We start from the raw sequence: 57,671 nt of genomic DNA, 5'->3' as shown, positions 1-57,671 counted from the left end.
CCTTAAACCACTGCTTTGATCAACTCTCATCGTCTTACCTCTATTATAGCGTTTATCGCAGTTATGAGGTACGGTTTTAAACCTCAAAGTCCCCCTTATTAAGGGGGATTTAGGGGGATCACTTTGTACCTTATGGGATATATAATTGCTATATCTTACCTGCTCCGAAGCTCCCTATTGAGATACTCCCCTGATTAATTGCCATCCAGCAGTTACCTGAGGGGAAGCCCACTTGATATATTTCACAACCAACCAGGGTAGTGAAAGCATGACAGTCCCTGCCAACAGGATGATCATAATGAATAGATTACGGCAAATTTTTTGAATGATTACTAGTAAGCCCTGCTCCCCAACAATTAGTCTTTGGTAATGGTCTCTAATCACCTCAAGATTGGGAAGAATGCCAATAACTTTATTTAAAGTGCCAATAATTTCAACATTCTTAGTTAAAAGGGCTTTCGTTTCTTTTAGTCCTGATACACTAACCTTCACTCCAGGAATATCAGGTAAAGCAACAGGTACCTTTTCAATCTCAACTCGCACCTTAGGAATCTTAAGAATAGGTTCTTTAGGAATCTTGGGAATATCAAATACGAACACAACTGGCTTGTTTAACTCCCTGCTGCTCAATTTAACTTTTGGTTTAATCGGCAGTTCAGCATCAGGAATCGGAATAGTCGGAAGCTCTATTTCTTCAGGAATACTATCAATTGTTTCGACCGTTTTAGCCAGTTTTTTATCTAGATCACCAATCGGTGCTATGGCACTACCAATAACATTTCCCGTTTGCTCGAATTTGCCACTGATAGTCACCAGAGCGCTATCGATTTCTTGTACTGGTCCACCCACAAGACTGTTGATATCCAGCACAATCGTGGCTAAGGTTAGAATAACTACTAATAGGTAAATAACTGGTATCAGGGCTTGGATAATCAACCCTATACCTCGAATTCTAGCCATGGTGAAAGTTAGCAGTGATTACACTAACTTTCACTTTAGTACAGCTAGCTCAATAGTTGCCGAACCACAAGCTTAGCTAAGCATTCAGCGGTGAGCCGTCAGCCGTCAGCCGTCAGCCATTCGCGTAGCCTGGCCAAAGGCTGACGGCCTGTTGCTGTACAAAATCGTGGGTTTTAGGGAGCAGGGAGCAGGTAAGAGGAACCCACCCCTAGGGCGTGTCTTCAAACTCGGAGATCCCCCTAAATCCCCCTTAAAAAAGCAGGGCTAATTCATTGTGATCACAGAAAATTAGAGTAGCCAGAAACTAGTGTAAACTATCAAAGTGAACTCAATATGGAACTCTCGTTCCTCTCCCTGATGAAAACTAATCTGATCGAAGCGTTAGCCCAGCTCCCAGATTTTCGTGCTCCCAGAGGAAAACGCGGTTAATTTGGCTGTTGGTGATTATGGCAACGATGAGCGATTGCTATGGTTATCGAGCCTTGGAAGATTTTGCTCGTCGTCATCACCAAGCCTTGCTCGAAAACTTAGATTTACCACCAATGGGTTTTCCTATTACTCGACTTTTCGGAGAGTAATGATGAGTATTGATTTTACTCAATTAGCCCAAGTTTTGACCAACTGGATTAGGGATGGTGTGCCTACCCAAGAGGGTGATTGGTGCTTGAGTTGATGGCAAAAGTATCAAAGGGACAGTGAATAATTATGCTCAAGCTTATCAAGACTTCGTTTCGGTAGTTTCTGTTTTCAGTAGTCGCTGTGGAGTAGCCCTAGCCCTAGAACAATTTCGTAATAAAAAAAGTAGTGAAATTGACGTTGTGCCGTTGCTTTTAGCCAATTTAGGGATAGAAGGAGTAATATTGAGCTTTGAGGCTTTACACTGTCAAAAAAAACTGTCAAACTAATTGTCGAAAGTGGAAACGACTATGTAATGGCTGTGAAAGGTAATCCCAAAAATCTCTACAAACAAATCAAACTCAACACTCAAAAAACTCAACCCATAAGTGTTGACATAAGCCGGGAAAAAAGAAGTGACCGTCTCACCACATTAACTGTATCTGTTTTTGATGACATCATATGCATAAGTGACGAGTGGCAAGGTCTAGCTAGTCTTGTCAAACTAGAACGCATCGGTACAAGAGCAGGTAAGCCCTACCAACAACTCGCTTATTATATTAGTAGTAAATGTCTCGATGCCGCACAATTTGCCCAAGGCATTCGTGGTGATTGGGGAATTGAAAATCGTTTACATTGGGTTAAGGACGTGGTACTTGATCAGGATAGTTCCAGGATACAATTTGGTAATGCTCCTGGCAATCTCTCAATGTACCGTAGTTTAGTCATCGCTATCTTACGCTACCACGGTTATTCTTCTATCACCACGGCACTCCGGTCGATTGCTGATGATATAGAGAAGATTTTGCGGTTGATTGGAACCCAAAAGGTCGTGTCGTAGCCATTTGACGGTGTGCCAAAGCAATCGCTGTCTCACTCATAAGCTATGACTTATAGGTTCGCTCCCTAGAACCGGTGCAGGTTTTTAGCGATTGAGTGCTCACCAACCATTGACTGACAACGACATTTCCCAAATCCTGTTACCTAACCCCCCTGATCCGCATAACCATAGATTCCTGGCATACAAAGATTTGGTCGATTTTTATAAAGGGGTTGTGACAAACGGATTTGGTATGACAGCATGATTGAAAGATCTTGATCGGAAAAGTAGGACAGTTCCATATTGAGCTCACTTTGATAGTTTACGCGAGTTTCTGGCTGCCCTAATTTTCTCTGATCACAATGAATTAGCCCTGCCCCTAGGGCGTGTCTTCAAACTCCGAGTACCCCCGTTTCCCTTAAAAAAGGGGGACTTTGAGTATGGCTCCCCCCTTAATAAGGGGGGCTGGGGGGGATCTAATATCTTGCGGAAAACTTTGAAAACACGCCCTAGCCCCCCAATTCTGGGCGAGCAATCCCTCGCTCGGGGGACCCACGGGGGCTTTAACAAAACCAGATGATCGCGCATTCATTCCTTAATTCAGCAACGCCGCTTATTTTATTCAAAAGCACCGATTGCGCTACTTGAGGTGCTGCGCAAACAGTAGCGTGTGCTTGGGCATAAACTGTTCGGTGTAGCGTGGCCACAGACCCAAAGCACCTCAAGTAGCACCATCTGTAGCGCATAAGCACCTCAAGTAGCACCATCTGTAGCGCTTAAGCTGAATGCTTACTTCTGTGAAGAATTAAAAAACGCCCGATCGCTTTCTTGCCCCAGTATTTCCTGACCAATGGAGGCCAAAACGCGATCGCAATTATCATGGAGAGTATAGAAGGATAAATCGCGATAAATCCGTTCCAAAGGACTGGGTTGAATCATAGCACGAGCGCCACACATGCGAGTACAGTGTTCCAAAGTCTCCAGTGCCAATTTTTCTGACAAATAACGAAAGCGGTTACCAGCTTCTTTGGCCTGCTGGTGTTGACCTGTTTCCCACAACAAAGCCACTTTTCGTAGCCACAAGTCCATGGTTTCAATGTTCATGGTTGATTTAGCAATCCGATGCTGCACATAAGCATCCTGTTCTCTGCCTTGCTTTTTGATATGAGCGTGGGCATAACCATAAGCCCCTTCTGCCGCCCCCAAAAATGCCGCTCCATACTGAGGAGTAAAGCGAGTTTGCCACTCTTCAAGCAAGTATTGCCCTGGATAGCCAATCAGATTTTCTTTAGGAATAAAGGTGTGATCGAATTGTACGCGATAACTTACACTTCCCCGCATTCCAATCGGTTTCCACCAGGTTGAATCAAAGCTTACACTTGGGTCTGATAAATCACAGGCTAACATCAACACGGAATTCGCTGGTCCATCGTGATGACGAACAGCTCCTGTTCCGGCAGTACTCACAAACAATATCGCCCATTGTAGCCCATCCGCTCCTGTGGCAAAGACCTTGCAACCATCAACAATATAGCCCCCCTCTACAACCTTAACTGTTGTCCCAATACCACTGGTTTGCCCAGGGACTTTAGAAAGAGGTTCGCCACTCCAACCCGCCCATTTTTCCCCTCGTTGCACAATCCCTTCAAACCAACGTTGCTTTTGAGCTTCATTAGCGTTGGCAGTCAATAATACTTGTATATTAGTATGGCCTTCCCAGCAACGGGTGAAAGCTAAATCTACCTTTGCTAATTCTCGTGTCATCATCCAGAGGGTGAGGATATCACTGCTGTGACCTAAGCCTAAACCACCATACTTAATCGGTACAGCTGGGGCATGAAGACCTGCATCAAACAGAGTCTCAAAGTTTTCTGCTGGGAAGCTTGCTGTCTGGTCGTATTGAGCCGCCCTAGGGGCAAACTCTTCCTGAGTGAGCTGGCTTAAATGATCCAGGAGGGCTTGTGGATCATAGACTTGCCGATCTAAGAGAACAGGAGTTTGCACAGTTTATTGAGTAGATGTTTTTGTTCCTCGTTAATTGTAGCGGCTGGCAAACAGTAAAGGATCAACTACCAAATAACTTTATTTTTGCGGGGTAATTCTAGCTATTTTGTATAAAGTTTACTTGACAAAACAGACGTTCAATGTATCAGGAATTTAACTACAGCAATTTTCAATGGGGTGAGGTTTTTAGGGAGCAGGGAACAGGGAACAGGTAAGAAGTAAGAAGTAAGAAGGAAAAAATACTGTGTATCTGATAGTTATGAAGAACGCTGTATCAGCTAAATGATGCTAATTGTTAGATCATGTCCGGATAATTAGTTATCAAAAACCATTACCGATAAAACCTTACTTCTGCCTTCTGCCTTCTGCCAGCCCCCCTTATTAAGGGCTGATAAGGGTAGGTTTTTTACATTAGGGTAAAACATGGGGCGACCCAGAGGGAGAGGAAAAGGAAAACAACGAATAAATGATGATTTTTAACGACAAATTAAGTACATTGTCTTGATGCAATAGCGAGTGGTTTGAATTTACCGTAAGATCGGGTCGCCTTATTAAAAAATATTTAACCCTTTTCTGCATAACCTGCTAACTATAAAGGCGACCCTATCTAAGGTTTTGTCTCCGGGGGAAACCACGGCAATAGCGAGTGGGGAGGGGCTGTGTGCGGAACCTGCGTCCGCACCGCTGTTTGCCCCGTGGAGACCCCCAAGACCGTAATGGTGCGTTTGACCCGTAATTAAATTCGCCACGGGTCGCACCTCTGCCTCCCCAAGACCGCGCTGGATCGCTTTCTTATCCCCCACACCCGGTCACCCCACGCCCGCTCACCCCACACCTGAGGTCTTTGTAAAAAACCTACCCTTATGAGGGGGGGATTCCCAGCTGTTTGACCCACTCGGTGGAATTGGGGTCTTGGTAGAACAGGCATCTTGCCTGTGTACTATTTTGGTAGAACAGGCATCTTGCCTGTGTACTATTTTGGTAGAACAGGCATCTTGCCTGTGGACAAGATTTTGGTAGAACAGGCATCTTGCCTGTGATCAATATTTTCCTCACAGCATCGAAGCCTATTCTACACAACTACTCCCGATTCCCGATTCCCGATTCCCGATTCCCTATGTCACAGGCAAGATGCCTGTGCTACACCACTACTCCGTGATCCAAAAAAAGTAGAAACTTGGCATCAGGCATCAGCAGTTTCAGGACCTGCACATAGCCCTTGGCATCAGCAGGGTTGTCGAACCGAGCAAAAACGACTGGTGGCATTGGTGGCAATAGGCGCACCACTACCCATGGGTATAGGTGTTGAGTATGGGACATATTATTAAGTTATCTCCTGTAAGGGGAACCCAGAGCCAGCCTGCAGCCTGCGAAAACTCTAAGGCTGGCTCTTCCCGTGGATTTTTTTGTCCACACTTTTAGTTTAACACAAAAAATAGCAAATTATAGCATATTTTAAAAAGTTTTGTAACAAATTCTTTTTGAGGGAGCAGGGAGCAGGGAGCAGGGAGTGTGGTAAGTGTGGTAAGTGTGGTGAGTGTCCCCCCCTTGTTAAGGGGGTTAGGGGGGATCTCCAGTTGGGGTTTAGCTGGGAAATTAGCGATCGCATAATCAATACAGTGGTGCGTTACGGGCAGCAACCTAACCGCGAACAGGCAGAAAATCAGGGCTAGCCCGTCCCTAACCCACCCTACGCAACTGCATCGCTGAAAGCCCCGTGGAAAGTGGGGATCCCCCCTAACCCCCCTTAATAAGGGGGGGACAAACCCTTAATAAGGGGGGGACAAACCGTTGCTGATCTGACTCCCCATCTCCCCACACTTCCCACACTTCACTCCCGACTCCATCGGTGCGCTTGACCCGTAATTAAATTCGCCACGGGTCGCACCGCTCCCGACTCCCGATTCCCGATTCCCTCGGTGCGCTTTCCGTAGGCGAATTTAATTCGCCACGGGTCGCACCGCTCCCGATTCCCGATTCCCTTATTTAGCAGAAATAGAAAATTACTACTATAAAGACTTGATGAATTTATCCGAATACTAGTGACATAAAAAAAAACTCATGGCATCAATGAATAAGGTGATTTTTTGACGGCAAGGAAAGAGCATGAATGGCAAGGCTCTTTCCTTTTTATAGGGGATATTACGTGAGAAATTGTAATGAAGCGATCGCTTCATTACAATTAATATTATCCTTCCCAAATATAAATAATGCTAAACCGATAATTTATTCATGTTTATGAAGCAAAAATATATTTATATATTATATTATAGCATCGGTTAATCTTTACTAGTTTATCTTACATTTGGCCATGAATCTGGAAAATAAATCCGGATATCTGGAGGTAAGTAGGTATTTATTTATTGGTAGATCATTAGATAAGCATTCAGCGTCGTGCTATCCAATATATGCTATCAGCTATTAATGATAAGTTCAACAGCAATCTTGCTATGACCTGCTAAGCTATCAGCTATCAGCTAATGCGCTACAGATGGTGCTACTTGAGGTGCTATCAGCCAATAGCGTCAGCCATTCGCGTAGCGTGGCCTTTTGGCCAAGGCTGACGGCTGAGGACTGACGGCTGAATGCTTAATGGACTTACTCTCTTGATTTAAAACGCTATCAGCTATCAGCTGACCGCTGAGCACTGATGGCTGATAGCTAATAGCTGTTGGCGTAGCCTGCGCGTAGCGCATATGCTTAGGATTATTGTCAATGTTAAGTGCCCACAGCCTTAGCAACTGAGGAGTTTTGTAAGACAAAATATTATGCCGAGATTTGAATTTGATGACCCCCGCTTTACTCTAAATACTTTTCAAGTTAGTGATAATAACGCTGCTTCAAATAATAAACTGATCGATTTACCTGACGGTAATAGCACTGGCACTGCTACTACAACCTTTGATTTGCCCAGTGGCACTTACCAGGTCATCCTGAAAGTTGCTGATGAGACAGACGGGAATAGCACAGTCGGTGTCACCATTGGTAATCAGACATTTTCATTCACTCTCGATGATCCCAATCCTAATGCTGGTATTTTTCCTGATGCTGATGCGTTCAAGGATCTGACCGTTAGCAATAGCATATTTATTCCCGAGGGGACTCAAATCACCATTAGTGGGGAAAGTGACGATGATGAACGTATTCGACTTGATTATATTGACTTCAACCTACTTAATGAAGCTCCTGTTCCAGTAGATGACACTGCTACTACTGATCAAAGTACCGAAGTTATCATTGATGTCCTAGGTAATGACTCTGATCCTGAAGGGGATCCCCTGACTGTAAACATTGAAGCGCAGCAATTTAATGGTACAGCAGTAGTCAATCAAGATAACACCATTACCTACACTCCTAATGATGGTTTCACTGGGACTGATACCTTCACCTACCAGGTCAGTGATGGCATCAATCCTGGGGTCACAGCTACGGTTACCGTTGATGTCCCTAATAAACCTCCAGTAGCGGAAGACGATACTGCAAGCACTGATTTAAACACTGCAGTTACTATCGATGTCCTAGCTAATGACGTTGATCCTGAGGGAGATCCCCTGACTGTAACCCTTGACCAGCAGGGCGGTAATGGCACAGCAGTAGTCAATGACGTTGATGGCACCATTACCTATACTCCTGTTGATGGTTTCACTGGCACTGATACCTTCACTTATCAGCTTAGTGATGGCATCAATCCTCCGGTCAAAGCTACGGTTAGTGTTAATGTTAATCAACCTCCAGTAGCAGACAACGATACTGCTACCACTACTTCAAACACTGCAGTTAATATCAATGTCCTAGGTAATGACACTGATGCTGATGGGGATGGGCTGACTGTAACCATTGAACCGCAGGAATTTAATGGCACAGCAGTAGTCAATGACGTTGATGGCACCATTACCTATACGCCAAATGCGGACTTCACTGGGGCTGATAGCTTCACCTACCAGGTCAGTGATGGCACTAATCCTCCAGTCACAGCTACGGTTAACGTTGAGGTAACTAATCCTAATCAACCTCCAGTACCGGTAGACGATACTGCTACCACTACTTCAAACACCGCAGTTACCATTGATGTCCTAGGTAATGACACTGATGCTGATGGGGATGGGCTGACTGTAACCATTGAACCGCAGGAATTTAATGGCACAGCAGTAGTCAATGACGTTGATGGCACCATTACCTATACGCCAAATGCGGACTTCACTGGGGCTGATAGCTTCACCTACCAGGTCAGTGATGGCACTAATGCTACGGTCACAGCTACCGTTAACGTTAATGTCACTAATAATCAATCTCCAGTAGCGACAAACAATAACAATACTGCTACCACTGAGCCAAACACTCAAGTTACCATTGATGTTCTAGCTAACTACTCTGATCCTGATGGCGATCCGCTAAGTTTTGCAATTGTCACGGAGCCAACCAACGGTACGGCAGCAGTCAATGATAATGGCACTCCGGATAATCCGACAGATGACTTTATTATCTATACGCCAAATGCGGACTTCACTGGCACTGATAGCTTGACTTTTGAGGTAAGCGATGGCAGTGGCGGTACTAGCACAGGCACTGTTAACATCACCATTGAAGAGAGTGGTCCGGTATCCTCGACTCTGACTCAGAATGCCAATAATACCTTCACCATTACCGGCGACACTGCTGGACAATCCCAACTCCAATTCACTCTTACAGGTCGCGAGGCTGGTGAGGTCAGTGAAATTGGAGTATTTGCTGTTGATAGTGCCGAAGGTACAATCAATGGCATTGCCCCTGGTCAGAGTGGTTATGTACAAGCTGCTCTATCTCAGGCTAAGACAATTTTCTCTGTTCTCCCTGACGGTTTAGGTACTGCTCAAGCCACCCGCACCATCGACAGTTTTGACGTCAACGATAACCTGGTATTCTACGTAATCCAAGGTGGCTCTAAAGATGGGGTGCTAGGGGGACAGGATCCTACCTCCAACGTATTCTTCAGTGGTGCTTCATTTAATAGCGATGGTCAGAACCATGTACAGGTAACTGACAATGGCAATGGTCAGTTAACCTTGGGCTTTGAAGATGGCAATGACGGAGACTTCAATGATGCAACTGTGATTGTCTCAGACGGTTCAGGTTCGACTCCGCCAGTGGGAACAGGCACTACCCAGATTCAAGGGCAACGGGAACTGCTGGATTTGACCGATGTGACTGGTACAGTTACTGGTAGTCTTGTGGTCAACAGTGAAGCTTCTTTCAATAATACCATTGGCTGGTATCGGATTGATGATGAAAGTGGCACAGTTAACGGTATCAATGTTGGTAATGCTGGTTATGCACAAGCTGCACTATCCAATCAGGTAGACTTAAGTGCTGGAGTATCCGGTGGGGTACTACTGGCTCCATTCCTGATTTCGGATGGTACAGTAGCGGAGTTCCTAGCTGATAATCCTTCTAATGCAGATCAAGAGGATTCCGACCTGAATGCCTTCTTTGCTTTCGTGGGGGCTAACCCAGATGGAGTTGACCACGTTCGCCTGCTAGGGGATAACACCTTTGGTTTCGAGGATCTGTTTGGTGGTGGTGACCAAGACTACAACGATGTGGTAGTACAGGTTAACTTAAGTGTTGCCTAAGCACACTGCGGACGCTTTTTCCTAGTAGTAGGGTGCGTTAATAACGCACCTTACAATTACTCTAGATTTTGGACTAAAGCTATCAGCGTGTCGCGTATCAGCTAATGCGCTACAGGCACGCTACTGTTCGCGCAGCGTGCCTGTAGCGCAATCGGTGCTTTTGAATAAAAGAGGTAAGCAAAAGTTTAATCTGAGTTATAGCACTACGCATTCAGATGTTTGACATTGTCTTGATGCAATAGCGAGTGGGGGAAACCACGGCAGTCGCTCATGGGGGGAACCCCCAAGACCGCGCTGCCTCCCCAAGACCGTAATGGTGCGTTTGACCTTGGCGAATTAAATTCGCCACGGGTCGCACCTCTGCATCGCTCCTAAACTCCGAAACGTAAGTAATCGCTTACTTCTGACTTGCGGACTTGCGGACTTGCGGACTTGCGCGTAGCGCTATAAGTCTGCTCACCGCTGACCCCTGACCGCTGACCGCTGACCGCTGAATGCTTACCTCAAGCAAATATACCCTACAAGCCTCAGTATCAGCTGAGGTTTTTTTTTGTTTCATCGAATATTTTCACTGGTAAAATTAAAAATCGAATAGCACTATAGCAATCCCATCCCATCTACCATCCTATATATATGAACTCCTATCGTCGATTTAACCTAACCTTGGCAGCAGTTACCTTTCCCAGTTTATTTGGGTTTGGCTTATTGAACGCTGCTGTTGACCCTTACGGAGTCATAAATAGCCCAGAGTTACCCGGTCTAAATCAGTTAAAACCTGAACAATTTAACCATGTCAGACTATTCAAGGCTATAGATGTTATTCGTAATGAACCCAAAATCGTTTTGTTAGGTTCATCACGAACTGACCTGGGACTTAACCCAAACCACCCAGGACTGAAACCAGGAAACTCCGGATACAATTTGGCACTAGTTGGTCCAAATATGTATGAAGTTAAACGTTATTTTGACCATGCTATAACTAATCAACCGGATTTAAAAACCGTTGTGATTGGTATTGATTTTTTCATGTTCAATGACTTGAAAACTAATGCTCCAGATTTTAAGGAAAGTCTTCTTAATCAAGAAACTATTCCCCTGCAAGAGTTGATTAATTCGACCCTATCCCTAAACGCGCTGAATGCTACCAAATCAACCGTAAGTTCTAGTATCAAGTCAAAGGCTTACTATCTTTATGATGCCCATGGTATGCGTTTTGTTTATAACAATAAGCCCGATCAACCTTCACTAGGAAGGTTTAAGGACACGCTCAAGGGCTTAATGACAAGTGATGGATATTATAAAGAGTATCGACTTTCCGATAGTTTTTTGGATGATCTTCAAGACATTGTTGATACCTGTAAGGAAAAAGGGATAGAGCTAAAAGTATTTATATCACCATCCCATGCTACTCAATGGGAAAGTCTTAGGGTTACTGGACTTTGGCCAGTGTTTGAAGAATGGAAACGTCGGTTAGTGGAGATTACACCATTGTGGGATTTTTCTGGTTATAACAGCATTACCACAGAATCGATTAGGGAAGGGATGAAAAACTATTGGGATAGCTCTCATTATCGCGAGGAAGTAGGTGATCTAATCCTGAATCGCCTGTTCAGTTATCAAGTTCAGACTGTTCCAGAGGATTTTGGTGTTCTAATTACACCAGCAAATATTGAATCCCACCTCGGTAAAGTTAGGAATGAGCGGGAGTCATGGGCAGAGACTAATGGTGATCTAGTCAAGTTAGTGGAAGATTTAAACCAAAAATCTGAGATAGCGAGTAAGTAATTTTCCTATACTTAGTGTGGTTTGGTAAGAAGTAGGGTGGGCAAAAACCTTTTGGTTAAAATCATTCTTCTAGATCAGATAACTTTGCCCACCCTACTATCAGGCAAAAACCTTTTGGTTAAAATCATTCTTCTAGATCAGATAACTTTGCCCACCCTACTATCAGGCAAAAACCTTTTGGTTAAAATCATTCTTCTAGATCAGATAACTTTGCCCACCCTACTATCAGGCAAAAACCTTTTGGTTAAAATCAGTCTTCTCGATCAGATAACTTTGCCCAGCCTACTATCAGGCAAAAACCTTTTGGTTAAAATCATTCTTCTAGATCAGATAACTTTGCCCACCCTACTATCAGGCAAAAACCTTTTGGTTAAAATCAGTCTTCTCGATCAGATAACTTTGCCCACCCTACTTTAATTGGTATTTTTTTTACACCCAAGTCCCTAAGCTGAATGCTTACCCGAAAGATTCAAGAGCTTCCCCTGGGCTGATTCTACAATGGCGTCTCGGATGAAGGCACTTGCTTGGATAATCTCTATTCCAATTAAGTCTCCTGCTTCATTGAGTTCGGCCGTAATGTTAGGACTAATCTCGACACTACCTGCTTCTGGTTCATCAGACAGGGTAAGGTGAAGGATATCCTCTTGTTCAAAGTATGTCATCTTGGCATTATTCATTAATTGTAAATCTCCCAGTTCTTAAGCGGAATCGTATAGTTATTTTAAATAAGGAGGAGACACTAAGAAGCACAATATTCACGAATTACTTCATCCAGAGAAGTGTCTATAGAAGTATACATTCTGGCTCTCTTTAAAGCACTAAAATCATGCTCTATATCATTGAAATCTGGAGAGTATTTCGGCAAAAATAATACTTGATGACCGGCTGACTCTACTAATTCTCTAATTGCATTTTTTCTATGAATTGGTGCATTATCCATAATTAATACTGAAGGAATTGTTAATGAGGCTAATAAATATTGGCTTAACCATCCTTCAAATACTTCTGCATTAAGACTACCACTAAACAAGGGGCTATTAAATCTTTTGATTTCTTCCTTCTTCCTGCTACTAAATTTTCTCTTTTTATTCGTTTTCCTGTTTGTTCACCATACAGTTTTTTCCCTTTTTTTGACCATCCATAAAGGCATGACTGTATTTTGTCAAACCCCGACTCATCAATGAATACAAGGCTTTTAATTCCAGATATTTTTATTAATTCTCTTAATGCTCTTAAATACTTTATTCTTTCTTTCCTATCTCTTTCCCGATAACGAAGTTCTTTTTTTTTACGAGTTATTTTCATTTTTTTGAGTGCGTATAATATTGCACTTGGGCGCACTCCAAATTTTTTGGCTCTCTCTATTAATTTAGCATCTGGATTTTCTTTGACATCTTGTTCTAAGGCTTTCCAATCTAGCTTTCTTTGACGACGTTCTACTTTATTAGCCTTTAGTTCGGAACGATTCAACCACTTGTATATTGTCGCTCTTCCTATCCCAAATACTTTCGCTGCCTCTGTAATTTTTCCACCTTTTTCTATATAGTTTATTACTTTTTTTCTGAAATCTAGACTGTATGGCATTGCTGTCAGTTATTGAAAATATACCCTTTTCATTTTACCTCATCACCGTCTTATCCTTAATTGAAACAACTATAGTTGTTGACGGGTGGTGCTATGGATGGTTACTGGAGTTATCAAATCACCACTGCGTTCATAAGGAATTATGACTAACTGATTGTCGTGCTTGCCAACTGCGATCTGTCTGCCTGTGACGGTATCATAATATCTCTATCCAGAAAATCTCAGGATTTCCTCGATCTTAGCTAGGTCAAATCCCCTGAGTTCGGCTCGATACTGTAGATAATTTGACCAGACAATTTGTGGCATTTGTTAAACGTTGCTGAAGTTTGAGTTGCGAGCACAACTTCTATAATACACGCAAGCAATCCCACTCCTTCTTACAATATCTTCCAATTCTAACCAAAACGCGATCGCCTACGGTGGATACTTCGTACCATCCTAAAAATACCTCATCCTTAATATTTAATCCTTAAAACTTAATACTTCTAATACCTAGTTTCCAGTCAATTGAGCAATTTGCTTCAAATCCACATTGCCACCGCTGATAATGACACCAATCCGAGCATTGGGCATGTTAATGATACCTTCAAGTAGGGCAGCAGCAGCTAAGGCACCAGTGGGTTCAACTACAATTTTGAGCCGTTCCCAGAGGAAAAACATGGTACGGATAATCGCAGCTTCCGATACAGTTACCATGTCATCGACGTAATTAAGGACTAGGGGAAAGGTAAGTTTACCCAGGCTGGGAGTTCTGGCTCCGTCAGCAATGGTATTGGGATTGTCAACAGTTTGGAGGATTTTGCTATGGAAGGAACGGGTGGCATCATCGGCCTGTGCTGGTTCTACACCAATCACACGGCAATTAGGATATAGGGTTTTGGTTGCGATCGCACATCCGGAGAGTAAGCCACCACCACCACAACACACCAGTAACAGATCCAGTGAACCAACTTGTTCTAGGAGTTCTTTGGCCGTAGTACCCTGTCCAGCAATAATGTGGGGGTGATCGTAGGGAGGAATGATAGTGAGTTTGCGATCGCGTGATAACTCTTCCGCTAATGCTTCTCGTCTCAATTCAGCCCGATCATATAAAATTACTTCAGCACCATAGCCACGGGTAGCGGCTTGCTTGACAGCTGGGGCATCTTTGGGCATGACTACAGTGGTGGGAATACCGAGGAGAGTGCCAGATAATGCGATCGCTTGGCCATGATTACCAGAAGAAAAGGTGAGAACCCCTCGCTGTTTTTGTTCTTCAGATAGTTGTGACAGAGCGTTATAAGCCCCTCGAAACTTAAAGGCACCAATACGTTGGAAGTTTTCGCATTTGAAGAAGACTTGAGCCTTGGTGAGCTGGTTGACAGTCCTGGAGGTATGGACTGGAGTTTGATGGGCATTGCCCAATAGGCGTTTAGCGGCGGCTTCTATGTCAGTGTAGGTTACGGGTAATGCTTGCAGTTCCATAGCAGTAGGGAGTCGGGAGCGGTGCGACCCGTGGCGAATTTAATTCGCCTACGGAAAGCGCACCGAGGGAGTCGGGAGCGGTGCGACCCGTGGCGAATTTAATTCGCCTACGGAAAGCGCACCGAGGGAGTAGGAAGTCGGGAATCGGGAATCGGGAATCGGGAGTCGGGGTAAGAAACTTGAATGTACCTGATCAATATAAGAAACAGGCTTACTAAATTCTCAATTCTCAATTCTCAATTCTCAATTCTCAATTCTCAATTCTCAATTCTCAATTCTCAATTCTCAATTCTCAATTCTCAATTCTCAATTCTTAATTCTCAATTCTCAATTCTGAGATTACTTGATCAATTTTAGAGGATATGGTGAAGGTTGATCATAGAGAACAATAAAACTACCAATAACCACCACAGCCAATGCTGAGGGGACTAATGGTACCCAATACCCTTGTTTCAAAAGACCTAAGCAGGACCCGTAGAGAATCGATAGAGCCAACAGCAACACACCCAAACGTAGGGAGGATTTACAGCGCCAACAAACCAGACCAACCGTTAGGCCCCAACCCCAAATCCACACTACTTCACGCCATGCAGGCCAATGCCGTATCAGGGGTCGCTCATCTAAAACAGCACTGAGAATCTGACTTACCATGTGGGCATGAATAATTACCCCTGGTGTTTGATCCTCTATGTCATTACCTTTACTATAGGGTGTAAACAAATAATCCTTACGGCTGGGAGCAGTAACCCCAATCAGAACAATTTTTCCCTTGAAAGCATCAGGATTGATCTTACCCTTTAGAACTTGAGAGAGAGTGACTTGGGGCACAAAATCCTCTGGAGATTGGTGAAAACGGTAATTCAGCATGATTTGGTGTCCCCAGGCATGAAGCTTATGATAACTGCCAGTATGATGGGTTAAGGGTTTAAAGACTACATCACCTAGCTGTAAGTATTGTTTATCTTGTTTTTGAGCTTCTGTGTATTTGGGAAAGATTCCCTCTGCCACTAGATACCGCATGGCCAACTGGGTACTCAGAGCATAAGAAGCACTACACACTGATTTTGGATCAGGGTTAAACGCCAACAGATGGCGACGGATCACCCCGTCTGGGTCAACTACAACATCACTAAAGCCCAAGTTTTGTTTCGGAACTTCTGGGGGCGGTGAAATTCCTTTATCCTCTTCGTTACTGGCTTTGCAGACCGTAACCAAATTCTCGCTTTGCTCTAGGAGCCTTCCCAAATCCTGATAATCTGGGGCTACAGGAAAATCACGATGAATATCTAGGCCAATGACTTTGGCTTGAGAGGAATTAAGTATTTCTAACAGTTGTTGGAGTGATCGGTCTGATAAGGAGGTAGCTGGTCTTAAATCCGACTGCTGAGCTTCAATATCTTCTTCAGTCACCTCTACCACTATCAGACGGGAATCGGGAAACTCCGCTGGTCTTCTATTGATCAGGTGGTCGAAGGCTTTCAACTCCAAACCTTGCAGTAAACCGAGCTGCTGTATAACTATCAAGAAGCATGTAATTACTAAACTGCTCACTAATACCTTGACGAAGCTTAGAGGCTCAGGGCGTGGAGGTGGAGGTGGAGGTGGAGGTGGAGGTGGAAGTGGATATTTTCCATCAAAACTGTCCCTCAACCCTGGCCAAGTCGGTGGCTTTGCGGCAGGATTCTGACAAATTATCGGTAACCAAGTTGCACAAGGAAACTCGTCTTCTATCCCTTGTAATCGTTCCCTAGCTTCCCGCACTGCTAAATAGAAGGACTGCCCCCCAGCAAAAGCGGTTAAAAAATATTTCAAAAATTCCTGTGAAACCCGGTCGGGTACCGGTTCTCGCATCACAATAATTTGGGGAATCTGTAAATTAGCCAGATTCGAGGCTAAACCCAATCCATCACAAGAATTAAAAATAGCGATTTTTAAGCCTTTTCCAATTGCTCTTTTTAAGCCAAACTTTAACTGATTAATGGTTAAACTATCGGTTTTATTAATATAAATGTGACCCGTTTTACCATCGTTTTTACTGGAACTATGACCAGCAAAAAAGAGGATATCCCAGGATTGCTCCCAAAGGGCTTCATGGACTTGCTGGCGCTTGGGTTCTATAAGGAACGTGAGCTGAGCATCAGGTAATTTCTCTAGCAACTTCTGATCCGCTTCGGTATCAATACCAATACTATTGCCAATAATTGCTAAAATTTTCACCTTCTGGTGGGGCTTGGGATTTAGAGTGACTGGTTCAAACTTTAAGGCACTTAAAGCAATTTCTGCCTTGGAATAGCGTTCCCAAAAATCCCACAGATGCCAGGGCAGTCGCCGTAAACAACTGTTCTCGGTTTGAATAATGAGACGAATTTCATCGGAGGGTAATAGTTGTTCGAGTAATTTCTCCTTAATCGGTCGAAATGGCTCTGAGGATAGCCAAGCATTTAAGCGATCGCCTAAGACTTGGGCTGCATTGTAGCACCGTTCCAGTTTAGATACATTGGTCACTTGTACCACAGATGCTTCTAGACGGGAACGTAACCCCAAACTGTGATAACTCGTTGTCCAACTTTGGCACGATTGCATAATTTCCGGAGCAGGAGGTAACCTGCCAGTGATTTCCAACAAAGGGCTTTTGCCCTCTTCCAAAATCTGTAAAGTGACTGGAAACCCTTGGTCAAAGCAACCATCTCCTATCTTTAAGACAACTAATTTACCAATGCTGCGCGTGTTATTTGTCATTGGTCATGGATCACTGGTGTTGCAGATGTGATTTCTACCCTCATTTTACTTATTTATAGAGGTTTATAGAGGTTTATAGAAGGTGTATCGGTGCCTTAGGATTGACCACTGACTGATATCAAAACTGATATCAAACAAGACACCAGATAACCGATCTATCCCCGAAGGACTTTGAATTATAACGCTTTCGGTGGTGTGTCGATGGCTAAATTCAGGAATTCCTAGATTGGCCGTAGGCCACGCTACGGGATCAGATTGCAAAATCCTCAATAATCCTGGCATCGCCAAGGGCAACTTCGACACTAAATTGCTCTCCTGGTAAACCACTGAACTGCAATTGAATGTAATTATCGATTTGTCTGGCTTGGGCTTCAAGAAACACTGTTCCCGATCCATCCAGCACAGTGAGTGTGAGGTTGGGAGGCAAATAGGTTTTACTACCGGTGGGATATACCTTGAGGCAAATATTTTGCTTGAGTTCAGATTCTGGTAAAAGTTCCACCACCAAAGCCACGGGGGAACCCGCTAGCAATAGGCCTAAGTCGATTAACTTAGCCCGCCTAATCCCCACATCAAGATTTTCCTCTAGGGGTAACGCCTCAGTTGACTCTAGACCAGAAGAGCGGAAAGCGAAAATTGGTTCGGGTGGGTTTAACAAGTTTTCCAAGCTTTCGAGAGTTTGCCAACCGGTTTCAACCACATTGTCTAACCACTGACTCAAGTTTACCCTAGTTCTCTGGGCTAGCTCTGAGATGGGTTGATGGAACTGATCGATTAAATCGTCAACGGGTCGTAGTTGGCTAATGGGTAATTCTTCGGTATCAGCAGTTGGAGTAAATCCCAACACTGTTCCCTGGGACGATTGTTCATCAATCTGAACAACTACATAGCCAATCCGATCACACCAAACTTCGGGGGGAATATGGCAAAGGGAATCTTGGGCTTTGATCGGTCGGCATTCGATACGACCGATATCGGATATTTCCAAGTCGGCCACATTAGCTAACAGGCGTATAATAGGATTCCAGCTGTCTGAGGCTTTTAAATCTGTAGGCATCCCCAGCATTTGCATGTAATCATTGACAACCAACACAGCCAAGGTGTTGAGTCGAACTTGCTCAGCTTTTTCAGAGGTAGGCTGCTGCCTAGCAAATTGCTCAGCACTCCTGCGTGCATTGTCAGTAATGGGCAGAGGAAGGGCAAATTGTTCTAGGTTATGGGTGTTGTAGGTCATAGGAATTGTGTTTCTGTACTGATGTGAACACCTTGACTGAACCAGGTTAAGGTTAAGGTAAGTCTTTTTAAGGAACCTCCTATTATAGATATCCTTCCGATTCTCCAAATTTACGCAAACGGGGCAAACATTGTCGCTGATAAAAGCTACTTAATGTAGAAATTGATACATTAAACTCTTCTGAGAGAGTTTTCCAGCTAGTTTCTGGAGGCAAGCGTCGTAAAATTAAGACTTGGCAGGTGACCTCTGGATGACCTTTAACATGGGTAGTGCGTAGATCACTATCAACACCCGCCGTTTCCACCCATTCCCTAACATCTTCGAGTAACCTAGGCACCTCAGGTGGAGCTGCCACACTATTGATCGGGTCAAGGTTTTCACCATTTTGAGCCTTGATAGGAGAGACTGTCTGACGTTGTCCGTCTATGTTCTTGATGCGAAAGTCTTGGAGTCGTTTCTTCAAGTAGAAATTGAGCCAAGTGACCACACTGCCACGGCTAGAGTCGTAGGGATTACCGGTTTTGCCTTCGCAAATATTCTGGCAAAAGTAAATCCAGGTTTGTTGGAGTGCGTCTTGATAGTAGGGAGTATGTTCTTGCCAAAGTTTCTTAGTGACTAAACGAATAATTTTTGTTAAGTTTTTTTGACGGTGAGCGCTTCCAGGTGGATGACTACATGCTTCCGTCACTAGCTGGTTGAGCTGCTCATATAGTTGAGTCATAATGCGATCGCTCCGCCTTTGCTGATATTGCCTTTCTCCGAAAATACTATGTTCACACAGGTATGTATATGTTATGCAGGGTCAGCCTCAGGTCTGTAATGTGACGCTCCTACACCAACCTTAAAGGTATGGTGTAGGCTTCTCAGGCACCCCGAAGAGTGCGTAGAACTTCCTTGGAGGTATCATCAGTAATAGAATCAACTATTTTGATGCTACCTTTAAGGCGTTTTATAGTGGGGAACACGTCCAGCCCCACTCTCTTGATGTTGATAGCAGCATTAATATCTCTATCAACCCAGAGGTTTTCTATTTCATCCCAATATTTCCGGATACCGCAATCAGTAAAAATCACTTGATCTCGATAGGATAACAATTGAGAGGTATAAGCAGGATTCTTGGCAACCACAACGGCTCCAGCTTTCGCAGCTATGTGACCAAGGATTACAAAGAATTCTCCAAAAGCGGCATCCGCCCAACTTAGGTTGAGCCCGGACTTGGCCGATTGACCATTTGGTAGGTATTTCCCTTCTTTGTCTTGTAATGGTGCATTACGCTTACTTAAACCTTTAAGGTTGAGGTTTTCATGAAAGAATACTTTCTTGCCTGTACTTACTAAGCTGTGGGCAGTCTTGTATTGGAAATCTTTTCTGGCGCGAGCAATTTTTTGGTGTTGCAACCCCTCTTTTTTCGCTAGTTTTCGGCGTGCTTTACTGCCTTGAGGTGCGAGCATTTTTCTTTTTGGAAATTTTGGCTAATTTAGATTGATTTCGCCTCAAAAACTTGGCGGATGGTAGCTTTCCCCCTAAAGATGTCGCCAGATAGTACTCCTGGTGAAGTACTGCATCCATTCCTAGGGAGTTCTCCCAATTCGGCACGATTACATCAGGTGTAATACCAGGAACAGTAGGATCATCAAGTTTAAGGTTTACAAACCATCCATCACTTTTTTTGATGAATTGCACTTGTTTGAGGATTGCACCATCCGGTAGATGGCGGTGAGAGCGAATTTTTAGCAAGCCGATCTTGGGTATTTTCAGGTAAAGGAACTTTCCCCCAGTCGAACATGAATGCAGGGTTAAACCTGCTCCTTCAACAATAAATGAGCGATAACGAGGTTGAGATTTGAAGCGAGGCTTACCACTCCTATTGCCGTTATTGTCCCCATAAATAAACCGATCAAACGCCTTATCTACACGTTTACAGACCTGCTGCAGAGTATTAGCTGGAACCCGTGAAAAATCTAAATCATATCCTGACCATTCCACTGTTACCTTACCCTTTTTGAGTCCTGGTAAAAGTTTCTTTTGGCTGTAGTAGTTGGGGCGATCGCGCAGTTCAGGAAGATGACAGACCAAGGGGCAAGAGTTAACCGAAGTTCTGTTACGTTCCCACCAATCAAACCTTTCACCAAGCTGACGATTATACCAGTACTGGCAAATCCTTAGCCAAAGATTTATCTCTAGCTTTTGGTCGGTGCTTGGAAGTGCTTTATACTGGTAAGTGTATTTCATCCCCTGGTGTTGGTCACTATAGTTAATAATACACTAATTAGTGTATAGATTTTGGAAAGGTTGCCATGAAAGATGATTAAATTATTACGAAGATATATTAAATCTCAGGATTCTTTGAAAGTGTAATTTGCTGTTAAAGGGGTATTGAACCCCTTTAACAGCCGCGCATTCCTCTCACACCAAATCAAAGATTATGGTGTGAGGCTCCTGCTAAGCTAGCTCAACTACTCCAGGATACTCGGAGTTTTGGTTAAGACTAACCCAGTATTCAGCTGTTGACAGTCTAGGTATTATGTGTTAATTACTAGGGACTAGAAACTTTGATTAACTATCTAACAGTTAATATCTAACAGTTAATATCTAACAGTTAATATAAAATATCACTAAATAATTACTTGGCGGTTAAAATACAAGATTTTAAGTTAAGTTGTAAGACCTAACACCTAATACCTGATACCTAATACCTAACACCTAACACCTAACACCTAACACCTAACACCTAACTCCTAACACCTAAGGCAAGCAGTGATGTTTCCCAATTGCCAGAAATTTCTGATCAAATTTTCGGGAATCTGTGGAAGACACCTTGTATTAAGTAAGTAACGTAGCTTTACTAGAGCTTGTCAAACATCTTGGACAGTTTTTGACATATGCCTCTAGGATTTCCTCCCAGTTGATGTACAGTGGCGGTTGTAGCAATGGTTGCAGCCGCTTTTTTTTTTGGAGAGTAATGGGTAATGGGTAATGGGTAATGGGTAATGGGTAATGGGTAATGGGTAATAGCCACTGCTGTATTGAGGATTTGCCGAATGCGTTCGCGTAGCGGCTCCAAAGGAGCATCGCATCACCGATTACGCAGTGACCTTAACATAACTTCATAGTTATGTCATCCTGAGAAAAGAGTTGTAAATAGACTCAAGAAAAGGCCAATGTCAGAACTCTCAGAAAGAAAACGAGTAGTTGTAGTCGGTGCTGGATGGGCAGGCTTAGGCGCAACTCACCACTTAGCCAAACAAGGTTACGATGTCACTCTCCTAGAAGCAAGTTCCTCTCCCGGTGGTTTAGTGGCAGGATGGAAAACGACCGGTGGACGTTCTGTAGAAGGGGGAATTCATGGTTTCTGGTATCCCTATCACAACATTTTCAACCTCGTAAAGGAACTCCGACTCAATCCTTTCACTCCTTTCACCCGTTCTTCCCAGTATTCTCCTGCTGGATTAGAAGTCGAATCCCCTATATTTCAAAATGAACCACGACTTCCCACCCCTCTAGGAACCTTCCTCTACACTGATTTCAAACGCTTACCCCTGATTGATCGACTCTCTGCCTTACCCCTGCTCTATGCCGTTATTGACTTCGATAATTCCCACCAGGCGTGGGCTAGGTACGACTCGGTAACCGCCCGTGAATTATTTAAACAGTTTGGGGTTTCGGCTCGACTCTACAAGGATTCCTTTGAGCCCATGCTGTTAGTGGGTTTATTTGCTCCAGGAGAGCAATGTTCAGCCGCAGCCGCCCTAGGAATGCTGTATTACTTCATTTTGGCTCACCAACCGGACTTTGATGTGGTCTGGTGCCGAGGAACGGTAGCACAAATGATATTTAAACCCTGGGTGGAACAGATTGAAAAAGCCGGGGGAAAGGTACTTACCAATAAACGGGTTAATGACATTATTTTAGACCACACAGGCAAGGCCAAAGGGGTGATGTGTGGTGATGAATGCTTTGAGGCTGACGCGGTGATTTTTGCTGTCAGTATCAATGGTATGAAGAAAATCCTTCAGAGTAGCACCATGCTCCAAAGCCGCAAGGAATTCCGCAACCTGATGAATTTAGGGGCAATTGATGTGCTATCAACCAGGCTATGGTTTGACCGCAAAGTTGAGATTCGTCATCCCTCTAATGCTTGTTTTGGCTTTGATGCAACCACGGGTTGGACATTTTTTGACCTTAATGCCTTGCACGATGAGTACCGGGATGAACCTGGTAGCGTGATTGAAGCAGACTTTTACCATGCTAACCAGTTGCTACCCCTGAGTGATGAGCAAATTATCCAGAAAGTTCAGCGTGACTTAGGCACCTGTGTTTCTGGTTTTAGAGAGGCAAATCTGATTGACAGTACTGTGATTCGAGTACCCCAAGGGGTGACTCACTTTGCTCCCGGTAGCTATCAGTATATGATGCAGCGAACCACTAGTATTCAAAATGTATTTATGAGCGGGGATTGGATTGTCACTCGCCACGGTTCTTGGTCTCAGGAAAAAGCGTATGTTACCGGTTTAGAGGCAGCAAATTTGGTAATTAGGCGCTTTAGACAAGGGAATCTAGCTAAGATTATTCCTGTTGATGCAGATGAATTCCATATTCAGATAACACGGAATATTAACAAAACTGTACGGGAGTTTGGTCAGACGTTATTCACTAATTTTTGGTTACCTTGATTTTAAGCATATGCGCTACGCGCACGCTACGCGAACAGCGGTCAGCGGTCAGCCTTCAGCCTTCAGCCTTCAGCCTTCAGCCGTCAGCCGTCAGCCGTCAGCCTTTGGCTGTTCGCTTAGGGTGCGCGTAGCGCATAAGCACCTCAAGTAGCGTGCGCGTAGCGCATAAGCTGAAAGCTGATAACTGATAGCTGATAACTGATAGCTGATAGCTGATAGCTGAAAGCTGATAGCTGATAGCTGATAGCTGATAGCTGATAGCTGAAAGCTGATAGCTGATAGCTTACAGTTTGACTTGGTAGTTGCTGAATAAACTAATACAGTAATAATAAAGTAATGGAAAGGGTTCAGAACTCAGACAAGCTTGTTATTAGCTTCTACAAATGGGTAGGTATTCTGGTTTTGGTTTACCTACTAATTTTGGCAGTAGGGATAATTGGTACAGGCTTTAGGTCAGCTACTGGGGAGCAAGCTAAGGAATTGTTCGAGTTTGCTACTAATCCCTTTGCTGCTTTAATTGTCGGTACCCTAGCAACTGCTTTAATCCAATCTTCAAGTACAGTAACCTCGATTATTGTAGGTCTAGTAGCTGGTGGTTTGCCAGTGGCAACGGCTGTTCCTATGGTTATGGGCGCTAACATTGGCACCACCATCACTAATACACTGGTTAGTTTAGGACATATTCAAAATAAGGACGAATTTAAACAGGCTTTTGCTGCTGCAACCATCCACGACTTATTCAATCTGATTAGTGTCGTTATCTTCCTACCTTTGGAAATTACCACTCACTTCCTGGAAAAGATTAGTCTGTTTTTAACAAGCCTGGTTGTGGGGGAAAACTCGCTCAGCTTAAACAACGTTAATCTGATTAAATTTGCCACTGCTCCAGTCACTGATAGGATTAAAACTATCAGTAACATTTTCCCAGAACCATTTAATGGTATTGCCCTGATTGTCCTAGGTATCAGTGTTATTTTCCTATCCATCTTTTTCATTGGCAAACTGCTCAAAACCCTAATGGTAGGACGAGCGAATCAGATGTTGCACACTGCTATCGGTAACGGTCCCATTGCTGGGATTGCTTCTGGGACACTAGTCACTGTAATCGTGCAATCTTCCTCAACTACCACCAGCCTGATCGTTCCCCTAGCTGGTACAGGTTTATTGAGCTTACAAGAAATTTATCCCTTCACCCTAGGGGCAAATATCGGAACCTGTATCACTGCTTTACTTGCGGCGACCGGAATAACGGAAAACCCAATCCCTGCTCTAGAAATAGCTACAGTGCATCTACTTTACAACAGCCTCGCAGTTGTGATCATCTACAGCATTCCTGTGTTGAGACAAATGCCAATCCTGGGTGCAGAAACCTTAGCCGCTGTTGCCACTGAGCGGAAGTATTTAGCCTTTGTCTATATTGCAAGCGTTTTCTTCTTGATTCCTGTACTACTTCTGAGTCTATCCACCTTGCTGTGACAGCTTAGCACTTCCTTAAGAGCAGAGTGCTGGTAAGCTATCAGCGTGTCGCGTATCAGCTCTCAGCTATCAGCTATCAGCTCTCAGCTATCAGCTATCAGCGATTAGCGCTATCCGCACGCTACTTGAGGTGCTAGCTTATGGGCACGCTTGGCCAAAGGCCAATGGTTTACTGCTGAATGCTTAGATGGGCTTTTACCCAGACTTTCAATTTGATAAAATCTCCAACTCTTAAATTTTTTGGTTCCAGGTTTATGTAAAGCATTAGGCTGTTCCCATAGCGTGAGCCTAATGCTCACGGCTGACAGCTGACGGCTGACAGCTGACGACTGCTGATTCTCTATAGTCCACTTAACTCTAGAGAGTTCATTAATAATAATTATTGCTAAGCAAACCATAGCAAGCCTTACTATACAAGCTTGATCTTCTCTAAGGCTAACTCTTAGCTTATAGGCTTAGGATAGCTTTAGTAAAATTTATCAAAATAATTTCTCAACTATTGACTGCCGCGTTGCCTTTGAGTTACAGTGTAAGCTGTTGCGCATTTAAACTGTGATAACAGCATTGCCTTTGTTTTTTATTTTTCGTACCCATTTTATAATTAACCCTCCTTCATTTAAAAGATGATTTAACAAACATTCTAATTCTTCAATTGATTTGAAAACTCGATTGGCAATATATTCTTTTGCTGAATGCCAAACCAATTCAATTAAGTTATAATCAGGACTATACTCGGGAAGATATTCTAAATAAATATTCGGCATATCTTCTTCTATTTTATGAATATATTCGGCTTTTTTGTGAAAACTAGCATTGTCTAAAATAATGACGATTTTCGGTCCTTTCTTAGCAAAGTCTTCTAGTTGATTACCCGCTTCCATCCATTCATTTTCTAGCTCTTTATAAAAGGTTTTTAAAACTTCATAAAAAGTTTGACTATTGCTTTTTTTGAGGAAATCTACAAATCTTTTTTTATCTGAATATCGCAAAGCTCCCATCACATTAACTCTCCCTTGCCTTTCGGGCAAAGCCCGACGCTGCGCGAACGGTCTCCTCTAACTTTTTTTCGCTTTCCTCTTTTACACCAGTTTTTTCTTCTGATGACTCTCAAACTAAATCCGCTTTCATCCCAAAACCATACCTGAAGACGCTCTGGGCTTTCTTTTTCTATTTTTAAATACTCATCTAGTTTCTTTTTAAATGCTTCCCTTTTTTTAGGGTCTTTTTTAGAATCTAAGCTATACTTTGACCAAAGGTAAACATATTTTTTCTTGACTAGTATCCTACGAACTTGAGACCCACTTAACTTGATGCCTGTTGTATCTTCTAAATTAACGGCTAATTTTTGAGCTGTCCATCGACCAAATTCATATCCTAATTCTTCGGGTTCTTTTTCGACTAATTCTAATAATACTTCTATATATTGTTTTGTTGCTTTTTGGTGATTGCCTTTCATTCTTTTATCTTTAAGACTCTCTAAGTCATCTGGATCTCCGTGGACACACCAATAACAGACTGTGTTCTTTGAACAACCCAAAACTTCAGCAATTTCTAACTGTGTTTTTCCACTATTCAACAACAGCAAAATTAAAATACGTTCTCTAATATTTCCATTTTCTTCTATTTTTAAGGCTTTTTGAAGTATTGTTTTTTGCTCTTGTGTCAGATAATTTTTTGCTGGCATATTTCCTATTATTGGGTTATTTATTAATTTTTATTATACCAATTTAAATGCCGAACAGCTTATAAAATAGACCCGATCACTGAGCCTTTCCAGCAATAGCCGAAAGGTTAAGCAGCAAAAGGGTGAATCTACACTAGATGGAGACACAGTATGTTAGAGCAAATCAAAGGATTTACTGCTGAAAAGCGCCCTGCTAGCAAAATTACACTCGAAATCAAGGAAATCGTTCCTAATAATTCCCATAAGACTACTGAATCTTGCCTAAATACTGACGCTGACGGTGGTGATCTTAGAAGCGAGGAATCCTGAAACTATCTGGCCTGATCAGGTAGCTATTGCTTATGAGCCCAGAATTGTTAGCAATAATTAGTTGCTAATAGTGTTGGCTTAATCCGAGCTTGTATCAGAAATTAGAGAAATTTTCTCAATTATATTTCTGGTGCAAGCTATTTGCTTAGTATAAATTATTTGTTGCTAATTTTTATCAAATAGTTATGTCAGTGCTCGCAAAAATCCTCAAGCCATACAGTGAGCATAAATTCCTAGAATACCATTGGACGAGTAAAGCACTATTTATTCCAAGTGAGGACGAAAGGAAGTTTGCTGATCTATTTTCTTGGCAAAAACTCACCGATCTGCTGAATTTCCATCAATTCAAGTATCCGGAGCTGCGCTTAGCCTTAGATGGCAAAGTTTTGGAGGAAAAGGAAAACGCGAATCTGATCAAGTGGTGCCAGTCAGGGGCAACTCTAATCATCGACAAGGTACATAAACTAGTACCAGAAATTACTAACTTCACCTCAGAAGTTAGACAAGATTTAGGCTATAGTGCTCAAGTCAATTCCTATTGTTCATGGCCCAGTAAACAGGGATTTTCCTGTCACTACGATACTCACGAAGTCTTTATCTTGCAAATAGAGGGAAACAAGGAATGGTATGTATTTAGCGATACTCTAAAATACCCCTTGACTGAGCAAAAATCAGCCTCTGAAACACCTCCGGAAGGAGACCCTTACTTGAAGTGTACCCTTACCCCTGGTGATGTGTTGTATATACCCCGTGGACATTGGCACTATGCTGTTGCTCTAGATCAACCTTCACTACATTTAACCCTAGGGATTCATTGCCAGACTGGTGTAGATTTTTTAGACTGGTTAGTAGGTGAGTTACGGCAGAATGAAGCCTGGCGTAAAAGTTTACCACTGCGGTTCGATGCTGAGCCATTAGATCAGTCGATTGATAACTTAATCCAAAATTTCAAAGAATACCTTACTAACAGTGATATCCAGGAACGATATAACCGTTATCTTGATGGCTTAGTCAAGCCACTAGCTAGATACTCTCTACCTGCGCAAGCAGGATTTAATATATTTCCCAATGGTGTAAAGACTAGGTTTAGTAATCCCAAATTTAAGCGCCTCAAAATTTCACAGCTGCCAGATAACAATGGCTACCAAGTTATCGTTTCAGGTAAAGAAATCATTTTAGGAGGAGTAACTGAATCCTTGGTGGAAAATTTATTCACCAGAGAGAGGTTTACCGGTAGTAATGTCATGACATGGTTACCAGGTTTCGATTGGGAGGTTGATGTTGTTCCTCTTTTAACCCATTTAGTTACTGAAGGAATAATTTTTGTTGATACCAGAGTATAAGTAATAGGGAATCGGGAATCGGAACCCACCCCTAACCCCTCCCAGGAGGGGAACGGGAATCGGGAATCGGAACCCACCCCTAACCCCTCCCAGGAGGGGAACGGGAATCGGGAATCGGGAATCAAGAAACCAATTATCTGTATATCATAGCTATTAAAAATGCTAGAAAAAATATTTATATTTTTTTATAAAATGACAATTAAGGAGATAAAACGATGAACACTTTTTTTTGTTCTGACCATTCACAGCAGTTAGCCGAAGACATTATCGGTAGTGGTACTAATTACCAAGTGTATGTTTTAGTATAATGCCGCCAACCGTGGCTGTCTAATGCCATGGATTCTAAGTATATTCCAGACAATCTTAGGAAATTGGTGGATGAGGTAAAGCAGCGTAAGCTGCCAGTAAGATTCCTACTGATTGCTAATAATAAAACTCTAAAAGCAGATCAGACTAAGCTTTTGATTTATAGTCACAACGGTGAAGCCAGGTTAAAAGGGTACAGCAAGCTAGAGTTTGATGTGACTAATCTTGGTGAGGTAGCTGGGATTGTCAGACAATTCTTAGCTGGAGAAACGCCAAACTGTGTCACACAAGACAGTGATACTAGAGACATTTTAGTTTGTACCCATGGTAGCCATGATGTGTGTTGCGCCAGGTATGGTAATCCTTTTTACTGCAAAGCCTTAGCTACTGTTGCTGAGTTATCTTTAAGCAATGTCAGACTCTGGAAAGCCAGCCACTTTGGTGGTCATCGGTTTGCTCCCACTGCCATTGACTTGCCAGATGGAAGATACTATGGTGTCTTAGATCAAGATTCATTTAAATCAATTTTAATCCGTAGTGGTGATATTGAATGCTTCAATCGGGTTTATCGAGGTTGGGGAATTCTACCGACTAAAATTCAGGTATTGGAAAGGGAACTTATCCTCCGCTACGGATGGGATTGGTTTAAGCACAAAGTTGGTGGTTCAATTATTAAGGAAGATGTGAATCAGGATTCTATTCAAGCTGAGATCAGCTTTGAAAAACCTAATGGCTTGATTTACCATTGTCGTGCTGAATTAGTTAAAGATGAAAGTAAGACATTGCAGCTGAAAGGATCTTGTGGTGCTCAGAAAGAGTCACTATTTGTTAAATATACTATTAAGAATCTCTGCCTTTACTCGGAATTGCTGGAAATTCTTCCAGTTTATCAACCGCAGATGGCAAGCTAAGAGGTAAGCATTTAGCAGTCAGCCGTCAGCAGTCAGCAGTCAGCCGTCAGCGGTCAGCCGTCAGCTCAACTAGTAGGGTGCGTTATCAACGCACCTTAAATATAGAGTTACTGGTGTTAGTAATTTACTTAGTCATTGGTATAGAGTCCGTGTAGGAATTGTGATAATTTTTGATGGCATATTCCCTACGGTGCGCGTTCACGCTTAGCTTTGAAAAAGCGCGGGGTCGCACCGCTCCCTACTCCCTACTCCCTACTCCCTACTCCCTACTCCCTGTTCCCTATTCCCTTGACTAGATATATTAAGATACATGAATTGGTGGCTGATGCCAACATAATCAAATTGGTCACCGTCGGCTATAAAACCAAGGCGACTATAGAAACCTAGGGCATTAATTCTACTCAGTAGTCTTAAAGCATTGAAATTGTTTGCTTTGGCTTTTTCAATTAATGTTTCCATCAGTTTGGTGCCGATTCCTTGGTGACGAAATTCAGGTAATAGTGCAACGTAGGCAATACTGCCCAATCCGGGAGACAATTCTCTTAATCTTGCTGAACCAATTACCTGATTATTACAGACAGCAACGAGATGAAAAGCACTACTATCGTACTTGTCTTGTTCTGTTCCTTTTTCCATGCCCATAGGCTCTCTGAGCACAAGCCACCGCTGGTGGTACATATCCTCTAACTCTTGTTTAGTTTTAACAGGACGTACTTCAATTGTCGTCATCATGCTTAACCATATTTAGAATGTAGAATGTAGAATGTAGAATGTAGAATGTAGAATTGAGAATGTAGAATTGAGAATGTAGAATTGAGAATTGAGAATTGAGAATTGAGAATTGAGACTTGAGACTTGAGACTTGAGAATTGAGAATTGAGACTTGAGACTTGAGAATTGAGACTTGAGACTTGAGACTTGAGACTTGAGAATTGAGACTTGAGAATTGAGAATTGAGAATTGAGACTTGAGACTTGAGAATTGAGACTTGAGACTTGAGAATTGAGACTTGTAAGCTATCAGCTATCAGCTATCAGCTTTCAGCTTTCAATTAAGAATTAAGAATTGTCATAATATGCGCTACGGGCAGGCTACGCCAACAGCTATCAGCTTTGAATTAATTCAAAATTCTACATTTTAAATTATAAATTATTAATTCTACATTTTAAATTATACATTCTAAATTCTGCATTCTAAATTCTAAATTATACATTCTGATCACCTCACAACTTGGGGATTATTGCTAATCCAGCTGTCGATATCTTTTAAAACCTGATCGGGAATTTCCCAAGGAAACAAGTGAGCAGTATTGTCATAGCATTGCCATTGGCTATCCTTGAGATGTTTAGCGGTTTCTCGACTGGATGCTGCGGTAATATGGCGATCAGCAGCTCCTGCTAAGACCAGGGAGGGACATTGAATCTGGTTTAAGTCTGGCAAACGGTTATACCCAGCCCTAATGGCAGTGTTGAGTGCTTGTGTAGCGGCTTGGGAGGTCTGTAAGTAGGCTGATATGGCGTGCTTGGCAATATACTGGTAGGTGCTGGTTGTGTGTTGTTGGATCAGGTACCGAAAAAGCGATCGCTTACCAAATGTGTCAATATTCCATTGCCATCCTGGTTGTAACCAATTTAAGACACCAGCGATGCCGGTATAGAGATTATCCTGCCAACTAATGGGGGGATGATTACCCCAAGGTCGAGCGGCTGTGGCGATTAAAATTAAACCCGTGACTCTCTGAGGTAGCGTCAGGGCAAGCTCCATTGCCAAAATTCCCCCTAAAGACCAACCTAGTATCAAACAGCGGTCAATTTTGTAATAGTCGAGCAGGGATTCCAAGTCAGTCAAGTGGTCGGTCATCTGAAAATCCCGATCAGCTGGACTTTTACCATATCCTCGCAAATCAGGGCTGATAGTCCAGAACCTCTGGGATAGATGTTGGGTAAAAACTGAAAGGCACTGACTTGAGGCTGGATGACCGTGAAGGCAGAGAATTGGGAATCCTGACCCCTGGAGGTCAGTGTTGAGATATACTGCTGCTTGAGAGGTTTTTTTGATCCCATTCATGTTAATTGTTAATTGTTAGTTGTGTAAGCATTCAGCCGTGAGCTAAAAGCTCACGCTACGCGAACAGCCATCAGCCGTTGGCCTTAGGCCACGCTACGCGAACAGCCGTCAGCTTATTTTATTCAATAGCACCTCAAGGAGGTTACGCTATGGGCAGAAACTTTGTAAGCATTCAGCTGATAGCTGTTCGCGTAGCGTGCGCGTAGCGAATTAGCTGATAGCTGATAGCTGATAGCTGATAACTGAAATGGTATGATCTCTTTTACTTATAATCGCACTGTTCGGTTTTCAGATACCGATGCGGCTGGTGTGGTCTATTTTGCTAATGTTTTATCTATCTGCCATGAAGCCTATGAAGCCTCTCTAGATGCATCGGGCATTAATCTCAAGTCCTTTTTCACTAAGCCCGCTGTGGCAATTCCGATTGTTCATGCCAGTGTGGATTTCTTGCGTCCTATGTTTTGTGGGGATCCACTGCTGATTCATGTGATGCCTGAGCAGTTGAGTGAAAGTAAGTTTGAAATTGCTTATCAAGTTGTTAAAGCTTCGTCATCGCAACAGTTACTGGCAAAGGCAATTACCAAGCACGTTTGTATTAATGCAATGACTAGAACCAAAATTCCCTTACCTGAAGAAATCGTGCAATGGCTAGGTAATAGGTAATAGGTAATAGGTAATAGGTAATAGGTAATAGGTAATAGGCAATAGGCAATAGGCAATAGGGAAAAAATCCTGTTTACCTGATAGCTCTGAAAAACTCTTTACTAATTTTATCATCTCTTATGATATAGCTGACAGCTGACCGCTGACAGCTGACCGCTTAAACAAAAAATAGCCGTAGAAATACTATCTACGGCTAGCGAGTTCAACTTTTGATTTATGTCACAAAAATACCCGAAACTTTCGGATGTGATCCTATACTATCAGACCAAATCCAAAGCCACCGGGGGGGAAACCCCCCCAGAAAGTTAGCGATGCAGCGCGGTCTTGGGGGTTTCCACGGGGCTTACAAGGTGCGGACGCAGGTTCCGCACACAGCCCCTCCCCATGAGCGACTGCATCAAGACAAGGTGTTATGGCAACAACCAATACTTGGTCATGGTAGTTATCACTTCACCGGGCACTTCAGTAGGCTCCAGAGGAGTCCATTCAGCAATCTCGGCATAGCCCAGGGAATAAAACATTTGCATACTATAAATGACTGATTGGCGAGGACCTTTGAGAGTGTGCTGAGTTGGTTGTTTTTTGAAGTTCCGAGTAAATTCTTTTGACATAGTGCAAAAATTCAACTTTAGTTTATAATGATTATTGTAATGATTATAATTTAATTTGTCAAGGGGTTTTAAAAGTTTTTTTTGAGAGTTTTAGAGTTGATAAAAAAAGCAATTACCTAAATTTACATTTCAGAAAAGTGCTATTAAATAGCATCAATTCTTGAGATAGTTTTTCAAAAAAATATCATTTATATCTATAGCGTTTATTGCCTGTTCTCTGTTCCCTGTTCCCTGCTCCCTACTCCCGGTTCCCTTTAAATTAAAGTAGTATAATAGTTAAAAAACTATTGTAGAGCAGTTGATGGCAATGGCTGACAATACATCTGATGGCCAACTAGACTTTCTCTTAGAGGTGCTACAAGCAATTGCAGACAGTAATGGTGATCAGCAGGTAGTTGAGAAATTACTCGAAGCAAATATCGACAAATTTAATCAGACCTTAGCAGATAAATTGCGGGATTGGGCAACAAGTAAGCTGGCGGAAGCGGAAGCAGGTGAAGCCAAATCCCTAAGCGCAGATATTGTTGAATTTAGCAAAATAGTAGCAAAATTACCTTTGGGTGACAAAGCCAGCACTATAGAAATTGCCATCACTGGCTATGAAGTCGCCCTAAGTGTTTACACCCGTGAAGCTTTTCCGTTTGATTGGGCAAAGACTCAATACAATCTCGGTAATGCTTACCGTAACCGAATCACAGGGGAAAAAGCAGAAAACCTAGAAGAAGCGATTGGTTGCTACAAATTGGCTTTAGAAGTACACACCCGTGAAAGGTTTCCGATTGATTGGGCACAGACTCAACACAATCTCGGTACTGCTTACTATTACAGAGTCATAGGTCAGAAGGCACAGAATATAGAACAAGCGATCGCTTGTCACCAAGAAGCTCTAAGAGTAAGAACCTTTGAGGCATTTCCGATTGAGTGGGCATGGACACAAACTAGTCTCGGTGCTGCTTACTGTAACCGAATAAAAGGGGAGAAAGCACAGAATATAGAACAAGCGATTGCTTGTTTCCAACAAGCTCTAAGAGTAAGAACCTTTGAGGCATTTCCGATTGAGTGGGCATGGACACAAACTAATCTCGGTGCTGCTTACAATAACCGAATAAAAGGGGAGAAATCACAGAATATAGAAGAAGCGATAACTTGTTTAGAACAGGCTCTAAGAGTCAGAACCTTTGAGGCATTTCCTTATGATTGGGCATCGACAAAAACTAATCTCGGTGCTGCTTACAATAACCGAATAAAAGGGGAGAAATCACAGAATATAGAACAAGGCATCACTTGTTTCCAACAGGCTCTTAGAGTTTTTACCTTTGAGGCATTTCCGATTGAGTGGGCATTGACAAAAACTAATCTCGGTGCTGCTTACAATAACCGAATAAAAGGGGAGAAATCACAGAATATAGAAGAAGCCATCCCTTGTTTCCAAAAGGCTCTTAGAGTTTTTACCTTTGAGGCATTTCTGATTGAGTGGGCAACTACACAAAATAATCTCGGCAATGCTTACAATAACCGAATAAAAGGGGAGAAATTACAGAATATAGAACAAGCCATCACTTGTTTCCAAGAAGCTCTTAGAGTTAGAACCTTTGAGGCATTTCCGATTGAGTGGGCATTGACAAAAACTAATCTCGGTGCTGCTTACGGTAACCGAATAAAAGGGGAGAAAGCACAGAATATTGAAAAAGCCATCCTTTGTTTCCAACAGGCTCTTAGAGTTTTGACCTTTGAAGTATTTCCTTATGATTGGGCAAATACACAATACAATCTCGGTGCTGCTTACGGTGACCGAATAAAAGGGGAGAAAACACAGAATAGTGAAGAGGCCATCGCTTGTTACCAAGAAGCTCTTAGAGTTAGAACCTTTGAGGCATTTCCTATTGAGTGGGCACAAACACAAAATAATCTCGGTATTGCTTACGGTGACCGAATAAAAGGTGAAAAAGCACAGAATATTGAAAAAGCCATCGCTTGTTACCAAGAAGCTCTAAGAGTATTAACCTTTGAGGCATTGCCCCAAAACTATCTAGATACTAACAATAACCTTGGTTTGGTTTGCCGAGATGCTCAAAATTTCCCGGAAGCTTACCAGGCTTTTGATGCTGCCATTAAAACAGTGGAATTCCTGCGAGATGAAATTATTTCTGGTTCTGGAGTAGAAGAATACAAGACTAAACTAGCTGAAAGGTACAACAGAAGCTATCGAGCTATGGTGGAAGTCTGCCTAGACTTAACTAATATCACCGCAGCCATTGAATATGTTGAACGGAGCAAAACCCGCAATTTAGTTGAAGAGATTCTCAGCCGTGACCTGAAAACGATCTTTCCTGTAGATGTTGTTACTCAACTAGAACAATACAGGGATGAAATAGCCATAGGTCAATATCAAATCCAGAATGGCAAAGCTGACAATCCCACCGCCCTGGCACAACATCTCCAAAAGTGGCGACAGCAGCGCAATAATTTACAAGACCACTATTTACCGATCGGTTCTAGCTTTAACTTTAAACAATTTCAGCAGAAACTGGATGACCACACTGCTATTGTAGAGTTTTACATTACATGGGATAAGCTGCTCACTTTTATCTTTACCAGTGAAACTCAACAGCCCATAGTTTGGCAATCTCAGCCCCAAGACTTAGACAAATTGGGAAATTGGGTAGATGAATATCTCGAAAGCTACGACACCGAAAAATCTGATTGGCAAAACGACCTGAGTAACCGCCTAGATGAGCTAGCTGATATTCTATCCATTAATGACATCATTAAGCAGATTCCAGAAAAGTGCGATCGCTTAATTTTAATCCCCCATCGGTATTTACATTTGTTGCCCATTCATGCTTTACCAATTACCAGTAAGCACAGAGAAGGTAAATCTGAAATTCTGATGGATCGGTTTCCAGCAGGGGTAAGTTACGCCCCTAGCTGTCAACTACTGCAACTTGCCAAAACCAGAAAACGCCCAAAAGATTTTACCCACCTGTTTGCGGTTCAAAATCCCAGTGCTGATTTAGTTTACACTACTATCGAAGTAGACGTAATCAAAAGCTACTTCAATCCACCACCAGATACAGAGGTTCTTGTGGAAAAGGCTGCTACCAAAGCCGCTCTCGATAGCAAAGCTCTCAACACATTCCACTGTGCCCATTTTAGCTGTCACGGTTACTTTAATTACCAAGAACCCCGTAAGTCGGCTCTAATCCTGGCCAATGCCCACAAACCGGCATCTGCTGAACCAAATTCGGAGCGCTATTTACGGATAAGTGAAGAGGAAGTATTTGACCTAGATAAGTGTCTGACCATAGAAGAAGTTTTTGGCCTACAATTAGAACAATGTCGTTTGGTCACTCTTTCCGCTTGTGAAACGGGATTGATTGATTACACTAACACCAGCGATGAATACATTGGGTTACCCAGTGGTTTCCTAGTTGCCGGAAGTCCAGCAGTGGTTAGTAGCTTGTGGAAGGTAAACGATTTATCGACAGCGTTGTTGATGATTAAATTTTATCAGAATCTACGACAGCAAATGGCTTTAGCAGTTGCCCTGAATAAATCGCAATTCTGGCTGCGGGATAGCACCCAGTCTCAGTTGCTAGCCTGGAGTAGGCAGTTACCCCTAGACAACTCTTTGATGAAAAAGATTGAACAAGCACTGGATTGGTTTAACCCCGATGAACAACCGTTCCAAAACCCCTACTATTGGGCAGCATTCTGTGTAATTGGAGAGTAACATTATGATTTCTGACCCTCAAATTCTAGTATTTCCTTACTTCCTGGACACCAAACCGGAAGTGTTTTCTATGGAAGACTTACAGGACTTAGATCAGACCTTAGCAGATTTGCAGAGTAACCCACCAAAAAATGTTGATAAAATTATCAGAAATTGGTTCAAGGCACGGCTTACAATTAGGGATGAATTCAGAAAATTTGAGAAACAAAGAAAGGAGCTTGGCAAAGTTCCGCCCACTCCACCTATCCAGCCCGATCGCCTTAATAATTGGTTTCAGGAACTGCGTGAGCAGGTGAAGGATCAACTCAATAGTAAAGGGAACGGGGAACAGGGAAAAGGGAACAGGAAGTAGGGAAAAGGGAATAGGGAATAGGGATTAGGGAGTAGGGAGTAGCGATGCAGCGCTGTTTCAAGCCCCGAATTAATTCGTGGGATATTTTTTAATTTTGAATTGATAATTTTGAATTGGAGCGAAGCGATTGACCTCTAAAGTCTATGCCCCTAATGTCCATTTATTTGCCTTTCATCTAAAAACTAGTCAGCCAACTACCTTACTCTGGGACAAGTGCAACCAGATTATCTCTCAAAAATTTGGAGTGACTAAGCAGCTTGAAATTGAAGAAGAGTCAGGATATCGAGTAGACCTGCTCAAGGATAAAACTACTGATGATGTGGCTTTTCACTTTGGGAGTAAGCTGTTGCGCATTTAAACTGTGATAACAGCATTGCCTTTGTTTTTTATTTTTCGTACCCATTTTATAATTAACCCTCCTTCATTTAAAAGATGATTTAACAAACATTCTAATTCTTCAATTGATTTGAAAACTCGATTGGCAATATATTCTTTTGCTGAATGCCAAACCAATTCAATTAAGTTATAATCAGGACTATACTCGGGAAGATATTCTAAATAAATATTCGGCATATCTTCTTCTATTTTATGAATATATTCGGCTTTTTTGTGAAAACTAGCATTGTCTAAAATAATGACGATTTTCGGTCCTTTATTAGCAAAGTCTTCTAGTTGATTACCCGCTTCCATCCATTCATTTTCTAGCTCTTTATAAAAGGTTTTTAAAACTTCATAAAAAGTTTGACTATTGCTTTTTTTGAGGAAATCTACAAATCTTTTTTTATCTGAATATCGCAAAGCTCCCATCACATTAACTCTCCCTTGCCTTTCGGGCAAAGCCCGACGCTGCGCGAACGGTCTCCTCTAACTTTTTTTCGCTTTCCTCTTTTACACCAGTTTTTTCTTCTGATGACTCTCAAACTAAATCCGCTTTCATCCCAAAACCATACCTGAAGACGCTCTGGGCTTTCTTTTTCTATTTTTAAATACTCATCTAGTTTCTTTTTAAATGCTTCCCTTTTTTTAGGGTCTTTTTTAGAATCTAAGCTATACTTTGACCAAAGGTAAACATATTTTTTCTTGACTAGTATCCTACGAACTTGAGACCCACTTAACTTGATGCCTGTTGTATCTTCTAAATTAACGGCTAATTTTTGAGCTGTCCATCGACCAAATTCATATCCTAATTCTTCGGGTTCTTTTTCGACTAATTCTAATAATACTTCTATATATTGTTTTGTTGCTTTTTGGTGATTGCCTTTCATTCTTTTATCTTTAAGACTCTCTAAGTCATCTGGATCTCCGTGGACACACCAATAACAGACTGTGTTCTTTGAACAACCCAAAACTTCAGCAATTTCTAACTGTGTTTTTCCACTATTCAACAACAGCAAAATTAAAATACGTTCTCTAATATTTCCATTTTCTTCTATTTTTAAGGCTTTTTGAAGTATTGTTTTTTGCTCTTGTGTCAGATAATTTTTTGCTGGCATATTTCCTATTATTGGGTTATTTATTAATTTTTATTATACCAATTTAAATGCCGAACAGCTTAATGTTACCCTAGATAATACTTCTCTGGATGTTAGCGGAGTTGCAACTCCCCTCAGAATTCAAGATACCTATGCCTTAGCCCTAAACCTCCGCCGTCCTGAACTAGAGCAAAATCAGACCCAACGCACCCAACCAGTCCCCTCCAGCTTTCTAGAACAATTGAACCCAGCAGGCTGCTTGATGCCTGACCAAATCGGCAGTTCCATTGGTCAAACTCTGGTCTTAACAGTTTGGTATACAGAACAAAAACGCTTTATTCCCTGGAAGTTACTGCAAAATCGCCAGGAATTAAGACAACTGGCTGACGAGTGTTTGCGAGCCTTCATTCCTGCTCAAATTCCCTGTCCTAACTTCAATCAAGAAGGGGAATTATTCGGCAGTCCGATTTTTGAATACGGAGTTCCTAATCAACCAGAAAAATACTGTCATATCCTGGTTTGGATTTTTTGGGAACCAGAAGCCAGTGATAAGTTTATCGATTACTATTCCAATTTTATTAACTTATTTTGTTATCGAAATAAAGTCATCCGTGCTTATGAGCTTAATCGTCAGATTTATCAGGTAATTAAAAAGGAGTATCAAACCATTGAGCAGTATTTTGACGAAACCTTTAAACACTGGCCAGCTAGTCAAAGCTTGAGTCAAGCAGAGTTAAATAAATTCAAGGAAGATATCAAATCAGTTTCCCAAAAGGCATTAGACTACTCTCGCTTACTCCGAGATTTAGACCATTATCGACTAACAATTACTATTAACGCTGAAAACTATAAGCGAGAACTGAGGGATATATCTGGCAAACTCCCCCAAGATGACCTGAGCTTTCTACAAACATTTTTCAATGATTGCCGCCTCTTTCAAGAACAAATCCAATCAGATTTGGGCTATTTTGGGAATGGTGCTGCACTACTGGAACAAGCCCTAAGTGCGATCCGAGCCCGAGTAGACATTGACCAGGCAGAAAGGGAGAAAAGATTAGAACGTTGGATTGCCCTGGTGGGTACTGGTTTAGCGGTCAGTGGTATTTCTTCCCAAACCGCTGGTAAACCGCTAGAGTCTATTATCTACCCGAAACAATCCTTAGATTGCCCCAAGACTGGTGTTACACCTTGCTTGACTTACAGTGTCGTGTTTGTGCTATTTCATGTTGGAGTTGGTGCGATCGCTGCGTTTATTTTAAATGGAATTATCAATCTGGTATCAAAAAGGGAATAGGGAACAGGGAATAGGGAACAGGAATAGAATAGTAGGGTGGGCAAAAACCGTTTAGTTCTTTTGAGAATTCTAGAAGCTATAATTTTGCCCACCCTACTTAATGGCTATATCATTGGTTATCCCGCAACCAATTCGACAAATCGACGCTGGTGGTAAAATCTGCCATAGCAACTCCTAAACCTTCTAATTGGTCTAGAGATAATTGTTGAATTTCCTCTAGAATTTCTGAGGGAATTGCACCAATTTTGCCTTCTAGTTGACGGGATATCAATCCCTGCATTAATAATCTCCCTTCTTCCCGACCTTGTTCGAGAGCTTGACGAATTTCACCTTTGCGGTCTTCCATAAACACTTCTCGTTTGTGTAATTCTTCCAAGTCTTTTCTACTCATATTGGCTTGATTAGCTATGGTTAGCGCCTGAGCAATTTCCGGGATTTCTGATAAGGTATCGGGAATTGCTTCTAAATTTGGGGCTTCCTTCATAAAATATATCCATTTCTCCGATGCCGTTTCTAACTCTTCTAAAGACCGGGAAAATTTCGGCAGTTCCACAAACACCATGCTTAGGTGTTGGTTTCGGTAGATAAACTTCTCTTGCTCTTCTTGAAATAGAAATCGAGTTAGGTATCGGTCGGTTTGCTCAAACATGGTGAAGTCTGTAATTGTTAAAGCAATCACCGGCTTAAGTTTAGAATATCCTTCTCCATATTTTAATTGAGTGCTATAGGTTTTGGCGAGATTATAGATTACTCGTTTATCAAAAGCTGGAACATTTAACACTTGCATTTCAATAATTACCGTCGAGCCGTCATTTAGAATCGCCTTGACATCCAGGTATGTATCCTTTAACTCCGTAGTATGGCCAGCATTATATGGGTCAATAATCTCTAAGTTATTTATCCGAGATTCTCCTTGATATATCAGAGCATTTAGAAAGCTAATCAGGACTTCTTTACTTTCAGAGGAACCAAAGATTTTCTTAAAAGCAAAGTCGGTTTTGGGGCTGATAAATCTCATGGTTAATTATTGATTGGTGATTGTTGATTAATGAATTTCACTGGTACAACACTACTACTTAATAGGCTTGTAGGGTGGGCAAAAACCGTTTAGTTCTTTTGATAATTCTAGATTCTATAATTTTGCCCACCCTACTTAATAGCTATATCATTGGTTATCCCGCAACCAATTCGACAAATCTACGCTGGTGGTAAAATCTGCCATAGCAACTCCTAAACCTTCTAATTGGTCTAGAGATAATTGTTGAATTTTATCTAGAATTTCTGAAGGTATTGCACCAAGTTTGCCTTCTAGTTGACGGGATATCAATCCCTGCATTAATAATCTCGCTTCTTCCCGGCCTTCTTGTTTACCTTCTTCTCGGCCTTGTTCCCGACCTTCTTGTTTCCCTTCTTCCAGAGCTTGACGAATTTCACCTTTACGGTCTTCCATAAACACTTCTCGTTTGTGTAATTCCTCCAAGTCTTTTCTACTCATATTCGCCTGATTAGCTATGGTTAGCGCCTGAGCAATTTCCGGGATTTCTGATAAGGTATCGGGAATTGCTTCTAAATTTGGGGCTTCTTTCATAAAATATATCCATTTCTCCGATGCCGTTTCTAACTCTTCTAAAGACCGGGAAAATTTCGGCAATTCCACAAACACCATGCTTAGGTGTTGGTTTCGGTAGATAAAGTTATCTTGGTCTTCTTTAAATACAAATCGAGTTAGGTATCGGTCGGTTTGCTCAAACATGGTGAAGTCTGTAATTGTTAAAGCAATCACCGGCTTCAGTTTAGAATATCCTTCTCCATATTTTAATTGAGTGCTATAGGTTTTGGCGAGATTATAGATTACTCGTTTATCAAAAGCTGGAACATTTAACACTTGCATTTCAATAATTACTGTCGAGCCGTCATTTAGAATCGCCTTGACATCCAGGTAGGTATCCTTTAACTCCGTAGTATAGCCAGCATTGTATGGGTCAATAATCTCTAAGTTATTTATCCTAGATTCTCCTTGATAGATTAAAGCATCTAGAAAGCTGATCAGAACTTCTTTACTCTCAGAAGAACCAAAGATTTTCTTAAAAGCAAAATCGGTTTTGGGGCTGATAAATCTCATGGTTAATTATTGATGGATGATGGGGAGCGGTTTTTGAAGCATAAAATCTGGATTAGAGCAGTATTTTTTCGCTAAATTCGCCACTACCACTATTATGTTTATGATTATTATATCTTATAATAGTACAAATATACTTAATAATATATAACGGGGTATATAGCAATAAAAAACCGTCAGCATATGCTTACTACAAAGCTGACCGCTGATCGCTGACCGCTGACCGCTGTATGCTTACCCTAAGGAATTTTAGCTAAAGCTTCGCGAACGACATCAGAACCAACACCAACTAGGCATGAATTTTCAGTTAGATGACGTTTCCAGGCTCTACTACCTGGTTGCCCTGCAAATAATTGCAGCATATGTCTGGTAATTTTATTCAGCTTAATACCTTTGCCTACCCAGTGATCAATATAGGAAAACATGGCTTCGACCACCTGATGGCGAGTTGGGGGTATAACTGTATCGCTATAGATATCACAATCAGCTTTGGCAAACAGATAGGGATTGTCGTAAGCTGCACGCCCAATCATTACCCCATCGACATACTTCCGTTGTTCTCGCACTTGTTCAAGACTAGTGAATCCACCATTAATTTCCACGAATAAGTCAGGTAACTCCTGCTTGAGACGATGGACGTCACTGTAACGTAAGGGTGGGACGTTGCGATTCTCTTTTGGACTCAAACCCTGTAGCCAAGCCTTGCGAGCATGTACAGTAAAATGCTGACAACCGGCCTCTGAGACAATGCGCACAAAGTTAGCCATGTCTTCATAGCGGTCAAGGTCATCAATACCGATACGGTGCTTGACAGTAACGGGTATGTTCACTACTTTAACCATATCCTCTACACAGCGTGCGACCTGGTCAGGCTGCGCCATCAAACAAGCTCCAAAATTGCCATTTTGCACCCGACTACTGGGACAACCAACGTTGAGATTAATCTGGTCATAGTCCATAGCTTCAGCAATTCGGGCACATTCAGCTAAGTCACTGGGAGTGTCACCACCAACTTGTAAGACTAGGGGTTTCTCCTGTGGGGAAAACCCTAGCAAGCGTTCGCGATCGCCATGAAGAATTGCTGCACTGGTGACCATTTCGGTGTAGAGTAAGGTCCGTCCTGTAATCTGGCGCATGAAATAGCGATAGTGGCGGTCAGTGCGATCCATCATTGGCGCAATACTTAAGGGATAACCGCTACTAATAATTTTGGATTCCGTTGGAAGTGATTCGGGTGAAATAGCTCTACTCAGGGGAGTCATGGGTCGAGGCAGTTATAGCGCTACACGCAAGTCAGAAGTTAGAAGTCAGAAGTCAGAAGTAAGCTATGACTAAGTTTTGGAGTTTATGAATGTCAAACATCTGAATGGGTAGTGCTATACTATCAAGAAGCGTTCGCGCAGCGTGGCCGTAGGCCAATCGCATTTATCCCCAGCTTAACAATTTAGATTAACTTAAACAGTCTCGCGCAATAACTTTCACCTGTTCATAATTCAATTTCCCTTGACCATTGCGCGGTAAAGATTCTACCGCCACCCAATCCTTAGGACACTTGAATTTACTCAAATTCCCCTCTACGTTCTGTTGCACCATCGCAACAGAAACCTGATCGGAACTAGGTACAAAAACAGCGGTTACTACTTGACCCCAATAGTCATCGGGTAAGCCAATCACACAAACATCACTGACGAGCCCTGTGCCACGAATTACCTGTTCTACCTCAGCGGGAAACACATTTTCACCACCGGTAATAATTTTGTTACTGCGACGCCCAACAGTATATAAGTAACCCTGTTGATCGAAATATCCTAAATCGTCGGATTGTAGCGTTTGGACTCTGTTGGGAAATTTACTTAGCTCAGACTCTAGGGCGATATTTTTACTAGCGCTATAGTAGCCATGGAATAAGGACTTTGCCTCAATAGTAATCACACCGGTAGAGAGCGCCTCCACGATTTCCCCAGTACCATTGCGAATTGTCACCTTGGCATGGGGTAACACCTGACCACAACTATTGTTAGCACTGTTAGCACTGTTACCACTGAGGAAATCTTCAGGTTTAAGGGTCACTACACCAGAAGCGGTTTCGGTCATGCCATAGGTGAGAGCTAAAGGAATACGATCTTGTCTTGCTTGTGTTAATAGGGATTCCCAAGCCGGAGCACCCCCTAACAACACTGTCCGAAAGCGGGATAACCAGTCAACCGCATCTTGGTTGATCAGCTTGGCTAGTTGAGTCGGTACCAGAGAGATAAAAAATTCTTTGGGATCAATATCTCGTCCTTTGCCAGCTTTGAGGGCTTTAAAGGGCAAAATCACCATACGTCCACCGGTGGTTAGCGATCGCATAAACTGCATCAAACCACTGACATGATACAGAGGCAACACACAAAAGGAATTCACTGGCTTGTTCCCAAAATACTGATGAAACCCTGCTACTGATGCCATCAAGGTTTCCCAAGTGTGAATGGCAAAGCGGATTTTGCCAGATGACCCCCCTGTGGGAATCATAATGAGTGCTGAGGGGTTAATATTGATGATTGAATATTGATTATTGAGCCTTGAGTATTGATTATTGAGTATTGATGGCTCAATAATCCTGGCTAATTCTCCGATAATTATATCGGGATGGATTTGGTTAAGGACTTGTTGCCATTCTGGTTTTACCCAGTGGGGATTGCCTAAGAATATATGACAATTACTAGCAACAGCAGCTAGGAAAGCGGCGATAAATTTAAGAGGATTTTGCTCTACTAAAAGGATTTTCGGTGCTTTTTCCTGGTAAAGTTGGGAGAATTGCTGATAGTATTGCTCAATAATTTGCTGAACTTGCTGGCTATCATAGCCAATCAGCCATTGTTCACCAGAACGGTGTTGGACATAGCTTAGGGGCTGTTGTACGTATGAATCTTCCCCACATTTACTCTTTAACGCTTCAACCATCTAACCAAATCACCTTAACACCCAATAACCTTAAACATTCCAACCTTTAACCATCTAACCTTGGCCAAAAGGTCACGCTACGCGAACGTCCATCGCTTTCAACCTTGATTAAACCAATGGTTGACACCAAAACCTACAGCGCGCTTGAAGTCAGAGAGTTCTGCTGCTAACTGGAGAACCGCTTGTTGACCAATTGTAGTTTCCAAGGCGGATGAAAACACGGTATCAATCGGATAGGTTTGGCAAAACTGCCGTAGTCGTTTCCGAGAACCTGCGATCGCAGCTTTAATCACAAAAATTCCTCGCCATCCCCGCTGGTAACACTGTTCAAGTTGGTCAAGGGTTGCCACAGATTCATCCAATGCGATCGCAGTGGAATAGTTGTGGCTCATCTCCAACATCACATCGAACTGCTCTGGAGGTAGGGGCTGTTCGATAAACTCAACGGCTCCCATAGTTTCACATACTATCAGCCACTGCTCAGCTTCTGGTTGAGTCAATCCCCCATTGGCATCCAAACGCAATTGGCCAGAAGCTGGTATTGCTTCAAGCAACTCCTTAACTATCTTGATTTCATCCTCAATCGGAGCAATACCAATTTTCCATTTAAAGGTTCGGTATCCCTGATTCCAGGGGGCTTTCCAGGACTGTTTGGCTGCTTGATTACTCGGCAACAAGTAACTGTAGTGTTGTTTACTTTGTTCAAAGTCCTTTGTAGAAAGTCCTTTGCCAATTACTAGCTCCCAAGCCGATTCAAACCCAAATTGACAGCAGGGGAGTTGAGCAGGAATGGCGAAAATCTCCTCTGTAGTAATCTCCTGAGGTAATTGCTCGCAAAAATTAAAGGCTTGTTCCAGAGTTTCCGAACCAAACCAAGGGATAGGAGCAATTTCACCCCAGCCAATGTTCCCTATTTCATCACTAAGGCTAAGAATGATACCTTCTCTGACTGTCCATTTGCCATGACTAGTAGACAACGGATGCTTAAAGGGACGCTGGTATGGGTGAAACTTGAACTGATAGTTCGTCATTGATGAATTGCTAATTGCTATTTTTAATTGCTATTGCGCTGCATCCCTATGTAAGCTATCAGCTATCAGCTATCAGCTATCAGCTATCAGCTATCAGCTTTCAGCTTTCAGCTTTCAGCTTTCAGTGATCAGCTTATGGGTTATAGCACTACGCATTCAGATGTAAGACAATTCCTAAACTCCGAAACTTAGTCATAGCTTACTTCTGACTTCTGACTTGCGCGTAGCGCTATATCACAGCATCGAAGCCTGCAGGGTTATTCACAGCGTCGTTCGCACAGCGTGGCCATTCGCGTAGCGTGGCCAACGGCCAAGGCCAAAGCCTGTACCACGCAGATGGTGCTTTTGAATAAAATAAGCTGACCGCTAACGGTTGAGAGCTAACCACTGACGGCTGACCGCTGACGGCTGACCGCTGACGGCTGAATGCTTACATCCCGATTCCCGATTCCCGATTCCCGATTCCCGATTCCCGATTCCCTATTTCCTATTCAACACTTCTAGGTTTAGTCAATACCAATACTCCTAATGTTCCGCCAACAATCGGGTAGTGAGTTGCACGAAAGCCTACTTGCTCTGCTAAAGATTCTTGCTCCGGACCACGGGGAAATCGCTGTATACTCGGCCAGATATAGGCATACTCTTCCTCAAGTCCTTGCTGACGGGCTAGGGGAACAACAATCGTTTCCATATACCACTGTTCAAACTGCCGAAACAGTGGCTGAGAGGGTAAGTGAAAGTCAAGAATTGCTGCTTTAGCGCCTGGTTTAACAATACGGTAAATCTCCTTTAGGCTTTTGGGGATATCTACGACATTACGTAATCCATATCCCATAGTTGCTCCGTCAAAGGTATTGTCAGCAAATGGTAAATCTAAAACATCCGCCTCTACCCACTCAATGTGTGGTTCAGAGGATTTTTGTTTTGCGATCGCTAACATCTGGGGCGCAAAATCTACTCCATACACCTTTCCTTGAGTGCCTACTTTCTCCGCTAATAGTCGAGTCAGGTCTCCACTGCCACAACAAAGGTCAACACAGGTATCTCCTGGCTTAGGCTCAGCCCATTTAACCGTCATCAGCTTCCAAATGCGATGCTGACCCCAACTGATCCAGTCATTAAGCTGGTCATAGTTAGAAGAGATGTTATCAAAAATTCCCTGAATCTCCTGGGATTGCTCTGACATGATTCATTCAATGAAGGTTAATTAAGGTTAATTACGAAACCGACACCCAACAAGAGTCCACTCCAAAAATGTAGCGCTACGGCAATAAACTTACAATTACTCACCTTTTCCGGTTGGTTGTAATGAGCGTTAACATGGCGGCAAAGCTTGATAGCAAAGGGCAATCCCACCAAAGTGAGTAATGTCCATATGGGGAATAGCCCCATGAGCACAAACCCACCAGTAGCAGCGAATAGGCTACCACAAATCCAGGGCAACAGTTGAGCACCTCGTTTGGTGCCAAGGCAAACAATAGGCGATCGCTTCCCAGCTGCTATATCATCCTTTACTTGGTGAAAATGGGAGCAAAATAGAATTAACATAGTCCCAAGACCCACAATTATCGATGCCGCCAGGTTAGTCACAGACCAACTCTGGGTTTGACTGTAGTAGGCAGCTGACATGCCTAACGGACCAAAGCTCAAAAAGGCCAGAATCTCTCCTAGACCTTGGTAGCCCAGGCGGAAGGGAGGTCCTTGGTACATATAGCCAAGGCTGCAGCATAGGAGTACTAACGCCATCAATGTTAAGTCTTGCTGCCACCAGCAGATCAGTAGCATGCCAAGGATAGCCAGTCCTAAACACAGGTTCCCTAGCCAAAAAATTAACGATTTGTTTCCCGTCAGGTTCACTATCGAGTGAGCTTTGTTTTTATCAATCCCAGTCTCAGAGTCAAACACATCGTTACTCAGATTCTCCCAAGCCAGAATCAGAATCGAAGCACTGACAAAGGTCAAAAATATCGTCCAATTGAGGTGATTGGTCTCAAACCATGCCACAGCAGCTGCTACCCAAACATAGATAATTGCCACGCTATACATGGGGGGCTTGATGGCTGCTAGCCACAGTTTCTGTTTGGAGCTAGGAGCATTAATTGTGTTTGTTGTCAAAATAGTCACGGAATATGAATGCCAGTCGTGCTAGAGTGACCGTCAAACCATAAACCAATACTGCTGGGACTGTTCAAGCTTTGGGTCAACGGTCTTCAACGGTGTTAAGGGGCTGACTAGCAGAATACCATTAATCCCAATCAAGGTCGTGAATTGATTATAGGTTAATATTTTGTAAATTTTATTTAAAAAATATTAACTAAAGTTGTAAAATAACAACTATTAATATAAGACTTACGAAAAATTGAACCCTAAACTATATAAGTAGTAGGGTGCGTTATTAACGCACCCTGTAAGTCTTGTAAGCAATCCTAAAAAGTATGACTCAAAAGTATGACCAGTAATGTCAAAGTGCTAGCACGGGATACTCTAGAGATAAAGTCGAAACAGCAAAGATTTGGACTGCCATCTAAATTGGTAGGTTTAGTCTTGGCGATCAAAAAGTATTTCCCAGAAGCTATCAATAGCTTAACGAAAGTTATTGGTAATCGAATCAGACTCTTAGAAAGAGCAGAGATGCTGGCAGATGCTACCAGTTTCCAACGTACTGCAATTATTATGTCAGCCGTGAAACTTGGTGTTTTTGATTATCTGCACAAGCATCCCGGAGTTTCTGCTAATTTAGTAGCCAGGGACTTGAATCTTAATTTGATATCAACCGAGCGATTGCTTAGGGTTTTGGAGAGTCTCGGTTATCTCAACAGTAGCCAAAGTAGCCAAACTAATCATGATCAAGGTGTTGGCTATGTTAACACCAAAATAACTAAGAATTATTTGGTTAAAGAAAGTCCAAGTTATTTGGGTGATTATTACAATCTAGTCTCTCAGACATGGTCATCCTGGTTATCATTAAATTTAACTATCCAAACTGGCAGCTCAAATCAGCAGATGGATTTGTTTAATGGTAATGATGAAACCCTTTATGAGTACTATGCATTTGCTAACGAATATCTGAAAGAACCGTCCCGAGAATTGTTCACTAAAATTCCTATTGATCAGGTTAAGAGAATTATTACTGGCGAAGTGGGTATTACCTTTATAGGCAAGCTACTGGAACGCAAACCCGATGTAGACTTTGTGCTGGCAGGCTTGGAAAATCAAATTAATTTTTTAGAGCGACTTTTAAGCAAGTATCCTTTACCTAAATCTCCGGAAGAGATTATTATATCTCCCGAGGGAAACGCTTTGTCTGACCAGTGGGGTGCTAATGAAGAGTATGATATTGTATTCTTATTTAGAAAATTGTCCTACAGCGATTATGGTAGCCAGTTTATCAAAAAATCTTTTCAGGTTTTAAGACCAAAGGGTATGGTGATTATCCTGGAACCTACCACTGACAGTTTGGTTCCTTCACCATCATTTTTGCCAGAATTAGAAATAATGGATTTATTGATTGGCGGAGTCAAAGCTCCCCCGCTTTACTCCACCGATAAAATTGTTAACCTCTTAAGAGAAGTAGGCTTCATTAAAACTGAAGTGGTGTCTACTCAAAAGGGCAGCTTTTTATTTGTAGTAGGTTGGAAAAATTAATCAGGGATTGTTTATACTAATATCCCCTTGATTTCCGTCTTGATTAGTGACCAAATAAATGATTGGTCATCAAAACCAAAATTTTTACTACCAAAACTATTGCTCATCATTAAAATTAAAAAGCGATGCAGCGCGGTCTTGGGGAGGCAGCGCGGTCTTGGGGGTTTCCCCCATGAGCGACTGCCGTGGTTCCCCCCATGAGCGACTGCATCAAGAAATGATGGTGAGCAATTATATAATTCTAGGGTAAGCGCAAGAAAAATCAAACCAAAATGTGATAGCGATGCAGCGCGGTCTTGGGGAGGCAGCGCGGTCTTGGGGGTTTCCCCCATGAGCGACTGCCGTGGTTCCCCCCACTCGCGCTTTGCATCAAGAATAGAGCAAGGATTATGACCATAGTAAGCCTTGATTATCATAATTATTGAAATTAATTATCAATAGTTTGGAGAATACCCCCTATTTATTGATTTTTGCCCTTACCCTGCTTTTCTTAATTGCCAAACATGCTGATAATTGATCATTAGTAACTATAAATTCTGTAAGTTAAAAAGTTATGTAAAAACAAGTTAAGAACTATGTAGTAAAGAGCGTTAGCGCAGCGTGGCCTACGGCCAATCGCGTTTGTGTTGTTGTTCATTGAGGTAAACACTCCTGTAATTCAAGAAAGCCTATATATGTTAGTCATTCCCTGCCCTGCTAACCTCTTTCATGAGCCTAAAGAGTTACATCAGTTTCTCTTAGCCTGCCAGAAAAAATCTCAAAAACAAGGTATTGCCAAAATTGCCAGTATTTCTCAAGAAATTTCACCCCTCGACCCACTGGCGGTTTTTCAGGCAATTCGGGATAGAGCCGCCCCTTTTGCCGCCACCCCCGAGCCCCTACACTTCTATTTTGAAAATATAAGTAATCAAGAATCAATTGTTGCTATTGATGCGGCTGTATCCCTTAAGTTAGCTGGTGAACAACGGTTCTATAAAGCACAACAATTTATCGACTCATGTTTAGCTAACACCATAATTAGTGGTGAAATAGAGCAGCGATTGGCTGGACCTCATTTCTTCTGTAGTTTTACGTTTTTTGCTGACAAGTTTAATAGTAACAACCCTTTCCCATCTGCCACTATTTTTCTACCTCGCTGGCAAATTTCACTTTGTCAAAGCCGATGTGTAGTAGTGGCTAATCTTGAAATCAACTCTCAAGTTAATCTGGATTGGCTGGTCGAAAGCGTAGGTCGGCAGTTCAATCTAATCACCTCTTCTGGTCGTCTGCTCTACTGTTTTACTGGTAAGGCTAACCATCATGAATTTCTCAAGCAAGATTCAAAAAAAGCCAAAGACTTCAAATTATCGGTTTCATCAGCCTTAAAATCTATCCAAGCCAATCAATTTAGCAAAATTGTCCTTTCCCAAGCCGTCGATGTCGTCTCACCAATACCGTTTAATCTGGTAGATTCTCTGGACAATTTGCGCCATAACTATCCAGATTGCTATATTTTTTCGATCAGTAACGGCAAAGGCAAAAACTTTATTGGCGCTAGTCCTGAACGTCTGATTAGTATTTACGACCATCAGTTAGTGACGGATGCTTTAGCAGGGTCTGCTCCACGAGGTCAAACCCCAGCTGAAGATGCGGATTTGGCGAACCAATTACTTAGTAGTGAAAAAGAGAGACGTGAACATAACGCAGTGAGTGAATTTATTATCCAACGTCTTTGTCAACTGGGTTTGGAACTGGATTTTTCGCCATCTCCCCAACTGCTGAAACTGTCGAATATCCAGCATTTATGGACTCCGATTAAAGCAGCATTACCAGCTCATGTCAATCCCCTAGAGATTATAGCGAAACTGCATCCTACTCCAGCAGTGGCTGGTGTTCCTACCAAAATTGCTTGTGAGCAAATCCGACACTACGAAACCTTTGACCGTTCTCTGTATGCTGCTCCCCTCGGATGGATAGATTATCAAGGCAATAGTGAATTTATCGTTGGGATTCGGTCTGCTTTGATAGCAGGTAATCATGCTCGACTCTACGCTGGTGCTGGAATTGTTGCTGGTTCTGATCCCAATAAAGAACTGGCGGAAATTAACCTGAAGCTAATGGTGCTTCTTAAAGCCTTAGTTTAACCCTGTGTTCATTGGTCGTTGCTGTTGGATAATCAGTTAAAATAATTTCGATATCATGAATTGTAACAATTATAGCAATTCTTATAGCTATGAGGTACAAAGCGATCCCCCTAAATCCCCCTTAAAAAGGGGGACTTTGAGGTTAAAAAGCGTACCTCATAACTGCAATTAACGCGCTTATATTTGATAAATGCTATATAAGTTTCACTATGAGTTAAGAGGAAATCGAGAGCAACCACGGATTCTTTTTTGCCATGGATTCATGGGTAGCAGCCAGGAATTTGATGAAGCAATATCATTACTCTGTGAGGAATTTTGTTGTCTAGCTGTTGATTTACCTGGTCATGGTAAGACCAAAGTTTTAGGTGGGGATGAGTGCTACACTATGCCAAACACTGCTCACGCCTTAAAGGAATTACTAGAGCAGTTAAACTTTGAACCATGCTTTTTAGTTGGCTATTCTATGGGAGGTCGATTGGCTCTCTACATGACCCTTCATTTCCCCGAATGTTTTAGTAAAGTAGTACTCGAATCAGCATCTCCAGGGCTAAAGACTCAAGCAGAACAATTAAAGCGCCGTCAGCGAGATTTGCAAATTGCCGAAAAATTGGAAACTGGGGATTTATTGACCTTCTTATCAAATTGGTACAATCAGCCTCTGTTCAGCTCCCTCAAGCAGCATCCTAAATTTGAACAGATGATCAAGATTCGACAACAAAATAATCCTCTGGAATTAGCTAAATCTCTGCGTCATATCAGTACAGGATGCCAACCATCTCTGTGGGAATCACTCCAACATAATCAAGTTCCTTTGCTTTTGCTAGTTGGAGAGTATGATCATAAATTTAAATCGATTAACTCAGAAATAGTAACACTTTGTACAGAAGCTAATTTAAACGTCATTGCTGATTGTGGACATAACATCCATTTTGAGAACGTCAATGAATTTGTTAAAAATGTTAGACAATTTTTTTAGGGATTAGGAATTATAGCAAAGGTAACAGCGGATCTGGGAGTAGGAATTAGGGATTAAGCATTAGCGGGACTTAAAAGAAATTAGCCCCAAACAAAGCCTAAATCCTTGATTTAAGCTGCCAATACGTTCGTTTGTGTTTGGATCCATCGCCAAAAACCAAAAGACATTGCTGTCCGAAAAGCCTCCAACGTTTCCACAAACGTGGACTTGAGGTCGCAACCACTCCCTGAGTTCTTGCACAACCCGAAAGATACCTGGATGCCAGTAAAACTAAGTCTCGGTGCTGCTGACTTCTACTCGGTAGCCCTGCTGTACTTGGTAGATGCCTGCTTCAGTGACAGCATGAGAGATGACTTGGACTGGGGACTTTTGGGTTAGCATTTGATCAAGGTGAGAGGCTCCTTAATTGGAAAATACTAACTTATTGGATTTAGTGGCTGGTGGGCTGGCGATTGCTATCTTAATAAGTGGTCTGCTCATGCTATTTAAGGGCATATCGGCATTTGGAGACTTTCGGTAAGTAGCGATCGCCAAGGTAAAACCACGTTGGGGATTCAAGATAAAGCTACCTTAATACATGAAATTAGCAAAGGAAAAATTTTTGTTGAAAATCTAAAAAGAAATATCGAGAGAGCCAACCCAAGAGGAGGCAGCAACATCAAGGTAAAAACCGCACTATAAGAGAGCGGTAGTTGAGGGAAGTAAAATTCAGGTCGTCGTCCAAAGAACCATCCAAAACGTCTACCTAAATTCACAAACTCAATCATTATCATCCGAAAAGAAGCAATTTGAAAATCTGCACGATAGAGATAGCCATTATGCAAGTTTTCTACCTCTGATTTATGAAGCTTGTGAAGCTGTTTAAGCTCACTTCCAGTTTGATACATTTTCTGTAGGATAAGATTGTTGGCATTTGCTGCTCTTGCCTGTTCAGTTGCTGCAACAAAGTTTTCTGTGATTGGTTGACGGTAGAAAACTTTCTCTTCTGCATCCTCAACCAGTTCAGGTATAGGAATACTAGGATATGTAACTAGGGGCATCATCCTTTGCCATTGGGTATTAAGAATTTGAGTGTGCTTTAACCGCCCACTGCCACTACATGTACCACAAGTTTCATATTCTCTACGGGTTTTTGTATTACCTTCTGAATCAGTTTCAGTAACAGTTGTCATAACTTGCCCTGTTCCTCCACACCTCCAGCATGTTTCTACAACGTCCCATTGGCTAGGAAGCCAGAGCGGATCAATCCAATTCACATAGCCATTGGGAGGATGAAGAGGAAATAGGTCATAATCCCACATGGGTACAGCAGGACGCTGAAGTGGGCGATAGGTGCCAGAAGCACCACCAAGAGTGATATACCGCCGTACAGTGAGGTAACGTAGCATAGCAACGGCAAATTCCTCATATTGAACCTCAACCAAGTTCAAGAATCTTGCCAAGTTCCGAACAACAAAGATTCCTCGCTCTTCTAAATTCTTACAACCCCTGCTGATACGATCTGCCAGTTGATTTTTCTGTAGTGAACCTAGTTTTAGTTGTGGGTCAATATAAATTTGCTCAAGATATGAGGTGTAATGCTTAATTTTTTCTGCAATGGGATTATATACTCGCTTAACTCTTGTATACGACGATTCTAAGATTAAGTCTGCTATCATTCGCAGCCCATATAAAGACAAGATTATTGCAACTATAACTACAGTCGTGTAGAATTTTAAATTTAAATACCTAAGGCAAAAGATACTCAAAAAAACAATCCCAACTTTAACAAGCAAAGATTGATTTAAATTCAGGAATGTGTAATCCCTATTGTTGAATATTATCAACACAATTAGCGTAGGAATAATGGCAATAGTGGTTAATATAAAAGATGTCTGAATAGAAGGTATTTGCGATAAAACATCCTGTATTGAAGTGGTAAAATCTATTTCAAAATTGTATTCATTATTTTTGAATAGGATAAAAAAGATCAATCCTATACATGTTACACCTATCACAGCAATTAAATATCTAACTATCCGCTCTTCAACATTTTTGGGAGATTTTTCATTAGGAAATCGTTCAAAACCCAAAGTTTTTAACAAGCGAGGATGAATTCCATAACGAACTGATACTCCATCTGTTTTGACAGGTAGAGGCTTCTGATTTGGAATTCTCAGAAGAGCATACTTTAAAGATTTAAGTGTAATAGCAAATAAAAATGCCAATCCTCCGCTTAAAAGTAATTTACATGCGGTTTCAGATGATCGTGATTCATTAAAAACTAATTGAAAAATATTTGTCAAAGCAGCGAACGAGGTAAAAGCTAGTCCGTAACCAAAAGCACAAAATAAAGCCCAAAAAAGGCTACGTACTGGTAAAACCTCGTAAAATCTTGTCTCGATTAGTTGCTCAACTGTTGCACCAAACCTGAAGCGATGAAAAAGACTAGATATAAGAGTTCCTATAAAAAGCGTGGTAAGTATCCATAGCGTTGCTTCAAGCATAGAATTAGCTTCCCAATTCATGACCCTGGCGATGTATTCAATCCTTAAATGTTCCATGTTTGTGATCGTGAAAGAATCCCCCACAAATTCTGGGTGGCTGCATTTTAGATGGGGATAAGGGCCCCATCTAAAATTGTAAGCATTCAGCTAAGGCACTACCTGCTGAATGCTGAGTGCTAATAGCTGATTTTTAAGTATCTATATACTTATTGGGCTAATCACCAAGAATGATGCAGGAAACTTTCAAGACCAGTAAGCATTCAGCGGTCAGCGGTCAGTGGTCAGCTGAATGCTTACCTAAAATTTACCTTCTTCCTTCTGAGTCAGGAGTTGTCTGTCTTAGAGACGAATATTTTAACCTGAAATAGCTTCTATACATAGATTATATCCGATTTTAACTCATATTTATGTTTAAGTTACATTAGGGCAGTAAAACCTCGGTTGTCAACTCTCAACCCTCAACGGTCAACAAAATCAAATCAACATTTAACGAAGGTGCGGCTCGTTCTAACTAAGAGCCTCTAGTTTCTAGAGGGGTAAGAGTTAGGAGAATCGCGAGGAAACACCCTCAAAGATTCTTAACTGTCTTTCGGATGGTGGTGAAAACCCACCCCTTGAAGAGATAAGTGACTCCCTACCTGGCCACACCGAGTGGGCGGCAACTCCACAGAGTGAAGCTGGCAACAGGGCGCAAGCAGAACCAAAGCAGATAGGTATCACTGGCGCTAACGGGGAGGTGACAAGGGTAAAACTAGTCCTAGAAAAGTGTCTAAGAATGAAGCCACAATCTGAGATGTAAATAGTGTGCGACTTGACCCTCTCATTCTCACAGCATTCTTTTCGTGATAGCTGTAATCTCTGAGAAGAGGGTAGGCAAATTGGACTGCCCTAAATCACCAAAACAATCTGACAGACGGAACGAGTAAAAACGACAGCAAGTATGGGTCTGAGGAATAGTCGAACCTCGGTAAGTTATGCCGACTTAATCCCCACTGTCGGGTAGGATGCCACCCAAAACTGGTGGCGGGTATCCAGAATACACAAAACTAATGGAGAGCATGGGTAGACACATGTCAAATAGATATAGTGACCTATGGAAAAGCCAAAAGTGGAAACAACTCCGCCGGAACCTTTTCCGCCTACAGAAGCGAGTGTACAAAGCGGTTCGAGATGGTGACCTGAGAAAGGCGCGGTCTTTACAAAAACTGATTCTGAAATCCCGCTCAGCTCAATTAATGGCAATCCGCCAAGTGACACAGCTTAATCAAGGAAAGAAAACCGCCGGAGTAGATGGGAAAAAGTCCCTAAGCTACAAAGAACGGTTCGAGGTACTAGGAAAACTAAACGACCGTGCGGAAAATTGGACGCATCAAGGGTTGAGGGAAATACCAATACCTAATAAAAACGGTCAGAAGTTACCGCAAGAATAGGGCAGCCTTAATCATAAAGTTTTGACCCTTTTGCCCATAGCCGACCAACCATAAAGGCTGCCCTATTCTAAGGTTTCGTCTCCGGGAGTACAAGAATGTTAAAAGTACCAACAATCCAAGATAGAGCATGGCAATGTTTAGCAAAATATGCTCTCGAACCAGCCCATGAAGCTACGTTCAGTGCCGATAGTTACGGATTCAGAACAGGCAGATGTGCCCAAGACGCACAAAAACGCCTGTTCCTACATCTAAAATCAAACTCTAACGGCATCACAAAAAGAGTAATAGAACTAGACATCAAAAAGTGTTTCGACCGCATCTCCCACAGCTCCATAATGGATAGATTGCTAGCTCCTGCAAGTCTGAAGATGGGGATATTCAGATGTCTAAAAGCAGGCATCAATCCGGAATTCCCGGAGCAAGGAACGCCCCAAGGCGGTGTAGTCAGCCCACTCCTAGCCAACATTGCACTTGACGGAATAGAGAATATACACTCTAGCATCCGATATGCGGATGACATGGTATTTATTCTTAAGCCAAAAGATAATGCTGAGAAAATTCTAGAAAAAGTGAGGAACTTCCTAGCTCAACGCGGCTTAGAAGTAAATCAAGAAAAGACCAAACTAACCAATACGACAGACGGGTTTGACTTCCTGGGTTGGAAATTCCGAGTCCAGAAAAACGGAAAGTTCCGATGCACTCCCTCAGAGGAAAACCATAGAAACTTCCGGAAGAAGATAAAAACCGTGGTCAACAACTCGAATTATGGTGCCAAAATAAAAGCCCAAAAATTAGCCCCCATCGTACGTGGTTGGAGAAACTACCACAAAAGCTGTGACATGAGCAGTTCCCGAGATAGTTTATGGTTCTTGAATAAGACCGCAAACCGTAAGTTCCGCAAGGAAAAGAAAGTAAACCGGTACAAAGCCAACGAACTATGCAAGAAAAGCTTCCCAGCAGTCGGGTATAAACAAAACCAACACGTAAACGTAAAAGGAACCAAGTCCCCTTATGACGGAGACTTAGTCTACTGGAGCATGCGAAACTCCGTACTATACGATGATGCTACCGCCAAGGCTTTAAAAAGGCAAAACCATTCCTGTGGACATTGCGGACCAAATTCTTGAACGACCAGGTTGTACACCTTCATCACGTCGATGGAAACCAGCCAACTGGAAACGCAAGAATCTAAATGGGCAGTCCCATCAAA

The 57,671-nt window shown here is 42.3% G+C and carries 50 protein-coding genes and 6 pseudogenes (1 of these 56 running past the window's edge); 26 read left to right on the top strand and 30 right to left on the bottom strand.

The window, feature by feature from the left end; all coding sequences use genetic code 11:
* Together LYNGBM3L_RS19950 and LYNGBM3L_RS19945 are read right to left on the bottom strand one after the other, a co-directional pair.
* Window positions 1-30: the beginning of a hypothetical protein gene (locus LYNGBM3L_RS19950; RefSeq protein WP_008187113.1), read on the bottom strand. The gene continues 726 nt to the left of window position 1, outside the view; the window shows 30 of its 756 coding nt (coding positions 1-30); it begins with the start codon at window positions 28-30; its stop codon lies beyond the left edge, outside the window.
* A 144-nt stretch (window positions 31-174) separates the two neighbouring features.
* A complete protein-coding gene (locus LYNGBM3L_RS19945) occupies window positions 175-960 on the bottom strand; it encodes a hypothetical protein (RefSeq protein WP_008187111.1) in 786 nt (261 codons plus the stop codon).
* 446 nt (window positions 961-1,406) lie between these two features.
* On the opposite strand from LYNGBM3L_RS19945, the gene LYNGBM3L_RS48840 reads away from it, so the two are divergent.
* The 3 genes from LYNGBM3L_RS48840 to LYNGBM3L_RS19935 all read left to right on the top strand — a co-directional run bounded on the left by LYNGBM3L_RS48840 (window position 1,407) and on the right by LYNGBM3L_RS19935 (window position 2,416).
* On the top strand, window positions 1,407-1,538 hold the full coding sequence (locus tag LYNGBM3L_RS48840; RefSeq protein ID WP_143764225.1) for a transposase family protein: 132 nt from the start codon (window positions 1,407-1,409) through the stop codon (window positions 1,536-1,538).
* A gap of 117 nt (window positions 1,539-1,655) precedes the next feature.
* On the top strand, window positions 1,656-1,865 hold the full coding sequence (locus tag LYNGBM3L_RS36840) for a hypothetical protein (RefSeq protein WP_008187105.1): 210 nt from the start codon (window positions 1,656-1,658) through the stop codon (window positions 1,863-1,865).
* A gap of 26 nt (window positions 1,866-1,891) precedes the next feature.
* Window positions 1,892-2,416, top strand: a complete 525-nt coding sequence (locus tag LYNGBM3L_RS19935; protein WP_008187103.1) for an ISAs1 family transposase — start codon at window positions 1,892-1,894, stop codon at window positions 2,414-2,416.
* Between the two features lie 768 nt (window positions 2,417-3,184).
* Here LYNGBM3L_RS19935 and LYNGBM3L_RS19930 read toward each other — a convergent pair.
* Both LYNGBM3L_RS19930 and LYNGBM3L_RS19925 read right to left on the bottom strand, forming a co-directional pair.
* The gene (locus LYNGBM3L_RS19930) at window positions 3,185-4,399 is read right to left on the bottom strand and encodes an acyl-CoA dehydrogenase family protein (protein ID WP_008187099.1); all 1,215 of its coding nucleotides are present in this window, start codon (window positions 4,397-4,399) and stop codon (window positions 3,185-3,187) included.
* A 551-nt stretch (window positions 4,400-4,950) separates the two neighbouring features.
* The gene (locus LYNGBM3L_RS19925; protein ID WP_131827059.1) at window positions 4,951-5,148 is read right to left on the bottom strand and encodes a hypothetical protein; all 198 of its coding nucleotides are present in this window, start codon (window positions 5,146-5,148) and stop codon (window positions 4,951-4,953) included.
* Window positions 5,149-5,429: 281 nt separating this feature from the next.
* Between LYNGBM3L_RS19925 and LYNGBM3L_RS48835 the strand changes: the two genes are divergently transcribed.
* The gene (locus LYNGBM3L_RS48835; RefSeq protein WP_267872067.1) at window positions 5,430-5,558 is read left to right on the top strand and encodes a hypothetical protein; all 129 of its coding nucleotides are present in this window, start codon (window positions 5,430-5,432) and stop codon (window positions 5,556-5,558) included.
* Here the strand turns inward: LYNGBM3L_RS48835 and LYNGBM3L_RS45940 are convergent.
* Window positions 5,540-5,719, bottom strand: a complete 180-nt coding sequence (locus LYNGBM3L_RS45940) for a hypothetical protein (RefSeq protein ID WP_008187095.1) — start codon at window positions 5,717-5,719, stop codon at window positions 5,540-5,542. The genes LYNGBM3L_RS48835 and LYNGBM3L_RS45940 overlap by 19 nt on opposite strands.
* 161 nt (window positions 5,720-5,880) lie before the next feature.
* Here LYNGBM3L_RS45940 and LYNGBM3L_RS19915 point away from each other — a divergent pair, with 161 nt between their 5' ends.
* Entirely contained in the window at window positions 5,881-6,072 is a 192-nt protein-coding gene (locus LYNGBM3L_RS19915; protein ID WP_008187093.1) for a hypothetical protein, read from the top strand.
* Between the two features lie 852 nt (window positions 6,073-6,924).
* Here LYNGBM3L_RS19915 and LYNGBM3L_RS41255 read toward each other — a convergent pair.
* Window positions 6,925-7,161: a hypothetical protein gene (locus tag LYNGBM3L_RS41255; protein ID WP_131827060.1), complete on the bottom strand. Its 237-nt coding sequence runs from the start codon at window positions 7,159-7,161 to the stop codon at window positions 6,925-6,927.
* A 6-nt stretch (window positions 7,162-7,167) separates the two neighbouring features.
* Here LYNGBM3L_RS41255 and LYNGBM3L_RS34095 point away from each other — a divergent pair, with 6 nt between their 5' ends.
* Window positions 7,168-10,008 (top strand): Ig-like domain-containing protein, encoded by a 2,841-nt coding sequence (locus LYNGBM3L_RS34095; protein WP_008187092.1) that lies wholly within the window; start codon window positions 7,168-7,170, stop codon window positions 10,006-10,008.
* A gap of 633 nt (window positions 10,009-10,641) precedes the next feature.
* Window positions 10,642-11,793: a hypothetical protein gene (locus LYNGBM3L_RS19905; protein ID WP_008187090.1), complete on the top strand. Its 1,152-nt coding sequence runs from the start codon at window positions 10,642-10,644 to the stop codon at window positions 11,791-11,793.
* A 443-nt stretch (window positions 11,794-12,236) separates the two neighbouring features.
* On the opposite strand, the gene LYNGBM3L_RS19895 is transcribed toward LYNGBM3L_RS19905, so the two are convergent.
* The 3 genes and pseudogenes from LYNGBM3L_RS19895 to LYNGBM3L_RS19885 form a co-directional block, all read right to left on the bottom strand.
* The gene (locus LYNGBM3L_RS19895; RefSeq protein ID WP_008187086.1) at window positions 12,237-12,470 is read right to left on the bottom strand and encodes a DUF2283 domain-containing protein; all 234 of its coding nucleotides are present in this window, start codon (window positions 12,468-12,470) and stop codon (window positions 12,237-12,239) included.
* Window positions 12,471-12,532: 62 nt separating this feature from the next.
* A pseudogene (locus LYNGBM3L_RS19890) lies at window positions 12,533-13,377 on the bottom strand (IS630 family transposase).
* Between the two features lie 492 nt (window positions 13,378-13,869).
* Window positions 13,870-14,841, bottom strand: coding sequence for a threo-3-hydroxy-L-aspartate ammonia-lyase (locus LYNGBM3L_RS19885; RefSeq protein WP_008187083.1), 972 nt, complete (start codon window positions 14,839-14,841; stop codon window positions 13,870-13,872).
* Between the two features lie 89 nt (window positions 14,842-14,930).
* Here LYNGBM3L_RS19885 and LYNGBM3L_RS48830 point away from each other — a divergent pair, with 89 nt between their 5' ends.
* A complete protein-coding gene (locus LYNGBM3L_RS48830) occupies window positions 14,931-15,059 on the top strand; it encodes a hypothetical protein (protein ID WP_267872066.1) in 129 nt (42 codons plus the stop codon).
* Between the two features lie 121 nt (window positions 15,060-15,180).
* On the opposite strand, the gene LYNGBM3L_RS19880 is transcribed toward LYNGBM3L_RS48830, so the two are convergent.
* The 6 genes from LYNGBM3L_RS19880 to LYNGBM3L_RS19860 all read right to left on the bottom strand — a co-directional run bounded on the left by LYNGBM3L_RS19880 (window position 15,181) and on the right by LYNGBM3L_RS19860 (window position 21,878).
* Window positions 15,181-17,580, bottom strand: coding sequence for a CHASE2 domain-containing protein (locus LYNGBM3L_RS19880; protein ID WP_008187082.1), 2,400 nt, complete (start codon window positions 17,578-17,580; stop codon window positions 15,181-15,183).
* 250 nt (window positions 17,581-17,830) lie between these two features.
* On the bottom strand, window positions 17,831-18,814 hold the full coding sequence (locus LYNGBM3L_RS19875) for a DUF1822 family protein (protein ID WP_008187080.1): 984 nt from the start codon (window positions 18,812-18,814) through the stop codon (window positions 17,831-17,833).
* A gap of 82 nt (window positions 18,815-18,896) precedes the next feature.
* Complete coding sequence (locus LYNGBM3L_RS19870) at window positions 18,897-19,535, bottom strand: hypothetical protein (protein ID WP_008187078.1); 639 nt, start codon at window positions 19,533-19,535, stop codon at window positions 18,897-18,899.
* A gap of 142 nt (window positions 19,536-19,677) precedes the next feature.
* Window positions 19,678-20,265 (bottom strand): zinc ribbon domain-containing protein, encoded by a 588-nt coding sequence (locus tag LYNGBM3L_RS47640; RefSeq protein WP_008187077.1) that lies wholly within the window; start codon window positions 20,263-20,265, stop codon window positions 19,678-19,680.
* Complete coding sequence (locus LYNGBM3L_RS47635; protein ID WP_008187076.1) at window positions 20,243-21,046, bottom strand: RNA-guided endonuclease InsQ/TnpB family protein; 804 nt, start codon at window positions 21,044-21,046, stop codon at window positions 20,243-20,245. The genes LYNGBM3L_RS47640 and LYNGBM3L_RS47635 overlap by 23 nt, the downstream gene beginning before the upstream one ends.
* Window positions 21,047-21,659: 613 nt before the next feature.
* A complete protein-coding gene (locus tag LYNGBM3L_RS19860) occupies window positions 21,660-21,878 on the bottom strand; it encodes a hypothetical protein (protein WP_008187074.1) in 219 nt (72 codons plus the stop codon).
* Window positions 21,879-21,975: 97 nt separating this feature from the next.
* Between LYNGBM3L_RS19860 and LYNGBM3L_RS19855 the strand changes: the two genes are divergently transcribed.
* The 3 genes from LYNGBM3L_RS19855 to LYNGBM3L_RS19850 all read left to right on the top strand — a co-directional run bounded on the left by LYNGBM3L_RS19855 (window position 21,976) and on the right by LYNGBM3L_RS19850 (window position 24,963).
* Window positions 21,976-23,487, top strand: coding sequence for a hydroxysqualene dehydroxylase (locus LYNGBM3L_RS19855; protein WP_008187072.1), 1,512 nt, complete (start codon window positions 21,976-21,978; stop codon window positions 23,485-23,487).
* 10 nt (window positions 23,488-23,497) lie between these two features.
* Window positions 23,498-23,638: a hypothetical protein gene (locus LYNGBM3L_RS43965; RefSeq protein ID WP_154659861.1), complete on the top strand. Its 141-nt coding sequence runs from the start codon at window positions 23,498-23,500 to the stop codon at window positions 23,636-23,638.
* 185 nt (window positions 23,639-23,823) lie between these two features.
* A complete protein-coding gene (locus tag LYNGBM3L_RS19850; RefSeq protein ID WP_008187070.1) occupies window positions 23,824-24,963 on the top strand; it encodes a Na/Pi symporter in 1,140 nt (379 codons plus the stop codon).
* 545 nt (window positions 24,964-25,508) lie between these two features.
* Here the strand turns inward: LYNGBM3L_RS19850 and LYNGBM3L_RS38615 are convergent.
* Window positions 25,509-26,647: pseudogene (locus LYNGBM3L_RS38615) on the bottom strand (IS630 family transposase).
* Between the two features lie 150 nt (window positions 26,648-26,797).
* Here LYNGBM3L_RS38615 and LYNGBM3L_RS43960 point away from each other — a divergent pair.
* The 3 genes and pseudogenes from LYNGBM3L_RS43960 (at window position 26,798) to LYNGBM3L_RS19825 (ending at window position 29,516) form a co-directional block, all read left to right on the top strand.
* Complete coding sequence (locus tag LYNGBM3L_RS43960; RefSeq protein WP_008187065.1) at window positions 26,798-26,956, top strand: hypothetical protein; 159 nt, start codon at window positions 26,798-26,800, stop codon at window positions 26,954-26,956.
* Between the two features lie 185 nt (window positions 26,957-27,141).
* Window positions 27,142-28,299 carry a cupin domain-containing protein gene (locus LYNGBM3L_RS19830; protein ID WP_008187063.1) on the top strand — a complete coding sequence of 386 codons (1,158 nt, stop codon included), beginning with the start codon at window positions 27,142-27,144 and terminating at the stop codon, window positions 28,297-28,299.
* Window positions 28,300-28,514: 215 nt separating this feature from the next.
* A pseudogene (locus LYNGBM3L_RS19825) lies at window positions 28,515-29,516 on the top strand (ferredoxin family protein).
* A gap of 252 nt (window positions 29,517-29,768) precedes the next feature.
* Here the strand turns inward: LYNGBM3L_RS19825 and LYNGBM3L_RS19820 are convergent.
* Window positions 29,769-30,248 (bottom strand): GNAT family N-acetyltransferase, encoded by a 480-nt coding sequence (locus LYNGBM3L_RS19820; protein WP_229414619.1) that lies wholly within the window; start codon window positions 30,246-30,248, stop codon window positions 29,769-29,771.
* Between the two features lie 486 nt (window positions 30,249-30,734).
* The gene (locus LYNGBM3L_RS19815; RefSeq protein WP_008187058.1) at window positions 30,735-31,583 is read right to left on the bottom strand and encodes an alpha/beta fold hydrolase; all 849 of its coding nucleotides are present in this window, start codon (window positions 31,581-31,583) and stop codon (window positions 30,735-30,737) included.
* Window positions 31,584-31,838: 255 nt separating this feature from the next.
* Between LYNGBM3L_RS19815 and LYNGBM3L_RS19810 the strand changes: the two genes are divergently transcribed.
* Window positions 31,839-32,246, top strand: coding sequence for an acyl-CoA thioesterase (locus tag LYNGBM3L_RS19810; RefSeq protein WP_044494067.1), 408 nt, complete (start codon window positions 31,839-31,841; stop codon window positions 32,244-32,246).
* Here LYNGBM3L_RS19810 and LYNGBM3L_RS48825 read toward each other — a convergent pair.
* Entirely contained in the window at window positions 32,232-32,360 is a 129-nt protein-coding gene (locus tag LYNGBM3L_RS48825) for a hypothetical protein (RefSeq protein ID WP_267872065.1), read from the bottom strand. The two genes, LYNGBM3L_RS19810 and LYNGBM3L_RS48825, sit on opposite strands and share 15 nt — an antisense overlap.
* Before the next feature lie 296 nt (window positions 32,361-32,656).
* Window positions 32,657-32,857 (bottom strand): hypothetical protein, encoded by a 201-nt coding sequence (locus LYNGBM3L_RS19805; protein ID WP_008187052.1) that lies wholly within the window; start codon window positions 32,855-32,857, stop codon window positions 32,657-32,659.
* Window positions 32,858-33,158: 301 nt separating this feature from the next.
* Between LYNGBM3L_RS19805 and LYNGBM3L_RS19800 the strand changes: the two genes are divergently transcribed.
* The 3 genes from LYNGBM3L_RS19800 (at window position 33,159) to LYNGBM3L_RS19790 (ending at window position 37,300) form a co-directional block, all read left to right on the top strand.
* Window positions 33,159-36,590, top strand: a complete 3,432-nt coding sequence (locus LYNGBM3L_RS19800) for a CHAT domain-containing protein (protein WP_008187050.1) — start codon at window positions 33,159-33,161, stop codon at window positions 36,588-36,590.
* Window positions 36,591-36,594: 4 nt separating this feature from the next.
* A complete protein-coding gene (locus LYNGBM3L_RS19795) occupies window positions 36,595-36,942 on the top strand; it encodes a hypothetical protein (protein WP_008187049.1) in 348 nt (115 codons plus the stop codon).
* A gap of 127 nt (window positions 36,943-37,069) precedes the next feature.
* Entirely contained in the window at window positions 37,070-37,300 is a 231-nt protein-coding gene (locus LYNGBM3L_RS19790) for a hypothetical protein (protein WP_008187047.1), read from the top strand.
* On the opposite strand, the pseudogene LYNGBM3L_RS38610 reads toward LYNGBM3L_RS19790, so the two are convergent.
* Window positions 37,297-38,435, bottom strand: a pseudogene (locus tag LYNGBM3L_RS38610) (IS630 family transposase). The gene LYNGBM3L_RS19790 and the pseudogene LYNGBM3L_RS38610 sit on opposite strands and share 4 nt — an antisense overlap.
* 241 nt (window positions 38,436-38,676) lie before the next feature.
* On the opposite strand from LYNGBM3L_RS38610, the gene LYNGBM3L_RS19775 reads away from it, so the two are divergent.
* A complete protein-coding gene (locus LYNGBM3L_RS19775) occupies window positions 38,677-39,708 on the top strand; it encodes a hypothetical protein (protein WP_008187042.1) in 1,032 nt (343 codons plus the stop codon).
* 109 nt (window positions 39,709-39,817) lie between these two features.
* On the opposite strand, the gene LYNGBM3L_RS19770 is transcribed toward LYNGBM3L_RS19775, so the two are convergent.
* The 7 genes from LYNGBM3L_RS19770 to menA form a co-directional block, all read right to left on the bottom strand.
* Window positions 39,818-40,726: an Rpn family recombination-promoting nuclease/putative transposase gene (locus tag LYNGBM3L_RS19770; protein WP_008187040.1), complete on the bottom strand. Its 909-nt coding sequence runs from the start codon at window positions 40,724-40,726 to the stop codon at window positions 39,818-39,820.
* Window positions 40,727-40,873: 147 nt separating this feature from the next.
* Complete coding sequence (locus tag LYNGBM3L_RS19765) at window positions 40,874-41,830, bottom strand: Rpn family recombination-promoting nuclease/putative transposase (RefSeq protein ID WP_008187038.1); 957 nt, start codon at window positions 41,828-41,830, stop codon at window positions 40,874-40,876.
* Window positions 41,831-42,066: 236 nt separating this feature from the next.
* Window positions 42,067-43,089 (bottom strand): tRNA dihydrouridine(20/20a) synthase DusA, encoded by a 1,023-nt coding sequence (dusA, locus tag LYNGBM3L_RS19760; RefSeq protein WP_008187036.1) that lies wholly within the window; start codon window positions 43,087-43,089, stop codon window positions 42,067-42,069.
* 187 nt (window positions 43,090-43,276) lie between these two features.
* Complete coding sequence (locus LYNGBM3L_RS19755) at window positions 43,277-44,770, bottom strand: 2-succinylbenzoate--CoA ligase (protein ID WP_008187034.1); 1,494 nt, start codon at window positions 44,768-44,770, stop codon at window positions 43,277-43,279.
* A 98-nt stretch (window positions 44,771-44,868) separates the two neighbouring features.
* Complete coding sequence (locus LYNGBM3L_RS19750; RefSeq protein WP_008187031.1) at window positions 44,869-45,801, bottom strand: o-succinylbenzoate synthase; 933 nt, start codon at window positions 45,799-45,801, stop codon at window positions 44,869-44,871.
* 487 nt (window positions 45,802-46,288) lie between these two features.
* Window positions 46,289-46,987, bottom strand: a complete 699-nt coding sequence (gene ubiE / locus LYNGBM3L_RS19745; protein ID WP_008187030.1) for a bifunctional demethylmenaquinone methyltransferase/2-methoxy-6-polyprenyl-1,4-benzoquinol methylase UbiE — start codon at window positions 46,985-46,987, stop codon at window positions 46,289-46,291.
* A gap of 17 nt (window positions 46,988-47,004) precedes the next feature.
* The gene (gene menA / locus LYNGBM3L_RS19740; RefSeq protein ID WP_044494059.1) at window positions 47,005-47,916 is read right to left on the bottom strand and encodes a 2-carboxy-1,4-naphthoquinone phytyltransferase; all 912 of its coding nucleotides are present in this window, start codon (window positions 47,914-47,916) and stop codon (window positions 47,005-47,007) included.
* Between the two features lie 333 nt (window positions 47,917-48,249).
* Here menA and LYNGBM3L_RS19735 point away from each other — a divergent pair, with 333 nt between their 5' ends.
* A complete protein-coding gene (locus tag LYNGBM3L_RS19735) occupies window positions 48,250-49,446 on the top strand; it encodes a methyltransferase family protein (RefSeq protein ID WP_008187026.1) in 1,197 nt (398 codons plus the stop codon).
* 11 nt (window positions 49,447-49,457) lie between these two features.
* On the opposite strand, the gene LYNGBM3L_RS45935 is transcribed toward LYNGBM3L_RS19735, so the two are convergent.
* Entirely contained in the window at window positions 49,458-49,862 is a 405-nt protein-coding gene (locus LYNGBM3L_RS45935; protein WP_008187024.1) for a hypothetical protein, read from the bottom strand.
* A 258-nt stretch (window positions 49,863-50,120) separates the two neighbouring features.
* On the opposite strand from LYNGBM3L_RS45935, the gene LYNGBM3L_RS19725 reads away from it, so the two are divergent.
* The 3 genes from LYNGBM3L_RS19725 to LYNGBM3L_RS43950 all read left to right on the top strand — a co-directional run bounded on the left by LYNGBM3L_RS19725 (window position 50,121) and on the right by LYNGBM3L_RS43950 (window position 52,923).
* Window positions 50,121-51,569 (top strand): isochorismate synthase, encoded by a 1,449-nt coding sequence (locus tag LYNGBM3L_RS19725; RefSeq protein ID WP_008187020.1) that lies wholly within the window; start codon window positions 50,121-50,123, stop codon window positions 51,567-51,569.
* Window positions 51,570-51,759: 190 nt separating this feature from the next.
* A complete protein-coding gene (gene menH, locus LYNGBM3L_RS19720; RefSeq protein ID WP_008187019.1) occupies window positions 51,760-52,545 on the top strand; it encodes a 2-succinyl-6-hydroxy-2,4-cyclohexadiene-1-carboxylate synthase in 786 nt (261 codons plus the stop codon).
* A gap of 207 nt (window positions 52,546-52,752) precedes the next feature.
* Window positions 52,753-52,923 (top strand): hypothetical protein, encoded by a 171-nt coding sequence (locus LYNGBM3L_RS43950; protein WP_154659859.1) that lies wholly within the window; start codon window positions 52,753-52,755, stop codon window positions 52,921-52,923.
* Between the two features lie 176 nt (window positions 52,924-53,099).
* Here LYNGBM3L_RS43950 and LYNGBM3L_RS19715 read toward each other — a convergent pair whose 3' ends face one another.
* The gene (locus LYNGBM3L_RS19715) at window positions 53,100-55,088 is read right to left on the bottom strand and encodes a zinc finger-like domain-containing protein (protein WP_131827063.1); all 1,989 of its coding nucleotides are present in this window, start codon (window positions 55,086-55,088) and stop codon (window positions 53,100-53,102) included.
* A gap of 170 nt (window positions 55,089-55,258) precedes the next feature.
* Between LYNGBM3L_RS19715 and LYNGBM3L_RS43945 the strand changes: the two genes are divergently transcribed.
* The 3 genes and pseudogenes from LYNGBM3L_RS43945 to LYNGBM3L_RS19705 form a co-directional block, all read left to right on the top strand.
* Window positions 55,259-55,399, top strand: coding sequence for a hypothetical protein (locus LYNGBM3L_RS43945; protein WP_154659858.1), 141 nt, complete (start codon window positions 55,259-55,261; stop codon window positions 55,397-55,399).
* A 690-nt stretch (window positions 55,400-56,089) separates the two neighbouring features.
* Window positions 56,090-56,443, top strand: a pseudogene (locus LYNGBM3L_RS19710) (reverse transcriptase N-terminal domain-containing protein); the annotation flags it as partial.
* A 107-nt stretch (window positions 56,444-56,550) separates the two neighbouring features.
* Window positions 56,551-57,671: pseudogene (locus LYNGBM3L_RS19705) on the top strand (reverse transcriptase domain-containing protein); the annotation flags it as partial.

The organism is Moorena producens 3L (genome assembly GCF_000211815.1).
In the GTDB taxonomy this organism is placed as follows: Bacteria; Cyanobacteriota; Cyanobacteriia; order Cyanobacteriales; family Coleofasciculaceae; genus Moorena; species Moorena producens.
This window is presented reverse-complemented; position numbering and strand designations above follow the sequence as displayed.

What these genes read in the sequence shown, in the direction of transcription:
- LYNGBM3L_RS19755 (WP_008187034.1), bottom strand. Translation starts at nt 44,770, where the DNA reads ATGGTTGAAGCGTTAAAGAGTAAATGTGGGGAAGATTCATACGTACAA.
- LYNGBM3L_RS19850 (WP_008187070.1), top strand. Translation starts at nt 23,824, where the DNA reads ATGGAAAGGGTTCAGAACTCAGACAAGCTTGTTATTAGCTTCTACAAA.
- LYNGBM3L_RS19735 (WP_008187026.1), top strand. Translation starts at nt 48,250, where the DNA reads ATGACCAGTAATGTCAAAGTGCTAGCACGGGATACTCTAGAGATAAAG.
- LYNGBM3L_RS19870 (WP_008187078.1), bottom strand. Translation starts at nt 19,535, where the DNA reads ATGACTCAACTATATGAGCAGCTCAACCAGCTAGTGACGGAAGCATGT.
- LYNGBM3L_RS19855 (WP_008187072.1), top strand. Translation starts at nt 21,976, where the DNA reads ATGTCAGAACTCTCAGAAAGAAAACGAGTAGTTGTAGTCGGTGCTGGA.
- LYNGBM3L_RS45935 (WP_008187024.1), bottom strand. Translation starts at nt 49,862, where the DNA reads ATGATAATCAAGGCTTACTATGGTCATAATCCTTGCTCTATTCTTGAT.
- LYNGBM3L_RS19765 (WP_008187038.1), bottom strand. Translation starts at nt 41,830, where the DNA reads ATGAGATTTATCAGCCCCAAAACCGATTTTGCTTTTAAGAAAATCTTT.
- LYNGBM3L_RS19715 (WP_131827063.1), bottom strand. Translation starts at nt 55,088, where the DNA reads ATGGAACATTTAAGGATTGAATACATCGCCAGGGTCATGAATTGGGAA.
- LYNGBM3L_RS19820 (WP_229414619.1), bottom strand. Translation starts at nt 30,248, where the DNA reads ATGATGACGACAATTGAAGTACGTCCTGTTAAAACTAAACAAGAGTTA.
- LYNGBM3L_RS19880 (WP_008187082.1), bottom strand. Translation starts at nt 17,580, where the DNA reads ATGACAAATAACACGCGCAGCATTGGTAAATTAGTTGTCTTAAAGATA.
- LYNGBM3L_RS19945 (WP_008187111.1), bottom strand. Translation starts at nt 960, where the DNA reads ATGGCTAGAATTCGAGGTATAGGGTTGATTATCCAAGCCCTGATACCA.
- LYNGBM3L_RS19875 (WP_008187080.1), bottom strand. Translation starts at nt 18,814, where the DNA reads ATGACCTACAACACCCATAACCTAGAACAATTTGCCCTTCCTCTGCCC.
- LYNGBM3L_RS45940 (WP_008187095.1), bottom strand. Translation starts at nt 5,719, where the DNA reads ATGTCCCATACTCAACACCTATACCCATGGGTAGTGGTGCGCCTATTG.
- LYNGBM3L_RS43965 (WP_154659861.1), top strand. Translation starts at nt 23,498, where the DNA reads ATGCGCTACGCGCACGCTACGCGAACAGCGGTCAGCGGTCAGCCTTCA.
- ubiE (WP_008187030.1), bottom strand. Translation starts at nt 46,987, where the DNA reads ATGTCAGAGCAATCCCAGGAGATTCAGGGAATTTTTGATAACATCTCT.
- dusA (WP_008187036.1), bottom strand. Translation starts at nt 43,089, where the DNA reads ATGACTCCCCTGAGTAGAGCTATTTCACCCGAATCACTTCCAACGGAA.
- LYNGBM3L_RS19815 (WP_008187058.1), bottom strand. Translation starts at nt 31,583, where the DNA reads ATGAATGGGATCAAAAAAACCTCTCAAGCAGCAGTATATCTCAACACT.
- LYNGBM3L_RS19805 (WP_008187052.1), bottom strand. Translation starts at nt 32,857, where the DNA reads ATGTCAAAAGAATTTACTCGGAACTTCAAAAAACAACCAACTCAGCAC.
- LYNGBM3L_RS19795 (WP_008187049.1), top strand. Translation starts at nt 36,595, where the DNA reads ATGATTTCTGACCCTCAAATTCTAGTATTTCCTTACTTCCTGGACACC.
- LYNGBM3L_RS19885 (WP_008187083.1), bottom strand. Translation starts at nt 14,841, where the DNA reads ATGGAACTGCAAGCATTACCCGTAACCTACACTGACATAGAAGCCGCC.
- LYNGBM3L_RS19830 (WP_008187063.1), top strand. Translation starts at nt 27,142, where the DNA reads ATGTCAGTGCTCGCAAAAATCCTCAAGCCATACAGTGAGCATAAATTC.
- LYNGBM3L_RS47635 (WP_008187076.1), bottom strand. Translation starts at nt 21,046, where the DNA reads ATGAAATACACTTACCAGTATAAAGCACTTCCAAGCACCGACCAAAAG.
- LYNGBM3L_RS19775 (WP_008187042.1), top strand. Translation starts at nt 38,677, where the DNA reads ATGCCTGACCAAATCGGCAGTTCCATTGGTCAAACTCTGGTCTTAACA.
- LYNGBM3L_RS47640 (WP_008187077.1), bottom strand. Translation starts at nt 20,265, where the DNA reads ATGCTCGCACCTCAAGGCAGTAAAGCACGCCGAAAACTAGCGAAAAAA.
- LYNGBM3L_RS48840 (WP_143764225.1), top strand. Translation starts at nt 1,407, where the DNA reads ATGGCAACGATGAGCGATTGCTATGGTTATCGAGCCTTGGAAGATTTT.
- LYNGBM3L_RS19905 (WP_008187090.1), top strand. Translation starts at nt 10,642, where the DNA reads ATGAACTCCTATCGTCGATTTAACCTAACCTTGGCAGCAGTTACCTTT.
- LYNGBM3L_RS19725 (WP_008187020.1), top strand. Translation starts at nt 50,121, where the DNA reads ATGTTAGTCATTCCCTGCCCTGCTAACCTCTTTCATGAGCCTAAAGAG.
- LYNGBM3L_RS34095 (WP_008187092.1), top strand. Translation starts at nt 7,168, where the DNA reads ATGCCGAGATTTGAATTTGATGACCCCCGCTTTACTCTAAATACTTTT.
- LYNGBM3L_RS19750 (WP_008187031.1), bottom strand. Translation starts at nt 45,801, where the DNA reads ATGACGAACTATCAGTTCAAGTTTCACCCATACCAGCGTCCCTTTAAG.
- LYNGBM3L_RS48825 (WP_267872065.1), bottom strand. Translation starts at nt 32,360, where the DNA reads ATGATAAAATTAGTAAAGAGTTTTTCAGAGCTATCAGGTAAACAGGAT.
- LYNGBM3L_RS19800 (WP_008187050.1), top strand. Translation starts at nt 33,159, where the DNA reads ATGGCAATGGCTGACAATACATCTGATGGCCAACTAGACTTTCTCTTA.
- LYNGBM3L_RS19895 (WP_008187086.1), bottom strand. Translation starts at nt 12,470, where the DNA reads ATGAATAATGCCAAGATGACATACTTTGAACAAGAGGATATCCTTCAC.
- LYNGBM3L_RS43960 (WP_008187065.1), top strand. Translation starts at nt 26,798, where the DNA reads ATGTTAGAGCAAATCAAAGGATTTACTGCTGAAAAGCGCCCTGCTAGC.
- LYNGBM3L_RS19935 (WP_008187103.1), top strand. Translation starts at nt 1,892, where the DNA reads ATGGCTGTGAAAGGTAATCCCAAAAATCTCTACAAACAAATCAAACTC.
- menH (WP_008187019.1), top strand. Translation starts at nt 51,760, where the DNA reads ATGCTATATAAGTTTCACTATGAGTTAAGAGGAAATCGAGAGCAACCA.
- LYNGBM3L_RS19770 (WP_008187040.1), bottom strand. Translation starts at nt 40,726, where the DNA reads ATGAGATTTATCAGCCCCAAAACCGACTTTGCTTTTAAGAAAATCTTT.
- LYNGBM3L_RS43945 (WP_154659858.1), top strand. Translation starts at nt 55,259, where the DNA reads ATGATGCAGGAAACTTTCAAGACCAGTAAGCATTCAGCGGTCAGCGGT.